General features: G+C 60.6%; 50 protein-coding genes, 4 tRNA genes and 1 riboswitch (1 of these 55 cut by a window edge). Of the genes, 19 read left to right on the forward strand and 35 right to left on the reverse strand.

Annotated features, from left to right (window positions below):
* Nucleotides 1-201 precede the first annotated feature (201 nt).
* From IFT99_RS23105 to IFT99_RS23120, 4 genes are all read right to left on the reverse strand, one after another.
* Nucleotides 202-501 carry a DUF5629 family protein gene (locus IFT99_RS23105; protein ID WP_192135403.1) on the reverse strand — a complete coding sequence of 100 codons (300 nt, stop codon included), beginning with the start codon at nt 499-501 and terminating at the stop codon, nt 202-204.
* A gap of 83 nt (nt 502-584) precedes the next feature.
* Nucleotides 585-1,910, reverse strand: a complete 1,326-nt coding sequence (locus tag IFT99_RS23110; RefSeq protein WP_192135405.1) for an MFS transporter — start codon at nt 1,908-1,910, stop codon at nt 585-587.
* 97 nt (nt 1,911-2,007) lie between these two features.
* Complete coding sequence (araD1, locus tag IFT99_RS23115) at nt 2,008-3,000, reverse strand: AraD1 family protein (RefSeq protein WP_192135407.1); 993 nt, start codon at nt 2,998-3,000, stop codon at nt 2,008-2,010.
* Nucleotides 3,001-3,051: 51 nt separating this feature from the next.
* Nucleotides 3,052-4,368 (reverse strand): MFS transporter, encoded by a 1,317-nt coding sequence (locus IFT99_RS23120; protein WP_065986176.1) that lies wholly within the window; start codon nt 4,366-4,368, stop codon nt 3,052-3,054.
* A 230-nt stretch (nt 4,369-4,598) separates the two neighbouring features.
* Between IFT99_RS23120 and IFT99_RS23125 the strand changes: the two genes are divergently transcribed.
* A complete protein-coding gene (locus tag IFT99_RS23125) occupies nt 4,599-6,341 on the forward strand; it encodes an IlvD/Edd family dehydratase (protein WP_065986177.1) in 1,743 nt (580 codons plus the stop codon).
* A gap of 118 nt (nt 6,342-6,459) precedes the next feature.
* Complete coding sequence (locus tag IFT99_RS23130) at nt 6,460-7,182, forward strand: FadR/GntR family transcriptional regulator (RefSeq protein ID WP_065986178.1); 723 nt, start codon at nt 6,460-6,462, stop codon at nt 7,180-7,182.
* 87 nt (nt 7,183-7,269) lie between these two features.
* Here IFT99_RS23130 and IFT99_RS23135 read toward each other — a convergent pair whose 3' ends face one another.
* Both IFT99_RS23135 and IFT99_RS23140 read right to left on the reverse strand, forming a co-directional pair.
* The gene (locus IFT99_RS23135) at nt 7,270-7,962 is read right to left on the reverse strand and encodes a sensor histidine kinase (protein WP_192135409.1); all 693 of its coding nucleotides are present in this window, start codon (nt 7,960-7,962) and stop codon (nt 7,270-7,272) included.
* The gene (locus IFT99_RS23140) at nt 7,959-9,563 is read right to left on the reverse strand and encodes a response regulator (RefSeq protein ID WP_065986180.1); all 1,605 of its coding nucleotides are present in this window, start codon (nt 9,561-9,563) and stop codon (nt 7,959-7,961) included. The genes IFT99_RS23135 and IFT99_RS23140 overlap by 4 nt, the downstream gene beginning before the upstream one ends.
* Nucleotides 9,564-9,872: 309 nt before the next feature.
* Between IFT99_RS23140 and IFT99_RS23145 the strand changes: the two genes are divergently transcribed.
* From IFT99_RS23145 to IFT99_RS23160, 4 genes are all read left to right on the forward strand, one after another.
* Complete coding sequence (locus IFT99_RS23145) at nt 9,873-11,513, forward strand: methyl-accepting chemotaxis protein (RefSeq protein ID WP_192135410.1); 1,641 nt, start codon at nt 9,873-9,875, stop codon at nt 11,511-11,513.
* A 378-nt stretch (nt 11,514-11,891) separates the two neighbouring features.
* The gene (mqo, locus tag IFT99_RS23150; protein WP_065986182.1) at nt 11,892-13,532 is read left to right on the forward strand and encodes a malate dehydrogenase (quinone); all 1,641 of its coding nucleotides are present in this window, start codon (nt 11,892-11,894) and stop codon (nt 13,530-13,532) included.
* Between the two features lie 204 nt (nt 13,533-13,736).
* Nucleotides 13,737-14,333 carry a chemotaxis protein CheB gene (locus IFT99_RS23155; RefSeq protein WP_065986183.1) on the forward strand — a complete coding sequence of 199 codons (597 nt, stop codon included), beginning with the start codon at nt 13,737-13,739 and terminating at the stop codon, nt 14,331-14,333.
* A gap of 23 nt (nt 14,334-14,356) precedes the next feature.
* On the forward strand, nt 14,357-15,934 hold the full coding sequence (locus tag IFT99_RS23160; RefSeq protein ID WP_446731152.1) for a sensor domain-containing diguanylate cyclase: 1,578 nt from the start codon (nt 14,357-14,359) through the stop codon (nt 15,932-15,934).
* Between the two features lie 76 nt (nt 15,935-16,010).
* On the opposite strand, the gene IFT99_RS23165 is transcribed toward IFT99_RS23160, so the two are convergent.
* Nucleotides 16,011-16,082, reverse strand: a tRNA-Arg gene (locus IFT99_RS23165).
* Between the two features lie 285 nt (nt 16,083-16,367).
* Here IFT99_RS23165 and IFT99_RS23170 point away from each other — a divergent pair.
* The 3 genes from IFT99_RS23170 (at nt 16,368) to IFT99_RS23180 (ending at nt 17,657) form a co-directional block, all read left to right on the forward strand.
* Nucleotides 16,368-16,616, forward strand: coding sequence for a hypothetical protein (locus IFT99_RS23170; RefSeq protein ID WP_192135413.1), 249 nt, complete (start codon nt 16,368-16,370; stop codon nt 16,614-16,616).
* Nucleotides 16,617-16,691: 75 nt separating this feature from the next.
* The gene (locus IFT99_RS23175) at nt 16,692-16,877 is read left to right on the forward strand and encodes a PA3371 family protein (protein WP_192135415.1); all 186 of its coding nucleotides are present in this window, start codon (nt 16,692-16,694) and stop codon (nt 16,875-16,877) included.
* A gap of 453 nt (nt 16,878-17,330) precedes the next feature.
* A complete protein-coding gene (locus IFT99_RS23180; RefSeq protein ID WP_065986187.1) occupies nt 17,331-17,657 on the forward strand; it encodes an Arc family DNA-binding protein in 327 nt (108 codons plus the stop codon).
* A gap of 146 nt (nt 17,658-17,803) precedes the next feature.
* Here the strand turns inward: IFT99_RS23180 and mgtE are convergent, their stop codons facing one another.
* Nucleotides 17,804-19,246 (reverse strand): magnesium transporter, encoded by a 1,443-nt coding sequence (gene mgtE, locus IFT99_RS23185; RefSeq protein WP_192135417.1) that lies wholly within the window; start codon nt 19,244-19,246, stop codon nt 17,804-17,806.
* A gap of 320 nt (nt 19,247-19,566) precedes the next feature.
* Here mgtE and IFT99_RS23190 point away from each other — a divergent pair, with 320 nt between their 5' ends.
* Nucleotides 19,567-20,052 (forward strand): DUF4124 domain-containing protein, encoded by a 486-nt coding sequence (locus IFT99_RS23190; RefSeq protein WP_192135419.1) that lies wholly within the window; start codon nt 19,567-19,569, stop codon nt 20,050-20,052.
* 41 nt (nt 20,053-20,093) lie between these two features.
* Here the strand turns inward: IFT99_RS23190 and IFT99_RS23195 are convergent.
* From IFT99_RS23195 to ltaE, 7 genes are all read right to left on the reverse strand, one after another.
* Nucleotides 20,094-20,170, reverse strand: a tRNA-Arg gene (locus tag IFT99_RS23195).
* Between the two features lie 139 nt (nt 20,171-20,309).
* Nucleotides 20,310-20,386: transfer RNA gene (locus IFT99_RS23200), tRNA-Arg, on the reverse strand.
* Between the two features lie 107 nt (nt 20,387-20,493).
* Nucleotides 20,494-20,584 (reverse strand) — tRNA-Ser (locus IFT99_RS23205).
* Nucleotides 20,585-20,646: 62 nt separating this feature from the next.
* Nucleotides 20,647-20,835: a carbon storage regulator CsrA gene (gene csrA / locus IFT99_RS23210; RefSeq protein WP_037013733.1), complete on the reverse strand. Its 189-nt coding sequence runs from the start codon at nt 20,833-20,835 to the stop codon at nt 20,647-20,649.
* Nucleotides 20,836-21,016: 181 nt separating this feature from the next.
* A complete protein-coding gene (locus IFT99_RS23215) occupies nt 21,017-22,249 on the reverse strand; it encodes an aspartate kinase (RefSeq protein WP_065986190.1) in 1,233 nt (410 codons plus the stop codon).
* A gap of 90 nt (nt 22,250-22,339) precedes the next feature.
* Nucleotides 22,340-24,961: an alanine--tRNA ligase gene (gene alaS, locus IFT99_RS23220; protein ID WP_192135421.1), complete on the reverse strand. Its 2,622-nt coding sequence runs from the start codon at nt 24,959-24,961 to the stop codon at nt 22,340-22,342.
* A 142-nt stretch (nt 24,962-25,103) separates the two neighbouring features.
* A complete protein-coding gene (gene ltaE, locus IFT99_RS23225) occupies nt 25,104-26,108 on the reverse strand; it encodes a low-specificity L-threonine aldolase (protein ID WP_192135423.1) in 1,005 nt (334 codons plus the stop codon).
* Between the two features lie 183 nt (nt 26,109-26,291).
* Nucleotides 26,292-26,451: riboswitch (FMN riboswitch) on the forward strand.
* Nucleotides 26,452-26,577: 126 nt separating this feature from the next.
* On the opposite strand from ltaE, the gene IFT99_RS23230 reads away from it, so the two are divergent.
* Complete coding sequence (locus tag IFT99_RS23230) at nt 26,578-27,072, forward strand: 6,7-dimethyl-8-ribityllumazine synthase (protein ID WP_065986193.1); 495 nt, start codon at nt 26,578-26,580, stop codon at nt 27,070-27,072.
* Nucleotides 27,073-27,257: 185 nt separating this feature from the next.
* Here IFT99_RS23230 and astE read toward each other — a convergent pair whose 3' ends face one another.
* The 14 genes from astE to acs all read right to left on the reverse strand — a co-directional run bounded on the left by astE (nt 27,258) and on the right by acs (nt 44,036).
* Complete coding sequence (gene astE, locus IFT99_RS23235; protein WP_192135424.1) at nt 27,258-28,265, reverse strand: succinylglutamate desuccinylase; 1,008 nt, start codon at nt 28,263-28,265, stop codon at nt 27,258-27,260.
* Nucleotides 28,266-28,285: 20 nt separating this feature from the next.
* Nucleotides 28,286-28,579 carry a topoisomerase II gene (locus IFT99_RS23240; protein ID WP_065986195.1) on the reverse strand — a complete coding sequence of 98 codons (294 nt, stop codon included), beginning with the start codon at nt 28,577-28,579 and terminating at the stop codon, nt 28,286-28,288.
* Nucleotides 28,580-28,655: 76 nt separating this feature from the next.
* Entirely contained in the window at nt 28,656-30,002 is a 1,347-nt protein-coding gene (astB, locus tag IFT99_RS23245; RefSeq protein WP_192135426.1) for an N-succinylarginine dihydrolase, read from the reverse strand.
* A 70-nt stretch (nt 30,003-30,072) separates the two neighbouring features.
* Entirely contained in the window at nt 30,073-31,542 is a 1,470-nt protein-coding gene (astD, locus tag IFT99_RS23250) for a succinylglutamate-semialdehyde dehydrogenase (RefSeq protein ID WP_192135428.1), read from the reverse strand.
* Nucleotides 31,539-32,564: an arginine N-succinyltransferase gene (astA, locus tag IFT99_RS23255; RefSeq protein ID WP_074890341.1), complete on the reverse strand. Its 1,026-nt coding sequence runs from the start codon at nt 32,562-32,564 to the stop codon at nt 31,539-31,541. The genes astD and astA overlap by 4 nt, the downstream gene beginning before the upstream one ends.
* 133 nt (nt 32,565-32,697) lie before the next feature.
* Nucleotides 32,698-33,729: an arginine/ornithine succinyltransferase subunit alpha gene (aruF, locus tag IFT99_RS23260; RefSeq protein ID WP_065986199.1), complete on the reverse strand. Its 1,032-nt coding sequence runs from the start codon at nt 33,727-33,729 to the stop codon at nt 32,698-32,700.
* Between the two features lie 209 nt (nt 33,730-33,938).
* Complete coding sequence (locus IFT99_RS23265; protein WP_192135430.1) at nt 33,939-35,159, reverse strand: aspartate aminotransferase family protein; 1,221 nt, start codon at nt 35,157-35,159, stop codon at nt 33,939-33,941.
* Nucleotides 35,160-35,383: 224 nt separating this feature from the next.
* Nucleotides 35,384-36,367, reverse strand: coding sequence for a transcriptional regulator ArgR (argR, locus tag IFT99_RS23270; protein WP_192135432.1), 984 nt, complete (start codon nt 36,365-36,367; stop codon nt 35,384-35,386).
* 149 nt (nt 36,368-36,516) lie between these two features.
* Nucleotides 36,517-37,281, reverse strand: a complete 765-nt coding sequence (locus tag IFT99_RS23275; RefSeq protein WP_065986202.1) for an ABC transporter ATP-binding protein — start codon at nt 37,279-37,281, stop codon at nt 36,517-36,519.
* A 21-nt stretch (nt 37,282-37,302) separates the two neighbouring features.
* Complete coding sequence (locus IFT99_RS23280; RefSeq protein ID WP_192135434.1) at nt 37,303-38,415, reverse strand: succinylglutamate desuccinylase/aspartoacylase family protein; 1,113 nt, start codon at nt 38,413-38,415, stop codon at nt 37,303-37,305.
* 1 nt (nt 38,416) lies between these two features.
* Nucleotides 38,417-39,115 carry an ABC transporter permease gene (locus IFT99_RS23285; RefSeq protein WP_065986204.1) on the reverse strand — a complete coding sequence of 233 codons (699 nt, stop codon included), beginning with the start codon at nt 39,113-39,115 and terminating at the stop codon, nt 38,417-38,419.
* Nucleotides 39,112-39,801, reverse strand: a complete 690-nt coding sequence (locus tag IFT99_RS23290) for an ABC transporter permease (protein WP_065986205.1) — start codon at nt 39,799-39,801, stop codon at nt 39,112-39,114. Before IFT99_RS23290 ends, IFT99_RS23285 begins: the two co-directional genes overlap by 4 nt.
* 91 nt (nt 39,802-39,892) lie before the next feature.
* Nucleotides 39,893-40,669 carry an ABC transporter substrate-binding protein gene (locus tag IFT99_RS23295; protein WP_065986206.1) on the reverse strand — a complete coding sequence of 259 codons (777 nt, stop codon included), beginning with the start codon at nt 40,667-40,669 and terminating at the stop codon, nt 39,893-39,895.
* A 1,411-nt stretch (nt 40,670-42,080) separates the two neighbouring features.
* The gene (gene acs / locus IFT99_RS23300; RefSeq protein WP_065986974.1) at nt 42,081-44,036 is read right to left on the reverse strand and encodes an acetate--CoA ligase; all 1,956 of its coding nucleotides are present in this window, start codon (nt 44,034-44,036) and stop codon (nt 42,081-42,083) included.
* A 447-nt stretch (nt 44,037-44,483) separates the two neighbouring features.
* Between acs and IFT99_RS23305 the strand changes: the two genes are divergently transcribed.
* On the forward strand, nt 44,484-44,750 hold the full coding sequence (locus IFT99_RS23305) for a DUF2790 domain-containing protein (RefSeq protein ID WP_065986968.1): 267 nt from the start codon (nt 44,484-44,486) through the stop codon (nt 44,748-44,750).
* A gap of 164 nt (nt 44,751-44,914) precedes the next feature.
* Here IFT99_RS23305 and IFT99_RS23310 read toward each other — a convergent pair whose 3' ends face one another.
* Entirely contained in the window at nt 44,915-46,468 is a 1,554-nt protein-coding gene (locus IFT99_RS23310) for a sigma-54-dependent transcriptional regulator (RefSeq protein ID WP_065986966.1), read from the reverse strand.
* 273 nt (nt 46,469-46,741) lie between these two features.
* On the opposite strand from IFT99_RS23310, the gene phhA reads away from it, so the two are divergent.
* The 5 genes from phhA (at nt 46,742) to IFT99_RS23335 (ending at nt 50,931) form a co-directional block, all read left to right on the forward strand.
* Nucleotides 46,742-47,530, forward strand: a complete 789-nt coding sequence (gene phhA / locus IFT99_RS23315; RefSeq protein ID WP_192135436.1) for a phenylalanine 4-monooxygenase — start codon at nt 46,742-46,744, stop codon at nt 47,528-47,530.
* 50 nt (nt 47,531-47,580) lie between these two features.
* Nucleotides 47,581-47,937: a 4a-hydroxytetrahydrobiopterin dehydratase gene (locus IFT99_RS23320; protein ID WP_192135438.1), complete on the forward strand. Its 357-nt coding sequence runs from the start codon at nt 47,581-47,583 to the stop codon at nt 47,935-47,937.
* A 1-nt stretch (nt 47,938) separates the two neighbouring features.
* Nucleotides 47,939-49,135, forward strand: a complete 1,197-nt coding sequence (locus IFT99_RS23325) for an amino acid aminotransferase (RefSeq protein WP_192135440.1) — start codon at nt 47,939-47,941, stop codon at nt 49,133-49,135.
* Nucleotides 49,136-49,315: 180 nt separating this feature from the next.
* A complete protein-coding gene (locus tag IFT99_RS23330) occupies nt 49,316-49,453 on the forward strand; it encodes a hypothetical protein (RefSeq protein ID WP_166650518.1) in 138 nt (45 codons plus the stop codon).
* Between the two features lie 263 nt (nt 49,454-49,716).
* Nucleotides 49,717-50,931 carry an MFS transporter gene (locus tag IFT99_RS23335; RefSeq protein ID WP_065986958.1) on the forward strand — a complete coding sequence of 405 codons (1,215 nt, stop codon included), beginning with the start codon at nt 49,717-49,719 and terminating at the stop codon, nt 50,929-50,931.
* A gap of 15 nt (nt 50,932-50,946) precedes the next feature.
* Here the strand turns inward: IFT99_RS23335 and arfB are convergent, their stop codons facing one another.
* Together arfB and IFT99_RS23345 are read right to left on the reverse strand one after the other, a co-directional pair.
* Nucleotides 50,947-51,360: an alternative ribosome rescue aminoacyl-tRNA hydrolase ArfB gene (arfB, locus tag IFT99_RS23340; RefSeq protein ID WP_065986956.1), complete on the reverse strand. Its 414-nt coding sequence runs from the start codon at nt 51,358-51,360 to the stop codon at nt 50,947-50,949.
* Nucleotides 51,361-51,412: 52 nt separating this feature from the next.
* Complete coding sequence (locus IFT99_RS23345; protein ID WP_065986952.1) at nt 51,413-52,837, reverse strand: amino acid permease; 1,425 nt, start codon at nt 52,835-52,837, stop codon at nt 51,413-51,415.
* 517 nt (nt 52,838-53,354) lie between these two features.
* Here IFT99_RS23345 and IFT99_RS23350 point away from each other — a divergent pair.
* Nucleotides 53,355-53,492 (forward strand): hypothetical protein, encoded by a 138-nt coding sequence (locus IFT99_RS23350; RefSeq protein ID WP_163022139.1) that lies wholly within the window; start codon nt 53,355-53,357, stop codon nt 53,490-53,492.
* Between the two features lie 70 nt (nt 53,493-53,562).
* Complete coding sequence (locus IFT99_RS23355; RefSeq protein ID WP_192135442.1) at nt 53,563-54,531, forward strand: leucyl aminopeptidase; 969 nt, start codon at nt 53,563-53,565, stop codon at nt 54,529-54,531.
* An 83-nt stretch (nt 54,532-54,614) separates the two neighbouring features.
* Here IFT99_RS23355 and rluB read toward each other — a convergent pair whose 3' ends face one another.
* The 3 genes from rluB to scpB form a co-directional block, all read right to left on the reverse strand.
* Entirely contained in the window at nt 54,615-55,862 is a 1,248-nt protein-coding gene (rluB, locus tag IFT99_RS23360; RefSeq protein ID WP_065986948.1) for a 23S rRNA pseudouridine(2605) synthase RluB, read from the reverse strand.
* 207 nt (nt 55,863-56,069) lie between these two features.
* Nucleotides 56,070-56,264, reverse strand: a complete 195-nt coding sequence (locus IFT99_RS23365; RefSeq protein WP_065986946.1) for a DUF1289 domain-containing protein — start codon at nt 56,262-56,264, stop codon at nt 56,070-56,072.
* Between the two features lie 54 nt (nt 56,265-56,318).
* On the reverse strand, nt 56,319-56,974 hold the 3' portion of the coding sequence (scpB, locus tag IFT99_RS23370) for an SMC-Scp complex subunit ScpB (RefSeq protein WP_065986944.1). It continues 136 nt past the right edge of the window; only the last 656 of its 792 coding nucleotides appear in the window; the start codon falls outside the window, past its right edge; it ends in the stop codon at nt 56,319-56,321.

Consider the following 56,974-nt stretch of genomic DNA (forward strand, 5'->3'; position numbering starts at 1 on the left):
ACGCAGGTTTCTTTTTGGTTGGCATACATGCACCTCTTACTCATGTTATGCCCGAACACAAAATTTCTGACACCCCCCGGTTGACCGCCGCATGCCCGGGGACAGATTGATTTACGGTGAAGCGTTGTAAATAAATCAGTCCCCTCGATACTCTCGATATTAGTCCCCTCGGTATTCACTCTGCAGTGCAACAGTGCGCGGTTACTCCTGCTCGCCCTCTTCGTCCTCATCACTCGCCGAGATGCCATTGAGCACCACGATGCGGTGGTCGGCGTTGCCGTCGTTAACGACCCAGCTTTGCAATTCGGCATCAAATTCGGCGGCGTCGATCTGCGCCAGCGAGAAGCGCCAGACCTTGCGCTCGCGGCCGTCCATGCTTTCGATCTGGAGCATGTCGTCGAGGGTAAATTCGAAGGCGTGCAGGCCGTCGATTTCCAGCATGCTGTGGGCGGTCAGCGCGTTCTGGAGTTCAGTGCGCAGGGATTGAGGTGTCGAGGTCATGGCAGTCGTTCGCATCAGTGAAAGCGCGAATGATAGGTGAAAAGACGCCGAAGCAGTGGCTTCGGCGTCGATAGAGAGCGAAGTCAGTCCTGAACCGCTTCCCTGGCGTAGTAACGCGCCGGGATGCCCCAGACGATCAGCGCGATGGCCAGCACGCTGACGGCGAACAACGCAAACAGCGCAGGCGTCGCCGTGCCGGTGAGGTCCTTGATGCGGCCGACCATGAACGGCGCGATGATCCCGCCCAGTTGCCCGAGGGAGTTGATCAGCGCGATGCCCGCCGCCGCAGCGATACCGGTAAGGAAGCGCGGCGGGATGGTCCAGAAGATCGGCATCCAGGCGATGATGCCGGTCATGATCATGGTCATGCCGATCATCAGCGGCAGCAGTTGCCCGGGAAACAACGCACACACCAGATAGCCCGCAGCCGTCAGCGTTGCGCAGCCCGCCATGTGCCAGCGGCGCTCGCCGTGGCGGTCGGAGCTGGCGCCGATCAGCAGATTGCCGATCACCGCGCCCACATACGGAATCACCGTCAGCAGGCCGATGTTCAGCGTATCGATCACACCGGCAGTTTTGATCAGCTGGGGCATCCAGAACAACAGCCCGGTCAGCGCCATGACCAGGCACAGGTAAATGCCTGACATCACGTAGGTGGTCGGGTGCTTCCAGATGTCTTTCACGGTCTGTTTGACGACGGGTTTGGCCTCTTTCGCCATCCGCGCCAGCACCACCTGTTTCTCCTGATCACTGAGCCAGGTGGCGTCTTCGATACGGTCCTTGACCAGCCAGAACACCACGCCGCCGAGCAAGATGGACGGGATGCCTTCGATCAGGAACAGCCAGCGCCAGCCGGCCAGGCCCATAACGCCATCGAAGTGACCGAGGATCAGCCCGGCAATCGGACCGCCGACAATCCCGCACAGGCAGATGGAGCTTTTGAAGTAGGAGTTCACCCGCGCCCGACGTGAGCCCGGGTACCACTGGGTGAAGAAATACAGCACGCCGGGGACAAAGCCCGCCTCCATCACGCCGATAAGAAAGCGCAGCGTGTAGAACCAGAACTCGGTCTGCACGAACATCATGCACGCGGACGCGATGCCCCACGACACCATGATCCGTGCAATCCAGATCCGCGCGCCGATCTTGTGCAGCAGCACGTTGCTCGGCACTTCAAACAGGAAGTAGCCGACGAAGAACAGGCTCGCGCCCAAGCCGTAAACGGTTTCGCTGAAGCCCAGATCGCTGGCCATCTGCAATTTGGCGAAGCTGATGTTGACGCGGTCCAGGTAGGCAAACAGGAAACAGGCGATGAACAACGGCACGATTCGCCAGCTCACCTTTCGATAAATGCCGTTCTCGAGCGCGTCGACATCGACCCGTTCCAGCGGGATGGCAGTGGCGGTCATGGGTCGCACCTCGTTTTGTTTTTATGGGGGTGTCGGGGTGTGCAGGAGGCGGATACGAAAAGCCCTGCAGGAGCGTGCTTCTGCAGGGCTTGATGACTTAAAGCTGCTTGATGCCACCCGGCTGGAAAACGGCCTCGGCCGGCGCAATACCGTTGATCAACGGCGCGCCAAATTCATGCTGGCTGATTTCGAACTTGTCCCCCGGCCGGGTCTTGATGCCGTCGGCAAACGACAGCGTCGCGGTGCCGAAGAAATGCACGTGGACATCGCCAGGCCGCAGGAACTGGGCGTATTTAAAGTGGTGGTACTCAAGGTTTTCCAGGCTGTGGCACATGTTGGCCTCGCCGCTGAGAAATTCCTTCTCCCACAGCACCTGGCCGTCACGGTGGATGCGGCTGGTGCCCGCCAGGTTCTGCGGCAGATCGCCAACCCGCAGCTCCGGCCCGAACGAGCAGGCGCGCAGTTTGGAATGGGCGAGGTACAGGTAGTTCTTGCGCTCCATGACGTGATCGGAGAATTCGTTGCCGATGGCGAAACCCAAACGGTAAGGCTTGCCGTCGTGACCAATCACGTACAGGCCGCTCAGCTCAGGCTCTTCGCCAGCGTCTTCGGAAAAGGGAGGCTGCGGGAACGACTCGCCCGGACGAATGACGATGCTGCCGTCGCCCTTGTAGAACCACTCCGGCTGCACGCCCGGCTGACCGGCCGCCGGCTTGCCGCCTTCCAGGCCCCATTTGAAGATACGCATGGTGTCGGTCATGCCCGCTTCGTCATTGCCTTGCTGGTGCATTTTGTCCCGCGCCGAGGCGCTGCCCAGGTGCGTCAGGCCCGTGCCGCTGACCAGCAAGTGGGCCGGATCCGGATGGTCCAGCGGCGGCAGAATCATCAAATCGGCGCGCAGCTGCGAGTAATCGTGATTGTCACCCAGGCCCAGGCTGTCGACCTGCTCGGCGAGGGAGATGTGTTTTTCGATGGCCGCCAGGGCCAGCTCACGGGTGCTGGTCGCGCCCTGGATTTCGCGCACCAGCGGACCGTCCACCAGACCGACGCGACGCTGGCCATTGCCCAGCTCGAACTGTACTAAATGCATGGGGTTCTCCTGTTTGGGGTCTACACGGCCGCTCCACGGAGCGGCCTGCGGTTAACGAGAGCCGCGCGCGCTGGCGGCAAATTTCGATTCGGGCAACACGTGCTTGCGTTCCAGAACGCGGTAGACCACACCGGTCAGGATCAGGCCGCAGATCATGACGCCGGAGAGGAAGTACAAGCCGCTGGCCAGATTGCCGGTCAGTTCTTTCAGCCAGCCGATGACGAAGGGGCCGATGTAGCCGCCCAGATTGCCCACCGAGTTGATCAGCGCAATGCCCGCCGCCGCACTGGCCCCGGCGAAGAATCGACCGGGCAAGGTCCAGAACACCGCGGTGCAGGAAAACAGCGAGAACGCCACCAGCGACAGCGCCGCCAGTTGCAGCACCGGAACCGTCAGGTACGCGCTGAGAAACAAACCGATGGCGCCGATCACATACAGCACCGCCAAGTGGCCATAGCGGTCATTGAGCCGGTCGGAGCTGCGCGGCACGATTAACAGGCCGACGATGCCGAAAATGTAGGGCACGGCAGAAATGAAGCCCGTGGTCAGATCACTGCCGCCAAACTGTTTGATCAGCGTCGGCAACCACAGGCCGAGGCCATAAATGCTCAGGGTCACAGGGAGATAGAACAGCGCCAGGAGCAGGACGCGTTTGTCTTTCAGCGCGTGCAGCGGATTGCCATGGCGGGTCTGGCCGTATTCTTCCAGGTCCTTTTTCAGCTCGCCAGCGAGCCATTGCTTCTCGACCGGGTCCATCCATTTCACGTCTTTCGGGCCGTCAGGCAGCCAGCGCAGCACCGGCAGGGTCAGCAGAATCGCCGGCGCGCCGATGCACAGAAACAGCCACTGCCAGCCGTGCAGTCCGGCCACCCCTTCCAGGCCCAGCAAACCACCGGAGATCGGGCCGGTGATCATCATCGCGATGGGTTGGGAAAGGATGAACAGGCCGAGGATCTTGCCGCGATGGCGGACCGGGAACCACTGGGTGATGTAGTACAGAACGCCCGGGAAGAACCCAGCTTCGGCAGCGCCAAGCAAGAAGCGCATGACATAGAAACTGGTCGGGCCCTGGATAAAGGCCATGCCCATGGTGATGACGCCCCAGGTGACCATGATCCGCGCGAACCAGCGCCGCGCGCCGAAGCGTTCGAGCATCAGGTTGCTGGGGATTTCCAGCAGGAAGTAGCCAATGAAGAACAGGCCGGCACCCATGCCATAGGCCGCGTCGCCGATGCCGACGTCCGCGCCCATGTGCAGCTTGGCGAAACCGACGGCTGAGCGATCCACGTAGGCAATCAGGTAGAGCAGGATCAGGAAGGGAATGAGTTTCAGGGTAATGCGACGAATAAGCCTGAGTTCCTGGCTCATGGATGCGGTCCTCATTGTTTTTGTTATGGAAGCCTGCGGGGATCGCCTCTGCCTTCGTGTGCGCATTGCTGCGGGTGAAGCCGGCAGGGTCGTCCCTCGGTTGAGATCGACTATATAGTATTACTATTTAAGGTTACAACTCTTCCACTGGTGACATTTTCGGCCTATTTTAGTCAGCACCTGCAGCCTTTAGTCTTACAAATAAAGCCTTACAATAAGAGTGCTGATTTATGTCTGATTCCAATAAAAAACCCGTGCTGCGCTCCGCCCAGTGGTTCGGTACCGCCGACAAGAACGGCTTCATGTACCGCAGCTGGATGAAGAACCAAGGCATCGCCGACCACCAGTTCCAGGGCAAGCCGATCATCGGCATCTGCAACACCTGGTCCGAACTCACGCCCTGCAACGCTCACTTCCGCACCATCGCCGAACACGTCAAACGCGGCGTAATCGAAGCCGGTGGTTTCCCGGTTGAATTCCCGGTCTTCTCCAACGGCGAATCGAACCTGCGCCCGACCGCCATGCTGACCCGCAACCTGGCAAGCATGGACGTCGAAGAAGCGATCCGCGGCAATCCCATCGACGGCGTTGTGCTGCTGACCGGATGCGACAAGACCACCCCTGCCCTGTTGATGGGCGCTGCCAGCTGTGACATCCCGGCCATCGTCGTCACCGGCGGGCCGATGCTCAACGGCAAACACAAAGGCAAGGACATCGGCGCCGGCACCATCGTCTGGCAGATGCACGAATCCTACAAAGCCGGGCAGATCAGCCTCGACGAATTCCTTTCCGCCGAATCGGGCATGTCGCGCTCGGCCGGCACCTGCAACACCATGGGCACTGCTTCGACAATGGCCTGCATGGCCGAAGCGCTGGGCACCTCGCTGCCGCACAACGCTGCGATTCCTGCGGTGGATTCGCGCCGTTACGTACTGGCGCACATGTCCGGCATGCGGGCTGTTCAGATGGTCAACGAAGACCTGCGCCTGTCAAAAATCCTGACCCGCGAAGCTTTTGAAAATGCCATCCGCGTCAACGCGGCCATCGGCGGTTCGACCAACGCGGTGATCCACCTCAAGGCCATTGCCGGTCGCATCGGCGTGGACCTGGAGCTGGACGACTGGACCCGCATCGGGCGCGGCACACCAACGCTGGTGGACCTGCAGCCTTCCGGGCGCTTCCTAATGGAAGAGTTCTACTACGCCGGTGGCTTGCCGGCCGTATTGCGTCGTCTGGGCGAGAATAATCTGATCCCCCATCCCGACGCCTTGACCGCCAACGGCAAGACGCTGTGGGAAAACGTGCAGAACTCGCCAATCTATGGCGACGATGAAGTCATCCGCGCCATCGACAATCCGCTGGTCGCCGACGGCGGCATCTGCGTGCTGCGCGGCAACCTTGCGCCACTGGGCGCGGTGCTCAAGCCATCCGCCGCCACGCCTGCGCTGATGAAGCACCGGGGTCGGGCGGTGGTGTTCGAAAACTTCGACATGTATAAGGCGCGCATCAACGATCCGGACCTGGACGTGGATGCCAGCAGCATTCTGGTGATGAAGAACTGCGGGCCGAAGGGTTATCCGGGCATGGCCGAAGTTGGGAATATGGGGCTGCCGGCCAAGCTGCTGGCCCAGGGCGTGACCGACATGGTGCGGATTTCCGATGCGCGCATGAGCGGCACGGCGTACGGCACGGTGGTTTTGCACGTGGCGCCCGAGGCCGCAGCCGGAGGTCCGCTGGCGGTGGTGCAGGAAGGTGACTTCATCGAACTGGATTGCGCGACCGGCCGTTTGCACCTGGACATTCCGGAAGCGGAACTGACCGCGCGCCTGGCCGATTGGCAAGCGCCGCCACAGTTGTTGATCGGCGGATACCGTCAGTTGTACATCGACCATGTGATGCAGGCGGATCAGGGTTGCGATTTTGACTTCCTGGTGGGTATGCGCGGCTCGGAAGTGCCACGGCATTCCCATTGATTAGGAGCCATTGATTGAATGCGCCACGCCCTTACAGGTGGAGGCAGAGTCCACCCTCGCGCTCTGTCGCCAATGCTATGATGCGCCGCATTCACCGCTCAGGATTGCCCCGCGCCCCATGGATTACCGTAAGCCCTCCGACCGTAAAAGCATGCACTCGCGCATTGTCCAGGACATCGGCATGCAGATTGTCTCGGGCCGCTTCAAGCCTGATGACAAACTCCCCGCCGAAGCCTTGCTTTGTGAAGAATATGCCGTCAGTCGTCCGGTGCTGCGCGAAGCCACGCGGGTGTTGGTCGCCAAAGGGCTGGTGTATTCCCGGCCGCGGGTGGGCACGGTGGTCAAGCCGCGCCGGGAGTGGCACATTCTTGATCCGGACGTGCTGCACTGGCTGATGCAAAGCTCGCCGCAGAATGAATTTTTCGCCCTGCTCACCAGCGTGCGCAGCATCATCGAACCAGCTGCCGCCGCGCTCGCTGCGCAACACGCGACCCCCGAAGACCTTGCGTCCATCGGCGAAGCCTACGACCGCATGGCCGCCGCGCCCACCGTCGAGGACGTGCTGCAACCGGACCTCGATTTCCACAGCCGCATTGCCGACGCCACCCACAACGACCTGCTCGCGCACTTGTGCAACATGCTGTCGCTGGCACTGCGCGAGGCGTTGAAGCATTCCAACAAACGCCCGAACCTGCACGAACTGGCCCTGCCCCGTCATCGTGCGATCCTCACCGCCATCGAAAACCGCGATGCGCTGGGTGCCCATCACGCGACGCTGGTACAACTGGACGATGCACGCAACGCGCTGAATGTGGTGTTGGGGCAAGGCGTGAAGCTTTAACGCCACAAAACGACGCGTTCACTTCGTAGGACCGGCTTTAGCCGGGAAGCCTTTGATCTGCTCGACCGCAGCCAAGCCCACCCAATCTCAGGGCAGATAAATGCTGAACAACCCGCCGCCCAGCTCGCCGCCGTTGGTGATTTCGATGTGGCCGGGGACGCCTTTTCGCTGGTGCTGCTTGGCGATGTTCGCTGCGAAATACAAACCCAGCCCTGTGCTGCCGCTGTTCTGGTTGATGCCCAGCACGTAGTCGGTGTGCTCCTCGATCATGCGCGCAGGAAAACCCGGGCCGTCGTCGTTGATGCTGATCACCAGCTGCTCGCCGACCTGGCCTGCCGTGATCAGCACTTCACTGCGCGCAAAGCGAATGGCGTTGATGACCACGTTGGACACCACCGACCCCACCAGCTCCCGATCAAAGAACCCCGGTAGACCGAAATCGTCCACCGCATAGCGGGCCGTGATGCCGCGGCTGACGAGCACCTCCTGATGGAAAGCCAGCTGCGCTTCGATAAAGTCATCCAGCTCGTGATAATCCGGGCGCAACGGCAACTGGTTCACGCCCAGCTTGTACAGCCCCAGCAACTGCACGAGCATGCCGTTGAGATGAGCGAACTCGTAGTCGATGACGCCCTGACCCGGCGTACCCCGACAGGCCTCGGGAAGCTGCTTGACCCACTGGCCGTGGGCCTGGATCAACGACCCCAGCGAGTTCTTCATGTCATGGACGGTGGAAGCAATCACCATCGAGAAGTCGAGCCCGAGATCCTGATCTTTCATTCGCCAAAAGCCCTGAGCCGCAGTTTCTGGAAACGTTCGAAGCGAGCGTCGCTTTCCGGCATCTTGCCCACCATCTTCAGACTGTTCTGACATTCCGCCAGGCTCGCCGCGTCGAGGTTATGAACGCCCATGTGCAGCAGCGACTGCGCCATGTTCAGCGCGATACTGATGTTCTTCGGTTGCAGGGCCAGGCCCTGGCGGAACAGGTCCTGCGCCTCGCCGAGCTTGCCGGCGCGGTAACAGCGAATGCCCTGAATGTTGAAATCGATGGCCGCCTTGCCCGCGCCCAGAATTTCAGGATCGTCGGTCTGCCTGGCGATGTTCTGCATGACCTGCGGGTCGTCACCGTAAATTTCGGCACAGCTTTTCAGAATGCCCGCGCCAGCGTCTTCCTGGCCGAGGGCCTTGAGCTGCGAAGCCACTGCCAGTGCCGCATCGGCGCTGAGAAACTGCTCCATGCCCTCGAGCCGCTCCATCGCCTGCTCGGTCAGCTTGGCGGCCATTTCAGGGTCGGAGGACGCGACGCTGGTGGCTTTCATCAGACGCGCGCGCACTTGCAGGCCGGCGTCGTTGCCGTTTTCCTTGGCCACTTCGGTCAGGGTCTGGTTGATCTCCACGCGGGTGCGCGCATCCAGGCCGCGTTCGCCGCCACGGCTGATCAGGGCCTGCGCAAAACCCAGGTTGGTTTCCGGGTCTTTGAAGCGGGAAAACTGGCCCTGGGAAACGGCCTGACGATACGCCTTTGAAGCGCCGTCGAAATCCTCGTTTTCCAGCGCCAGCTTGCCCAACAGACGCTGACGGCGCACGGCGTAAGGCGATAACCGCACCGCTTCTTCCAGCATCTTTTGCGCACGCTTGCTATCGCCGGTCGCCACCAGCACGTCCGCCAGCCCGTCATACAGCACCGGCATGGCATTGAAGGCGCGAATGGCTTCTTCGTAAACGGTCTGCGCTTCAGCATGGCGCCCACGCTTGAACAACAGTTTGCCCAACGCCGCATAGGCCCAGGGTTGCGGACGATCAGCGAGGATCGACTTGAGAAAGGCTTCCAGCGGCTCGTGCTGATTGAGGTCACGCAAGGCGTCGGCTTTATAGCGCAGGCAAAGCGGCGCGAAGCGGGGTTCCTGTTGGGTCAGTGCGACGCAGGCGTTCAGCACCTCGGTCGGATTGCCACGGTCCAGCGCCTGCAAAATCGGCTTGAGCAACGTCTTGCGCTGGACGATCTTCTCCAGACGCTGAGCCAGGCTCGCGCGGTTGAACGGCTTGGTCAGGTAGGCATCCGGCTCCCACTCCAGCGCACTCATCACCATCGCCTGGCTGTTTTCGGCGGTGACCATGACGAACACACTTTCATGGCTGATCAGCCGATCGGTCATCAGGTCTTCGAGCACCTGTTGGCCGTTCTTCTTGCCGTCGCCCAGATTGAAGTCGTGGAGAACGAAGTCGTAGCGCTTCTGCGCGCACATCTTCAACGCCTCCTCGCCGGTGTCGGCGGTGTCCACCACCTTGACCCCCAACTCGCGCAGCATCGATCGGACCGAACTGCGGAAGTCGGAAAAATCGTCGACGATCAGAAAGTTTTTTTGGTTCCACGCCAGCATCGAGATTCCTGTCACCGGATAAAAATTCGGCCCTGAGGCACTTGCAAGAGCGGCGGTCTCGTCCCCGACGTCGGGGTAGAGACGGCCAATAGAGTTGCGGCATGACGCCACTTGTCCGAGTTATCGGCGGCAGCGGAGCAAAGCTTAGGCACCCGGCGCTGGAAAAGTGACGCGTACGCGCCGTTGCGACGGAGGATCAACGCCCAAGCAAGCGCAGGAGAATGGGTAAAGTCCTCGGGCGTCCCGCCGATATCCAGTCATGCAACGCGTAGCCAACAGCCACAACCCCACCCTCTCCGAGTGCGCCCTATGTCCTGGCTGACCGATCTGAAATTGAAGACCAAGCTCCTTTCGGCATTCTGCCTGTGTGCGCTGATCACTGTAGTGGTGGGTGTGCTGGGACAGAGCGGTATCTCGCGCCTGTACGAGCTGTTTGAAAATACGGTGAGCGACAACCTGGTGTCGATCGCCAAGGTCGATTCGGTCAAGGCCAACGTCATCGCCACCAACCGCGACTTTTTCAAGGCCATCGGACTGAGCGCGCTCAAAGCCAACCCTGACGACATCAACGCCGCGATCCAGTCACTGAAAGAAAACCAGGCCCAGGCCGAGACGGACTTCAAGACCTACCGCGCCACGCCGCTCGATCCGGATGAAAAAGCCGCAGGCGATGACTTCGAACGCGACTGGGCCGCTTACATCAGCGCCGCCCTCAATGCGCTGTCTGTGGCGCAGAGCGGAGACCTGGAGCAAGCCAGCAAACTGGCCGCGACCAGCGTGACGCCCAGCTATCGCAAGACCATGGGCGAATTGAAAATCATGATCGAATCCAATCTGCGCCAGGCCAACGAGCAGGCACAGGCCGGGGTTGAAACCGACACCCAGGTGACGTGGATTCTGATCATCGGTTCGCTGATCGCGGTGGTGTGCGCCATTGCGCTGGGGCTGATCGTCACGCGCATGATCACCCGGCCGATCTATCAATCGGTGGCAAGCGCCACTCGAGTGGCGGCCGGCGATCTGAGTCAGCCCATCCACGTCGGCGGCCAGGACGAAACCGGGCAGTTGCTCAAGGCGCTGTCCACCATGCAGGGCAGCCTCAAAGGCACGGTTCAGCAGATCGCCACCGCCTCGGATCAGCTGGCTTCTGCGGCTGAAGAGCTGACCATGGTGACCGACGACAGCACCCGCGGGCTGATGCGTCAGAACGATGAAATCCAGCAGGCCGCCACGGCCGTCAACGAGATGACCGCCGCGGTGGAAGAAGTGGCGCGTAACGCCGCCAGCGCGTCGCAGGTGTCTGCGCAGACGTCCGAAGACGCCATCAAGGGTCAGCAACAAGTCCAGCAGGCTGTCACCGCGATGAACACCATGACCGTGGAAATCACCGAATCGACCGAGCGCGTCGGAGCGCTGGCCGGGCAGATCCGCGACATCACCAAAGTGCTCGACGTGATCCGCGGGATTGCCGAGCAGACCAACCTGCTGGCGCTCAACGCGGCCATTGAAGCCGCCCGCGCCGGCGAGCAGGGTCGAGGCTTTGCGGTGGTGGCGGACGAAGTACGTGCCCTCGCCCACCGCACCCAGACCTCCACCGGCGAAATCGAATCAATGATCACCAAGGTGCGCAATGGCGCCGACGAAGCCGTGCAGGCCATGGGCAAGAGCCAGGCGATCGCCGTGCATACCCAGTCACTGGCCACCGAAGCCGGCCGGGCACTGGAGCGCATCAGCGAAGGCGTCAGCCAGATGAACGAACGTAATCTGGTGATCGCCAGCGCGGCCGAGGAACAGGCGCAAGTGGCTCGCGAGGTAGACCGCAATCTGGTGAACATCCAAGACCTGTCGACGCAGACCGCGGCAGGCGCCAATCAGACCAGCGCGTCGAGTCAGGCGTTGTCGCGACTGGCCGTGTCGTTCCACGGCATGGTGGGCAAATTTACGCTGTAATCCGCTTGGCGTTTCGGCGCCAGGCCTGCCAATCGTCCCCCTGAGACAAAATGGCGTATTGACTAATTTGACACTCGATTTGTCGAAAATGACATTTCGGGTACAATCCCCGCCCGCCGCAGGGGATGGACCTGATGACCAGGTTCTGCGGTGGATGATGTTTACTCAAGCTGCTGATTCCAATGATCGAATAAAAAGCACAGCGCCGAGGGACATAGAACACGAGGTCGACCTGTTGACTGGCCTCTTGACCCTTCCTCCTCGTTTTCCGAGAGCGAAGCCTGTCTGACGTTCGCGCCGTACGATGGCGCCCGGCACTGCAGGACGTTGCGCGACGAATGCGGCAGGCGGATAACTTTCTATCTATTGGATGATTCGATGTTCAAGAAAACGAGCACCGCTCTACTGGGCCTCGCGATTTCGGCCACCTTCCTGCAAGCCCACGCCGCAGAGAGCAAGAAAGTCGATGTCCTGCTGATCGGCGGCGGCATCATGAGTTCGACCCTGGGCGTCTGGCTCAATGAACTCGAACCAAGCTGGTCGATGGAAATGGTCGAGCGCCTCGACGCCGTCGCCGAAGAAAGCTCCAACGGCTGGAACAATGCCGGCACTGGTCACTCCGGTCTCGCCGAGCTGAACTACACGCCTGAAGACAAAGACGGCAAGGTCAATATCTCCAAAGCCATCGAGATCAACGAAGCCTTCCAGGTCACCCGTCAGTTTCTGTCCTGGCAGGTCCGCCAGAACGTCCTGAAGAACCCGCCTTCGTTCATCAACACCACACCGCACATGAGCTTTGTGTGGGGCGATGACAACATCAAATTCCTGAAAAAGCGTTATGACGCGCTGCAAGCCAGCCCGCTGTTCCGCCCGATGCAGTACTCCGAAGACCCGGCGCAGATCGCCAAGTGGGTCCCGCTGATGATGGAAGGCCGTGATCCTTCGCAGAAGCTGGCGACCACCTGGACGCCAATCGGCACCGACGTGAACTGGGGTGAAGTCACCCGTCAGTACGTGTCGTACCTGCAGACCCGCCCGAACTTCGATTTGAAGCTGTCCAGCGAAGTCAACGACATCACCCGCAACGACGACGGCTCGTGGCACGTTGAATACAAGAACCTGAAAGACGGCACCACCACCGGTACCGACGCCAAGTTCCTGTTCATCGGTGCAGGCGGCGGGGCATTGAAGCTGCTGCAGAAATCCGGCATTCCCGAAGCTCAGGAGTACGCAGGCTTCCCGGTTGGCGGTTCGTTCCTGGTGACCGAGAACCCGACCGTGGCCATGCAGCACATGGCCAAGGCTTACGGCATCGCCTCCACCGGCGCGCCGCCCATGTCGGTTCCGCACCTGGACACCCGCGTGCTGGACGGCAAGCGCGTCATCCTGTTTGGCCCGTTCGCCACCTTCTCTACCAAGTTCCTGAAAGAAGGTTCGTACTTCGACCTGTTCAGCAGCATGACCACCCACAACATCTGGCCGATGACCAAGGTGGGCGTGGAGCAGTACCCGCTGGTCGAGTACCTCGCCGGTCAGCTGATGCTGTCTGACGACGACCGCTTCAAAGCGCTGCAGGAATACTTCCCGCACGCCAAGAAAGAAGACTGGCGCCTGTGGCAAGCCGGTCAGCGCGTACAGATCATCAAGCGTGACGCTGACAAGGGCGGCGTGTTGAAACTGGGCACCGAAGTGGTTTCTTCCCAGGACGGCACCATCGCTGCCCTGCTGGGCGCATCGCCAGGCGCATCGACTGCTGCACCCATCATGATGAATGTCCTGGAGAAGCTCTTCAAAACCCAGGTCGCGACGCCTGAGTGGCAAGCGAAGATCCATCAGATCGTGCCGAGCTATGGCACCAAGCTGAATGATTCGCCAGCCGCTGTTCAACAAGAGTGGAACTACACCGCCGAAGTGCTGCAACTGGGCAAGCCGCCTGTGCTCGATCAGAGCGTCGGCACCAGCACTGCCGCGCCGGGCAAGCCTGCTGAAAGCAAGCCCGCCAGCGACATGGCGCTGTAACAAAGTCTGACCGGTTGCATCGATTCCGATGCCGCTGATCACGAAAGCCACGAGACTCCGCGTCTCGTGGCTTTTTTATTGCCCATTGATCCCGTCGAGTGACGCGCGAATTGCCCGAGGAATTCGTCGGCCGCTGATGACGTGAAAATGAACGGCAAGCGCTTGCGTTGTGTCCACCCTATAGAACCAGTGAGGGGCAACGGTATGGACGCTACAAACACGCAAGTGCTGAGGGATGTTGTCGTCATCGCAGGTTCACGAGGCGCCCCCGAGGCCCTCCGTCACCTCCTCGCCAAGCTGCCGGCGGATTTTCCCGCTGCCGTGCTCATCGTGATTCACACCCACCCATTAGGTCCGGACTACCTGGCGTCTGTGCTCGCTCGGTACTCGACGCTGCCTGTGGACTACGGAAAAGAAGGCGAACCGGTACTGCCGGGCCGTGTGTATCTGGCTCCTGCGGACCGGCATCTGGAGATCGTCTCGCCCGGGATCATTCATCTCGACGACGGCCCCAAGGTACACCTCGCACGTCCTGCCGCCGATCGCCTGTTCGCCACGGCTGCCGAAGTGTTCCGCGAGCGGGTGATCAGCCTGGTGCTGTCAGGCGGCGACTCCGACGGTTCGGATGGCGCGGTAGAGGTCAGGAACGCTGGCGGGTTGAGTTTCGTACAGCGTCCCGAGGAAGCGCCGGTGCCCAGCATGCCGATTGAGACGATGCGAAAAACTATTTTGAGCCCTCAGCTGAGTGCGGAAGAAATGGCGGACGCGCTGACCAAAGCGGTCCGCACCGTCAACAGCTGACATTTCACAGGAGGCCAGAGAGCATGCCAGGAGGCGAACAGCATCCGCCGCCGTCAGGCGCCTTCGATCAATTGGACTTGGGGCCGGGGCGCAATACGGCCGTGTTTCGCCTGACCCTCGCGTTCATGATCATGGTGCTGATGACGTTCCTTTCAGTCGAGGGGTGGCGCGCCTGGCGCGATTACACCCACGCCTACGATTTCGCCCGAGACTCGGTCACCAACCTAGCCCGTGCCATCGCGCAGCACGCCGAGGACGCCATCCGGCAAGTCGACATCCTTACCTACGCCCTGGGCGAGCGGGTGGAGGGCGATGGCTTGGCCGCTATCAACGTTCCGCGCCTCCACACACTGATGGCGGAGCAATCGAAGCTCATGCCTCAGCTCCACGGGCTGTTCATCTATGGCGCCGACGGGCGATGGATCGTCACCGACAAGGACGTGACCCCGGACACCGCAAACAACGCCGACCGTGACTATTTCAACTATCACCGCACCCACACCGATCGCCGTGTGCGCATCAGCAACGTGGTCAAAAGCCGCTCCACCGGCGAGCTGATCATTCCGGTCTCCCGAAGGCTGAATAACGCTGATGGCTCGTTCGCAGGTGTGCTGCTGGGGACCATCAAACTCAGCTACTTCATGGATTATTACGGCGACTTCAAGATTGATGATCGCGGTGCGCTGGTGCTGGCGATGCGAGACGGGACCATTTTGGTGAGACGCCCGTTCATTCATTCCGTGGTGGGGCAAAGCCTGGCTGACAGCGAGATCTTCAAGCGCTACCTGCCGACCGTCAACGAAGGGATCGTCGAGATCAAAGCCGTGGTAGACGGCACGTACCGGTTGTATGGATTTCGTGCGCTGTCGAGTTATCCGCTGGTGGTCGCTGCCGGGCTGTCGAGAGAATCCTTCGTCGGGCCGTGGCGTCGCGATCTGCTCAAGTCCGGACTTGTGCTGCTGGTCCTGGTCGCCGGCTTTATCGGATTTGCCTTCATCGTGCTCACCCAGCTGCGCGGACGGATGGCCATGGAGAGCGAGATTCGCCTCGCCCATCAGGCCGTCAGAGACATGGCCCTGACCGACAGCCTGACCAGACTGGGCAACCGGCGCCTCCTCGACATGACCCTCGAAACCGAGATCGGCCGGGCAAAACGACAGCGCTACCCCCTCGCCTTGATCATGCTTGATATCGACTACTTCAAGCGCTTCAACGACCGCTACGGCCATGCGGCGGGTGACGACTGTCTCCAGCAGGTCGCCCAGGCCATCAGCGGCGTGTTGAAGCGGCCTGCGGACCTCGCCGTTCGCTACGGTGGCGAGGAATTCACCGTGCTGCTTCCGGATACCGACCTCCAGGGTGCGGGCCGCCTCGTGGAGGACATCCTGCAGGCCATCCGGGCGCTTGCGCTGGAGCACGCCGATCATCCTGAAAAGATCGTCACCGCAAGCGCAGGCGTGACGGTCAGGTTCCCTGCGCGGGAAGACACGACGCCTGCCGGCATGATCAAAGCGGCGGATGCCTATCTTTACTGCGCGAAAAATAATGGCCGCAATCGGTGGTACGCGGATCAGCACCCACAGGCGAGCGCGCAGGCATGAATGACAGCTCGGGTTGACTGGCGGGTGGGCGAGAAGTGAGACAGGTGTTCGGGCGGGAGTAAAAGCGAGTCAGATATGTCCCCTGCAGGAATCGAACCTGCATCTAGCCCTTAGGAGGGGCTCGTTCTATCCGTTGAACTAAGAGGACACCAAATCGGACGGCGTGCATCTTAACGACAAGGCGCTGGCTTGTCATGTCGTCATTATCAATGGGAGCTGTAAGACGCTGCCTCTCGCTCACATCATAGGGCCATCGTGCAGAATGCAACGATGGCCATGGGCCTTATTGCAAAACGCAACCCTACAATCCTGAAAATCCTAATTATCCTATTGATTTTAATAGCATTTTTTCGGACTAAGGGTTGGCATGCAGACTGCAACATACTCTTCGCGAATCACCCCTCTGAACGCCGTCCAAGCGAAGGTACCCGAGATGAACATGACACTGTCCCTGCTCAATGCTGCCGCGCTTGTCGCATTGGTCGCCCTCCACTCCCAGAACGATGGCAGCACGTCAGAGACCGTGAAATCAGAGAGCATCGCGGTTCAGGCGCAGCCTCATCACCTCATGCCACAGACGCCACGGTTCGCAGTCATGCCAAGTCAGGGCACGGAAGCCATTCTGGCCCATGACAGTGAAGAAGCCGTGCCGGTGAGTCGCTCGGAGCGCTGGGTGTTCTGAACAGCGGGTGCTGATCAGCTACCACAACGGCTTCGACCCGCTTTCCATGAGAGAGCAACCCATTAGAGAGCAGCCATGTCCAAAGCAGCAATTTCGTTCCTGATCCTGGCCGTCATGGCCCTCGCCACTGACCAACTGCTGGCTCCGTCAATGGAAACCATGAGTACCCTGGCGAAAGCAGCCGCAGCAATTTTCGCCAGCCTGTTCGTTGCAGCGCTGTTTGTGGGTCGCCGTATCAAGTTTGACCCGGTTTTGCGTTAACCCAAGCCCCGAGCCTTCGCCAGCACTTGCTGGCGCATCAAGTCGCCAAACATACGACGCCGAATACCCTGTCTCTGTGGGCTTAGGCTTACGCTACAGCGACAAGGGCGCAATGAACCCTTCGTCTCTTTCTTGAATGCCTCCTCGTATTATCCCCAGTCTCCCTCTACGATGAAGACAGATTGCCATCACGGCGTTTGCCCAGCACTGCAAGGGTGATAAGAGTTTCACTTTGCAAACCAGGACGCATTTCGGATAATTGGTGCTGGCTAAAAGCCTTTATGTAGTTCAATATTTGTCACACATTTGACGCCAAGGAATCGACACGTTGGTGCAGGATGGCGATCCTTTATGCGGGCTGGTTGAACATTTCGGCCAAAAGACAGTCAGAGCATGACATCTGCGGCCTAATGTAGAAACCGCCTCTCTCTTTGAACTAATTCGGTTAAATATATGAGCCCTATGAAACAGGCCAATTATTCCAGTCGCACAGCTGACAAGTTCGTAGTTCGCCTACCGGAAGGCATGCGCGAGCGTATTGCGGACGTCGCCAAACAGCACCACCGCAGCATGAACTCGGAAATCATTGCGCGTATTGAGCAGAGTCTGATTCAGGAAGGCGCACTGGGTGATGAGCCGAGTCTGCGTCTGGACAGTCCGGAGCTTTCGCTCCACGAACGCGAGCTGCTGCAGCGTTTCCGTCAGTTGGCTCACCGCCAGCAGAACGCACTGGTTTCGTTGATTGCCCATGACACTAGCCTGGCAAACGACGACGAATAAGTCGTTTAAACCAGAGACTTTAAAGCCAGCGCTCTGCTGGCTTTTTTGTGCCTGAAACTTAATGAATTCATAGCTTCCAACCCATTAAGCGGCATCGCGCACATTAAAAAACCGCCCTGAAGGCGGTTTTGGGTGAAGCGTGGGGGTCAGAGCAAAAACACGGTGGCCAACCCCAGAAAGATAAAGAACCCGCCGCTGTCGGTCATGGCCGTGATCATCACACTGGCGCCCATCGCCGGATCGCGCCCCAGCCGAGAAAGGGTCATGGGAATCAGCACGCCCATCAATGCTGCCAACAGCAGATTCAACGTCATGGCGACGGTCATCACCACGCCGAGAGACCAGCTGTGGTACAGCAAGTAAGCGACGATCCCGATCACGCCACCCCACACAAGACCGTTGATGAGCGCGACGGCCAGCTCCTTGCGCATCAGCCGTGAGGTGTTGCCGGTGTTCACCTGATCGAGGGCCATGGCCCGGACAATCATCGTGATGGTCTGATTGCCCGAGTTGCCGCCAATCCCCGCCACGATCGGCATCAACGCCGCCAGCGCCACCAGCTTCTCGATGGAGCCTTCGAACAGGCCGATTACCCGCGACGCAAGAAAGGCGGTAATCAGGTTGACCGCCAGCCAGGACCAGCGGTTGCGCAGTGAACGCCAGACCGAGGCGAAGATGTCTTCTTCTTCGCGCAGACCCGCCATGTTGAGCACTTCGGTCTCGCTCTCCTCACGGATGAGATCGACCATTTCATCGATGGTCAGACGGCCGATCAGCTTGCCGTTCTTGTCGACCACCGGGGAAGAAATCAAGTCGTAACGTTCGAACGCCTGGGCGGCTTCATACGCATCGCCGTCAGGATGGAAGCTCACGGGATCACTGGCCATGACCTCCGACACCTGCTTCTCCGGGTCGTTGACCAGCAAACGCTTGATGGGCAGCACGCCCTTGAGGACGCCATCGGAGTCGACCACGAACAGTTTGTCAGTGTGACCGGGCAGCTCTTTGAGGCGGCGCAGATAACGCAGAACGACTTCCAGGCTGACATCCTCGCGGATGGTCACCATCTCGAAGTCCATGAGGGCGCCTACCTGCTCCTCGTCGTAGGACAAGGCCGAGCGCACGCGCTCACGCTGCTGGCTGTCCAGCGCCTCCATCAGCTCATGGACAACATCACGCGGCAGCTCTGGTGCGAGGTCGGCCAGCTCGTCGGCGTCCATTTCCTTGGCGGCCGCAAGCAGCTCGTGATCGTCCATGTCGGCGATCAGGGTTTCCCGAACGGAGTCCGACACTTCAAGAAGGATGTCGCCGTCACGCTCGGCCTTCACCAGTTGCCAGACCGTCAGACGGTCTTCGAGGGGAAGTGCTTCGAGGATGTAGGCAACGTCGGCAGAGTGCAGGTCGTCGAGCTTACGCTGCAGCTCGACGAGGTTCTGCCGGTGAACGAGGTTCTCGACACGATCCTGGTGCTGGCTTTCCTGACGGTGTGTCAGGTCTTCGACGATGCGCTGACGTTGCAGCAAGTCGATGACTTGGGCGAGACGATCCTGAAGGCTTTCCTGCGTCTTTTTTACTTCGATTTGGGTCATAGGCGAACTCCACTCCCAGCAGTGGAACCCGCCAGAAGATCAATCAGTCGATTCTTGATTGGTGAAACTTAGTGTTGAGTTGCTACTGGGTAAGTCCATGGAGGTAGTCCACAAGCCCCGGCGGGGCTGACGGGCGCAATCATACACCGCTTGCCGTGGCGGGAGGCTAAAAATTCAACGTGAAACAATCGGTTGCAACACAACGTTAACGCTGACGAAGTCACTCCTACCCCCTGGTCACATCCGGTGAACAAAACTCGCTCGCCGTGAGAAATCTTCACCGCTACCCTTTCCGCACTTGGATCAGGGAAGACATTGCGATGCCGCGCAACACTGGAGAGCTCCTCATCACCCTGGTGCTGTTTTTGCCACTCGGCGCAGGCGCCACCATCGTTAATCGCTGCGAGGATCAAAGCGGCAGGGTGACATTCACCACACTGAGCTGCCCCAGCGGTCAAGCCATGACCCCACAAGGTATCAATCCAGCGTCGGGCATGACTTTCACTCCCCCTCCTCCGCCTGCAATCGCGGACACCCTGCAAAAACGTAAAAGCAACGAAGTGGTGGTTGTGGGCCAGCGAGATGACGGTTGCGGCAATGTCCTGAGTGCGGAGCAGCGCCGAAAGGCGATCATCAATCAGCAGACGCCAACGGGGATGAGCAAACGTGACGTGGAAAGCTTGCTGGGGCGACCGGACAAGATCGTCAGCCGTAACGCTGAAGTCCGGTATGTGTATGAAGAGAAGAAGGGGCGCAGCCGACAGGTGTCATTCGATGAACACGGTTGCGTAAAAGGCAAACGCTAGAAAGCAAAAAGCCCGCATTTGCATGCGGGCTTTTCGTTTTATGGTGCACTCGACAGGATTCGAACCTGTGACCGCTCGGTTCGTAGCCGAGTACTCTATCCAGCTGAGCTACGAGTGCATATGGCGCTTTTTGAACCAGTTCACCTCTGGGTATCGCGTTTTACTTCTGGAAGTGAGTGGTTCTTCCGAAGACCTGTTGAAGCCAGGCTCTTTCTAACTTAAGACTGCTGTTCGTATCACTACAAACAACGCTTAAATGGTGCACTCGACAGGATTCGAACCTGTGACCGCTCGGTTCGTAGCCGAGTACTCTATCCAGCTGAGCTACGAGTGCATTTGTTGTCGCGCATTATAGGCCGTCAAATCTCTTGGTCAAGCACTTTTTCCAGTAAATTCAACAACTTACCAATCAAGCCAGATTACAACGTACTACGCAAATAATGGCGGAGAACGGGGGATTCGAACCCCCGACACCCTTTTGAGGTGTACTCCCTTAGCAGGGGAGCGCCTTCGGCCACTCGGCCAGCTCTCCGCAACACGGGGCGTATAATAACCACCCTTTTCCCCGTTTGCAAACCAAAAATTCAATAAAAATTAATGGCTTGGTTCTTCGTCCTTCTCTTTCTTTATACGCAGGTAAATCTCTTCGCGATGAACAGCCACTTCCTTGGGCGCGTTGACCCCAAGGCGTACTTGATTACCTTTAACGCCGAGCACGGTCACGGTGATTTCACCATCACCAATGATCAGACTTTCCGCGCACCGCCGAGTCAGAATCAGCATACTTATCTCCTTACCGCTTGCATTCAAGGGACAACAGTCTGCATAGACAAACGGCAGGGGCCCGAGCCGGAAGCGGCCGCAGGTCTATGTCTCAGTATCGACCAGCGCCGGAAAAAGAACAGTTTATTGCCCACATTCAGTATCGGAAGGCGCGACCAAAACCGCGCCCCCTGCCCAAGGCTTACTCGCCCTGACGTGGTGCGTCGAGTTCGAAGGCAGTGTGCAGCGCGCGCACGGCCAGCTCCAGGTACTTCTCTTCGATCACTACCGAGACCTTGATTTCGGATGTCGAGATCATCTGGATGTTGATGCTCTCCTTGGCCAGCGCTTCAAACATGCGACTGGCCACACCGGCATGGGAACGCATGCCGACACCGACGATGGAAACCTTGGCGATCTTGGTGTCGCCAATGACTTCACGGGCGCCGATTTCGTTGGCCGTGTTCTGCAGAACCTGCAGCGCCGCCTGGTAATCATTGCGGTGCACGGTGAAGGTGAAATCGGTGGTGTTATCGTGCGAGACGTTCTGCACGATCATGTCGACTTCGATGTTCGCGCCGCTGATCGGGCCGAGAATCTTGAACGCAACGCCCGGGGTGTCTGGCACGCCACGGATGGTCAGCTTGGCTTCGTCGCGGTTGAAGGCGATGCCCGAAATGATCGGCTGTTCCATGGATTCCTCTTCATCAATGGTAATGAGGGTGCCTGGACCCTCCTTGAAGCTGTGCAGTACGCGCAGCGGGACGTTGTACTTGCCGGCGAATTCGACCGCGCGGATCTGCAGGACCTTGGAGCCTAAGCTCGCCATCTCCAGCATTTCTTCGAAGGTGATCTTGTCCAGACGCTGGGCCTGCGAGACAACACGCGGATCCGTCGTATAAACGCCATCGACGTCGGTGTAGATCTGGCACTCATCGGCTTTCAACGCTGCAGCGAGCGCCACGCCGGTGGTGTCGGAACCGCCACGACCCAGGGTCGTGATGTTGCCGTCTTCGTCGACGCCCTGGAAACCGGCGACCACCACCACACGACCGGCCTTCAGGTCAGCGCGAATTTTCTGATCGTCGATCTGGAGGATACGCGCCTTGTTATGGGCGCTGTCGGTCAGGATGCGGACCTGATTACCGGTGTACGAAACAGCCGGCACGCCACGCTTGATCAGCGCCATGGCCAGCAGAGCGATGGTGACCTGCTCGCCGGTGGAAACGATGACGTCCAGCTCGCGTGGCACCGGCTGATCGCTGATCTGCCGGGCGAGTTCGATCAGGCGATTGGTTTCGCCGCTCATGGCCGACAGCACGACCACCAGATCATCGCCCGCATCGCGGAATTTCTTGACCTTGTCGGCCACCTGTTCGATGCGCTCGACCGAGCCCACCGAGGTGCCGCCAAACTTTTGTACGATTAAAGCCATCTCAAAGCCGCCTCAGCCCATGAAGGGCGCCCGTTATCATTCAAACCGCGAAGCGCCGGAGCCCGAACGACGGGCCCCGGGTGGGTCGACTTAAATACCTTGTTCGGCGAACGGAACAGCCAGTGCCAGCGCTGCTTCGAGTCCGGCAGCATCAACACCACCGCCTTGCGCCATGTCAGGACGACCGCCGCCTTTACCGCCTACCGCGGCAGCCGCTTGCTTCATCAAATCACCGGCTTTGAGTTGGCCAGTCAGGTCTTTGGTGACGCCTGCCACCAGCACGACCTTGTCTTCATGCACCCCGCCGAGCAGGATCACTGCGCGGCCGAGCTTGTTCTTCAGTTGATCAACCAGGGCCAGCAGCGCCTTGCCATCCTGACCGTCGAGACGGGCAGCGAGGACTTTGACGCCTTTGACGTCCACTGCCGAGCCCGACAGGTCGTCGCCCGCAGCACTGGCCGCCTTGGCCTGCAGTTGTTCCAGCTGCTTTTCCAGCAGACGGTTGCGTTCCAGCACCGCCGACAGCTTGTCCAGAACGTTGTCGCGATTGCCTTTGACCAGGTTCGCGGCTTCCTTCAGTTGTTCTTCAGCCGCGTTCAGGTATTCCAGCGCCACAGCGCCGGTCACCGCTTCGATACGGCGCACGCCGGCGGCCACACCGCTTTCGCTGATGATCTTGAACAGCGCGATGTCGCCGGTGCGGTTGGCGTGAATGCCGCCGCACAGCTCCACCGAGAAACCGCCGCCCATGCTCAGCACGCGAACGCTGTCGCCGTACTTCTCGCCGAACAGCGCCATGGCGCCCTTCTGCCTGGCGGTCTCGATGTCGGTTTCTTCAGTTTCGACGGCGGTGTTCTTGCGCACTTCGGCGTTGACGATGTCTTCAAGCGCCTTGAGCTGCTCGGGCTTGATGGCTTCGAAGTGGCTGAAGTCAAAACGCAGGCGCTGACTGTCGACCAGTGAGCCTTTCTGCTGAACGTGTTCGCCCAGCACCTGACGCAACGCGGCGTGGAGCAAGTGCGTGGCGGAGTGGTTCAGCGATGTGGCCTGACGAACTTCGGCGGCGACGTCGGTGCTGACGGTGGTCCCCACTTTCAGGCTGCCCGACACTTGAACACCGTGATGCAGGAACGCGCCGCCGGTCTTGGTGGTGTCGCTCACGTCGAAGCGCACTTCGCCGCCGGCAGTCAGGTAACCGCTGTCACCGATCTGGCCGCCGGACTCTGCGTAGAAAGGGGTCTGGTCGAGGATGACCACGCCATCCTCGCCTTCGCTCAATTGCTCGACCGCGATGCCGTCTTTGTACAGCGCGACGACCTTGGCCTCGCCTGCAGTGGCTTTATAGCCGGTGAACTGCGTGGCCACATCGACCTTCACCAGGCTGTTGTAGTCCATGCCGAAGGAGCTGGCGGAGCGCGCTCGTTCACGCTGGGCATCCATCTCACGCTCGAAACCCGCCTCGTCGAGGGTCAGGTTGCGTTCGCGAGCGATGTCGCCGGTGAGGTCCATCGGGAAACCGTAGGTGTCGTAGAGCTTGAACACCACGTCGCCAGGGACGATGGTGCCCTTGAGCTCGGCGAGATCCTGCTCGAGGATCTTCAAGCCTTGCTCCAGGGTCTTGGCGAACTGCTCTTCTTCAGCCTTCAGCACGCGCTCGATGTGCGCCTGCTGGTTTTTCAGTTCGGGGAAGGCTTCGCCCATTTCGGCGACCAGTGCAGCCACGATCTGATAGAAGAAGCTGCCCTTGGCACCCAGCTTGTTGCCGTGACGGCAGGCGCGACGAATGATGCGGCGCAGCACGTAGCCACGGCCTTCGTTGGACGGCAGCACGCCGTCGGCAATGAGGAAGCCGCACGAACGAATATGGTCGGCGACGACTTTCAGGGACGCCTGATTGTCGTTGCTGCAGCCGATGGCTTTGGCAGCGGCGGCCAACAGGCTCTGGAACAGGTCGATTTCATAGTTGGAATTGACGTGTTGCAGCACGGCGCTGACGCGCTCGAGGCCCATGCCGGTGTCCACCGATGGCGCTGGCAGCGGGTGCAGAACGCCGTCGGCCGTGCGGTTGAACTGCATGAATACGTTGTTCCAGATCTCGATGTAACGGTCGCCGTCTTCTTCCGGCGAACCCGGCGGGCCACCCCAGATGTCGGCGCCGTGGTCGTAGAAGATCTCGGTGCAAGGACCGCACGGGCCGGTGTCGCCCATGGTCCAGAAATTGTCGGAGGCGTATGGCGCGCCCTTATTGTCACCGATGCGAACCATGCGCTCGGCCGGCACGCCGATCTCTTGGGTCCAGATGTCGTAGGCTTCGTCGTCCGAGGCGTAAATGGTGACCCAGAGTTTTTCCTTGGGCAGGTTCAGCACGCCGGTGAGGAAGGTCCAGGCGTAGGTGATTGCGTCGCGCTTGAAATAGTCGCCGAAGCTGAAGTTGCCCAGCATTTCGAAAAAGGTGTGGTGACGCGCGGTGTAGCCGACGTTTTCCAGGTCGTTGTGCTTGCCACCGGCACGCACGCACTTCTGGCTGCTGACGGCGCGGGTGTAGGCCCGTTTTTCCTGGCCGAGGAAGCAATCCTTGAACTGGTTCATGCCTGCGTTGGTAAACAGCAGGGTCGGGTCGTTGCCCGGGATCAGGGAGCTGGAGGCGACTCGGGTGTGGCCTTGCTCTTCGAAGAAGCGAAGGAAGGCTTCACGGATTTCTGCGCTTTTCATAGGTTCTTCCACGGAAACTGCGGCCTGGCACATGCATAGCGTCATTCGACGCAGCGACGGCAAAGGGCCGCATTATATAGGCGTTGTACGCTCGGTACAGCGTGTTATTCGATAGAAACCGGCAATCGGGCTGATCACACGATCAGCGAACGCCAAATTCGGCAAAGGCCGCCACCACCTTGTCCAGATGCGCAGACGTCACATCCAGATGGGTGACCATGCGCAACCGCGGCGCAGCACTGAGCACGATACCGCGCTCGGCACACAAGGCCTTGAGCGCCGGGGCACGATCGCCGATCTGCACGTAGACCATGTTGGTCTGCACCGGCTCGACGTCAAAACCGAGGTCCGCGAGGGCCTGGCCGAGGGCGGTGGCATTGGCATGATCGTCGGCCAGCCGCTCGACCTGATGCTCCAGCGCGAATAAACCCGCCGCTGCCAGCATCCCGGCCTGACGCATGCCGCCGCCGACCATCTTGCGCAGGCGCCGCGCCTTGGTGATGAACTCGCTTGAGCCGCACAGCACCGAGCCGACCGGCGCGCCGAGCCCTTTGGACAGGCACACCGACACCGAATCGAAATGCCGGGTGATTTCCCCCACGTCCACGCCCAGCTTGACGGAGGCGTTGTACAGGCGCGCGCCGTCGAGGTGCAGGCTCAGGCCATTTTCGCGGGTGAATGCCCGGGCCGCCGCGAGGTACTCCATTGGCAGGACCTTGCCCTGCATGGTGTTTTCCAGGGCCAGCAAGCGGGTGCGGGCGAAATGGAAGTCGTCGGCCTTGATGGCGGCGGCCACCTGATCCAGGTCCAGCGATCCGTCCGTCTGGTTGTCCAGGGGCTGAGGCTGAATCGAGCCGAGCACCGCCGCCCCGCCGCCTTCGTATTTGTAGGTGTGCGCCTGCTGTCCGACGATGTATTCGTCGCCGCGCTCGCAGTGGGCCATCAGGCCGAGCAGGTTGCTCATGGTGCCGGTCGGCACGAACAGCGCGGCGGCATAACCCAGACGTTCCGCCAGCCACGACTCCAGGCGATTGACCGTCGGGTCTTCGCCATACACGTCATCGCCAAGGGGCGCGCTGGCCATGGCGTCGCGCATGCCGGCAGAGGGTTGGGTCACGGTGTCACTGCGCAGATCGATAACCGCCACGATGAAGCTCCCACTGGTAAGGGTCGAGCCTCAGTTCTGAGGCCCGGGGCATCGATAATCAAGGCTTGAGGCAGGAATGCCAAGACGCCTTATAAGAAAAGCTGATGAAAACCATCAAAAAGGCTCCAAGCGGATCGCGGGAATCTATGTTACAAACTGCACGCCGACGGAAAAAACCGTTGGCAACGTTCTCAGGGCGGGGTGCAATTCCCCACCGGCGGTAATGGCGCGCAATGCGTCTAGCCCGCGAGCGCTTGCAGCGAGCTTATGCGCGATGCAAGGTCAGCAGACCCGGTGTGATCCCGGGGCCGACGGTCATAGTCCGGATGAAGAGAGAACGGGACTGGCACAGCAGGATCGTTTCGAGACGGGTTCAGGCGCTTGGCGTCGAGGACGGTTTCGCACGTACCCTGGCATCCCATTCGATCCAAAACGCCCTGTTTTTTTCATTAAACAGGAGTCAGAACACATGCAACCTACCGCCATTCACGCTCACGAGCGCATCGCCTTCATTCAAGCCTGCTGGCACAAGGAAATCGTCGATCAGGCGCGCAAGGGCTTTGTCGCCGAGATGGCGCAACACGGTTACGCCGAGACCGACATCGATTTCTTCGAAGTCGGCGGCGCGTTTGAAATCCCGCTTCACGCCAAGTTGCTGGCCAAGTCAGGTCGCTATGGCGGGGTCGTGGCGGCTGGTCTGGTGGTCGACGGCGGCATCTATCGCCATGAGTTCGTCGCGCAATCGGTGATCAGTGCGCTGATGCAGGTTCAGCTGGAAACCGAAGTGCCGGTGTTCTCGGTCGTGCTGACCCCGCACCACTTCCACGCCGGTGAAGAGCACCAGAAGTTCTTTTTCGATCACTTCGTGCACAAGGGCCAGGAAGCGGCCAAGACCTGCGCGGACACACTGACTAAATTGCGTGCGGTGCGTCGGGTGGGTGAGGTGCAGAAAGCGGCGGGGTGATTTGCATCCGAAGATCCAGATCAACTGCTTCCCGGCTGAAGACGGTCCTACGGACCTTCCGCGTTCCCATTGTAGGACTGGCTTTAGCCGGGAAGAGCCCGGTTTGATCGCCACGCATTTCATTGAATGCTGGCGCTAGCTGAGTGGGACCGGCTTCAGCCGGGAAGAGGCAAGCATGACCGGGATCAGGCCAATGTCTCGTCCGTCGCCGGCACGATCAGAATCCCCGCCCGCAGCCCGTTTTTGACGTTCGGGTTGGGGAAGATGATCCGGGCGCCCTCCTCTTCTATCACCCAGCGTGAATCGGCCAAATCTTCGGCCAGCACATAGCCTTTTTCCAGCTCCGAGAAGTTCTCGATGTCCGCCGGCAAGTGCAGCTGGAAGGCGTCGCTGTGTTTGATGATCTCCCGGGCCACGCTGAACAGCTGCAAGCCGTTCAGATCCGCAGGCTCATCGGCTTCGGTGCCGGCGATCAGGTGTTCGAGGCAGGTTTTCAGTTTGTCGAGATTGACCTGCTGGTTCTGCCCGAACGGGCGCGCCTTGCCCAGCTCCAGGGTGAAGGCTTCGGCGTCGAGCTTGTCGTAGGTGTAGGCGCTGAACACGATCGATGACTTGTTCTGCAGCAGCACCGCTTCCATGCCGGCCGTCCGCAGCCGGGCGAGTTCGCGGCGGGAATGGGCGCGACCTTCCTTCCACGGGTACAGCGCGAACTGCTCGATCTTCGAACCGCGAATCGCCGTGTGCAGGTCGTAGTGCAGGCGGTAGCGGTCCGGAATGTTGAAAAAGCTGGCGGCCAGACGCTCGAGTTCGCAGGCGCGCAAGGCTTCGCTGCCGCCGCTGTGCTCATGACGGCCATTGAACAGCCGGTTGACGTCCTGCTCGACGTATCGCTCGCCGCGACGCATCGCTTCGGGGTTGCCGAACAGGAACAGAATACGCGCGCGGGGCTTGAGTTCGCCCCGGGCGATGGCGTGAATCAGCGCGTCGAGCAGTTCGATCGGCGCGGTTTCATTGCCGTGGATGCCGGCGGACAACAGCAGGTCGGTGCCATTGTCCCGCGCTTCGGGAGGCCGGACTTCCAGTGCCCCTTCAGCGAGCCAGCGCATGCGAACGCCGTCGACGGTCAGCTGAGTTTTTTCCGCGGGTTCGCGACCCGCGAGGGTCAGTTCAAGCAGTTTGCCGAGGGCGAGCATGGGGAGCTTCCTGCGCAGGCTTAGTCGTGGGTGCAGTCGGGACCGTGCACGTGGCCTTCTTCGTCGTCGCCGCTCATGTCAGCCGGTTCCATTTCCAGCTGCAGGCTGACCAGGTTGGTCGCCAATGGACGCAGCAGCAGGTTGGCGTATTCGGCATCGCCTTCTTCGACGTCCACGCCGATCAGCAACTGGCCACGGCCATCCTGTTGAATCCAGACCTCTTTGCCCTGCCAGATAACGGCAAGACGGGTGCAGGACGTTTCCAGCTGAGTGCCGTCGGTGTCTTCAAGGATCAAACGCAGCGCGTCGGTCATGGCAAAACTCTCTCTTTAAAAGCAAAAACATCGTCGCCTGACACCGTTTGGGCGCAGGCGTAACGGATGGGGTGCATCAGTTGATCTGGAAAGGATAGACCGCGCCCAGTTTCAGGTGCTGCGTCAGTTCGTCCAGCGCCGTACGGCATTCGGTCAGCAATTGCGGATCGGCCAGATCACTGTCGCTCATGCGGTCGCGATAGTGCTTGTCGACCCACTGCGTCAGCGTGTCGTACAGCGGCGCGGTCATGATAACGCCTGGATTGACCGCCGCCAGTTCGGTTTCATTCAGCGCCACGCGAAGACGCAGGCACGCCGGGCCGCCGCCGTTCTGCATGCTCTGCTTGAGGTCAAATACCTTGACCTCGCGGATCGGGCTGTCGTCCGCCAGCAGGCGCTGCAAGTAATGCCACACGCGCTCGTTGCTGCGGCACTCTTCCGGCACGATCAGCAGCATCGAACCGTCCGCGCAGGACAGCAACTGGCTGTTGAACAGGTACGAACGCACGGCGTCTTCCACCGCCACTTCACTGCGCGGCACGCAAATGGCCTGGAAGCGACCGCCGCGTTGACCGAGCTTGTTGTGCAGTTCGGCGAGCATGGGCTCGGTATTGAGGAAGGCGTCCTCGTGATAGAACAGGACTTCACCGTTACCGACCGAGATCACGTCGTTGTGGAACACGCCCTGATCAATCACCGCCGGGTTCTGCTGGGCGAAGACCACGCCCTCGGCGCTCAGGCCATGCAGACGCGCAACGGCCTGGGACGCTTCGAGGGTCTGACGGGCCGGGTATTTCTGCGGTGCAGGGAAACGGCTGTCGAACGCGGCGCGGCCGAAGACGAAAAATTCGACGCCGGGCTCTCCGTAGCTGCGACAAAAGCGCGTGTGATTGGCCGCACCTTCGTCGCCGAACTGGGCGACGGCAGGCAGCGCCGCGTGGTGGGCGAAATGCTGCTGATCAGCGAACATCGCGCCGAGGACACGGCTGGTGGTCGGGTGCTCGATGCTGCGGTGGTATTTGCAGTTGAGGTTGGCGGCGGTGAAATGCACGCGGCCGTCGGCGGTGTCGGCGCTCGGGCTGACCGTGGCGGCGTTGGCCACCCACATGCTCGACGCCGAGCAACTGGCGGCCAGCAGCGGCATCGACTCTTTGGCGGCGCGTTCAATGACCTGTGCGTCGCTGCCGCTGAAGCCCAGTTTGCGCAGACCTGCTACGTCGGGGCGTTCCTGGGGGGCCAGCACGCCCTGGGTGAAACCCATCTCCATCAGCGCTTTCATTTTGGCCAGCCCCTGCAAAGCGGCCTCGCGCGGATTGGAGGATTGCTGGCAGTTGTTCTGGGACGCGACGTTGCCGTAGGACAGCCCACCGTAGTTGTGGGTCGGGCCCACTAGACCGTCAAAGTTGACTTCACAGGATTTCATCGGTGAGGCTCCGTGGATCTGTTTTTATGTGCACGTTCTTCGACGTGCGCTGCGCTATCAAGGAGCGCGCTCAATTCAGGGTAATGCCGGGCGTCAGGCTGGCAGGCAGTGCCAGGGTTTCCGTCTCCAGCGAGGCCACCGGGTACGCGCAATAATCCGCCGCGTAATAAGCGCTGGCGCGATGGTTACCGGAGGCGCCGACACCGCCGAACGGTGCGGTACTGGCCGCGCCGGTCAGCTGCTTGTTCCAGTTCACGATACCCGCGCGGCTCTGCAGCCAGAACTGTTGATAGCGCGCCTGGGAGTCCGACAACAGCCCCGCCGCCAGCCCGTACTGCGTGGCGTTGGCCTCTTCGATCGCTGCGTCGAAATCAGCGTAGCGAATGACCTGCAACAGTGGCCCGAACAGCTCCTCATCGGCACGATCCGCCACGTCACTGACGTCGATGATGCCCGGCGTCAGCAGCGCCGATTGCGCAGCGGGCTGGGTCATTTCAAGCAAGGCCACTGCGCCATTGGCGAGCATCACTTCCTGGGCATAAAGCAGCGCACGGGCAGCGGCAAGGGAAATCACCGAACCCATAAACGGCGCAGGTTGTTGATCGAACGCGCCGACCTGAAGGGTCGATGTCACCTCAACCAGCCGCGCCAGGAATGCATCGCCCCACGCCCCTTGGGGCACCAGCAGACGTCGGGCGCAGGTGCAGCGCTGGCCGGCGGAAATAAAGGCCGACTGAATCACGGTGTAGACCGCGGCATCGACATCGGCGACCTGATCGACCACCAGCGGGTTGTTCCCACCCATCTCCAGGGCAAGAATCTTGTCCGGACGGCCGGCGAACTGTTGATGCAGCGAATTGCCAGTGCGGCTCGAACCGGTGAAGAACAACCCGTCGATGCCTGAATGCCCGGCCAGCGCGATGCCGGTGTCACGGGCACCTTGCAGCAGATTGAGCACGCCCGCAGGCAGACCGGCTTCGATCCAGCATTGCACGGTCAGCTCGGCGACTTTGGGGGTCAGCTCGCTGGGCTTGAACACCACGGTGTTGCCCGCCAGCAACGCCGGGACGATGTGCCCGTTAGGCAAGTGCCCCGGGAAGTTGTAAGGCCCGAACACCGCCACCACGCCGTGGGGCTTGTGTCGCAGCACAGCGGTGGCGTCGCCTAGGGGGCCGCTCTTCTCGCCCGTCCGCTCGCGGTAGCTCTGAATCGAGATCGCGACTTTGTTAGCCATGCTGGTCACTTCAGTCGCCGATTCCCACAGCGGCTTGCCGGTTTCCTCACCGATGCAACGGGCGATTTCATCGGCGCGGCTCTTCAGCGCAGCAGCGAAGGCTTCGAGCACGGCGATGCGCTCGTCCAGGCTGCGCGTCGCCCAGGCCGGAAACGCCTGACGAGACGATTTCACTGCCGCGTCGACCTGTTCAGCCGTTGCGCTTTTGCCGGACCAGATCACCTGCTGGGTCACCGGGTTCAGGGAATTGAATGCGTCGCCCTGCCCGTCCTGCCAGGCACCGGCAATGTACAAAGTGTTCATCAAATACTCTCCCGGGCAGGCGACAGTTGCACAGCGCGCACTTGATCACCGGCGCTGAGGCGCAAGCGCTTGGCCGTCTGCGGGTCGACCACCAATGTGCCGGCGGCAAGACGCGCAGGCGCAGCGGTCACGCGGCAGTCTTCGCGCTTGCGGTTGTGAATAAGGAATGGCGTCGCATCGTCGCCCGGCGTCCCGACCGCCAGCACCAGCGCCTGGCTGTCGCGGACCGCGCGGATCTTGCTGGTTTCGCACTCGATGGCCGGGCCGGCGTCGAAAATGTCGACGTAACCCTGGTAACTGAAGCCTTCGGCCTTGAGCATCGCCAGCGCCGGTTCGGTGCTGACGTGTACGCGGCCGATGACTTCGCGCGCGGCCTCCGAAAGGAAGCAGCTGTACAGCGGAAACTTCGGCATCAGCTCGGCAATAAAAGCGCGGTTACCAACACCGGTGAGGTAGTCGGCCTGACTGAATTCCATTTTGAAGAAGTGTCGGCCCAGGCTTTCCCAGAACGGCGAATGACCCTGCTCGTCGGAGATGCCGCGCATTTCAGCGATGGTCTTGGTGCCGAACAGCTCCGGGAATTCGGCGATGAACAGCATCCGCGCCTTGGACAGCAAGCGGCCGTTGAGGCCGTTGCGGTAGTCGGCGTGGAGGAACAGCGAACACAGCTCGGAGTTGCCGGTGAGGTCGTTGGCCAGAAACAGTGTCGGGATCTCGCGGTAGATGTTCAGCTCTTGGGAAGCGCTGACCGTCAGGCCGACCCGGTAGTTGTACCAGGGCTCGCGCAGCCCCACCGCGCCCGCGACGGCGGAAATGCCCACGACTTTCTCGTCGTCATCCTCGAGCACGAACAGGTAATCAGCATCGCCCCGCCCGGCATCGCCACGGAAGGTCTTCTCGGCCCAGCCGACCCGGTGCGCCAGACGCTCTTCATTGGCCGGCAAGGTGGTCAGGCCTGCGCCGGTGCTGCGCGCCAGCTCGATCAGCGCCGGAAGGTCACTGCTGCGTACGGGACGAACGATCATGCTTTCTCCTCAAGCCGTTGGTTCTGCAACCCCCGGCGAACTCGCTAACCTGCTTTACGGCGTCGGCCTGCCACTGCAGCACCGGTCGCCGTCAACTCATCTCAACCCAACCCAACCCAACATGACCCGGTTGTCAGACCGCGACGATACGCACACTGGCGCCTTCGCCGACGCCCAGCGCTTCGGCCGCGGCCAGGCTCAGGGCCACCGGTTTGCCAGGCACCCAGTCCAGTTCCAGCATCACCGCGCGGTAATCCTGCAGCTGGCCATTGGAAACCAGATAAGGTCGGCCACCCTTGACCGCATCACCGGTGCTGACCGTGTCGACCTTGACCGGCACGACGCGGCTCTGGGCGATGGAGCGAATGCCGGACACCCGAGCGTGCAGGGTCGGCCCGCCGTCGAAGATGTCGATGTAATGGTCGGTCTCGAAGCCTTCGCGCATCAGGATATCGAAGGTGATCTGCGCACGCGGATGGACCTGGCCCATGGCTTCTTGCGCTTCATCGGGCAGCAGCGGCACGTAGATCGGGTAATGGGGCATCAGCTCGGCGAGGAAGGTGCGGCTTTTCAGCCCGCACAGGCGCTCGGCTTCGGCGTAGTTGATGTCGAAGAAGTTGCGCCCGATGGCGTCCCAGAACGGCGAGTCGCCGTGGTCGTCGCTGTAACCGACGATTTCGGTGACCACTGAATCGGCGAAGCGCTCGGGATGGCTGGCGACGAACAGCAAACGGCCGCGGGAGTTGAGCTCGGACCACAGCGTGCCAACCAGTTCAGGCAGCACGTAGAAGCTGGTCAGCAGGCTGTTGCCCGTGAGGTCGTGGCACTGCGAAAGCACGTGAATCTTGTTGTGGATCTTCAGTTCGCGGGAGGCGTGGACGAAGGTTTCGTTGCGAAAGCTGTAGAACGGCTCGGAATAGCCCGCCGAAGCGACGATTCCGGAACAGCCCACCAGACGACCCGCTTCTGTGTCTTCGAGGACAAAGAAGTAGGTCTCTTCGCCGTTGAAACTGACTTCCGCCGAGAACGAGGCTTCGGACGCGGCAATCTTGTCACCCAGACGTCCAGCGTCATCCGGCAGGGACGTGACACCAATCGGGCTGTCTGCCGCGAGTCGTTGAACCTCGCTCAGATCCGCCATTTGCGCGGGGCGCATCACCAGCATGGTGTCACTCCTTGAGAAAAAAATCGGGCCGGTTTAACGGCAATAAAAAAGGTCTGTCTGGCTACAACTCGTAGGAGTGAGCTTGCTCGCGATAGCGGTGGTCCAGCGAGGCATCTGCATCTGACACAACGCTATCGCGAGCAAGCTCACTCCTACAGGGAAGGCGTACGCCAATCAGCCAAAGGGTGTGTCCCGGTCGACCGAAGGACTTACGCCCCGGTCAGCTTGGCGACCGCCCGTTCGAAACGGTTCAGGCCTTCCTCGATGTCGGCGTCTTCAACCACCAGACTCGGCGCGAAACGCACCACATCGGGACCGGCCTGAAGCACCATGACGCCTTCCTGCTCGGCGGCGTTGAAGAAGTCCTTGGCCTTGCCCTTCCAGGCCTCGGTCAACACGCAGCCGATCAACAGACCCATGCCGCGCACCTGGCTGAACACGCCGTATTGCTGACCGATCTTCTCCAGACGGGCCTTGAACCGTTCATGCTTGGCCTTCACGCCGGCCAGCACTTGCGGGGTGTTGATCACGTCGATGACCGCCTCGCCCACCGCGCACGCCAGCGGGTTGCCGCCGTAGGTGGTGCCGTGGACGCCAACGGCCAGGTGCTTGGCGAGTTTTTCGGTAGTCAGCATGGCCGCCATCGGAAAGCCGCCGCCAATGCTTTTCGCGCTGGACAGGATGTCCGGCGTCACGCCGTAATGCATGTAGGCAAACAGGTGACCGCTGCGGCCCATGCCGCTCTGGACTTCGTCGAAGACCAGCAGCGCGTTGTGGTCGTCACACAACTTGCGCGCGCCTTGCAGGTAGTCGAGTTCGGCAGGCAGCACGCCGCCCTCGCCCTGGATCGGCTCCAGCACCACCGCGCAGGTCTTGTCCGAGACGGCGGCTTTCAGCGCGTCGAGGTCATTGAACGGGACGTGGGTAATGCCAGTGATTTTCGGGCCGAAGCCGTCGGAGTATTTCGGCTGACCGCCGACGCTCACGGTGAACAGGGTGCGACCGTGGAAGCTGTTCAGGGCTGCGACGATTTCGTACTTGTCCGGGCCATACAGATCGTGGGAAACGCGGCGGGCCAGCTTGAACGCAGCTTCGTTGGCTTCAGCGCCGGAGTTACAGAAGAAGACGCGGTCGGCGAAAGTGGCGTCGACCAGCTTTTTGGCGAAGCGCAGCGCCGGTTCGTTGGTGAAGACGTTGGAAACGTGCCACAGCTTGTTGGCCTGTTCGGTCAGCGCGCCGACCAGCGCAGGGTGCGCATGGCCCAGCACGTTGACCGCGATGCCGCCGGAGAAATCAATCAGTTCACGACCCGACTGATCCCAGACGCGAGAGCCCTGACCGCGCACGGGGATAAACGCTGCCGGGGCATAGTTGGGAACCATCACCTGGTCGAAATCGGCACGTTGCACCGGTACTTGCTCAACGGACATCGGAGTCTCCTGAAGAGGAACGCCTGCCTGGGACAGGCGAGCGATGGAAGGATTGTAAGGACTGATTCGGGCCGGGCCTTGCCGACAAGCGACAACTTCTTATAGCGCCAAACCGGCTTTTTACGGGGTTTTCGGCAATGCGACAAATTCCGTCACAAAGGCGCAGTTTAACCGGTGGCGTGCGCCTGGAGCAGTGCTGATTCGAAACCGGCCAAGCTGAATATTCAGCCGCGCTCGGCCGGCACCGAGGACAATTCGAACGGACTGCTGCTGCGGCGCTGGTTGCGGTCTTCGCGGGGGGTGGCGCCGAAGAAGTTGCGGTAGGCGCTGGAGAAATGCGGCCCTGAGGAGAACCCGCAGGACAGGCCGATCTGAATGATCGATTTGCTGGTCTGCATCAGCATCTGTCGGGCCTTGTTCAGGCGCAGTTCGAGGTAGTACTGGCTCGGCACGCGATTGAGGTACTGCTTGAAGATGCGCTCCAACTGACGGCGCGACACGCACACGTGCTGGGCGATTTCGTCGGTGGTCAGCGGTTCTTCGATGTTGGCTTCCATCAACAGCACCGCCTGGGTCAGCTTCGGGTGGCTGGAACCGAGACGGTTTTGCAATGGAATCCGCTGCCGCTCGCCGCCTTCACGGATGCGCTCCACCACCAGTTCTTCCGACACCGCGCCGGCCAGCTCGGCGCCGTGATCACGGGCCAGCACCGCCAGCAGCAGATCCAGCACCGACATCCCGCCGCAGGCGGTCAGGCGATCACGATCCCAGTCGAACAGATGACTGGTGGCAATGACCTTTGGGAAGCGCTCGGCGAAATCATCCTGCCAGCGCCAGTGCACCGCGGCACGGTAACCGTCGAGCAGACCCAACTGCGCCAGCGGGTACACGCCCGCCGACAATCCACCGATCACGCAACCGGCGCGAACCAGTTGTTTGAGCGCGCCACCGAGGGCCGAAGACATCGGCGCCGGCGGCTCGTCGGCCAGCAGAAACAGCTTCTGAAACCCTTCCAGACGACCGACCCACGGCTCGCCCGGCAGCTGCCAACCGGCAGCGTCAACGGGCGGCTCGGCCTGCAGAAACGACAGTTCGTAAACCACTTCGGGGTGAACGCGCTGAGCAACACGCAGGGCTTCCTCTGCCAGCGCCAGGGTCAAGGCTTTGGTGCCGGGCCAGATGAGAAATCCGATTCGATGGGCAGTCATGGCGTGCAGTCCGAAACGTGTCGCTAAAAGGGGTCGCACGCCTGGCATGCGATGGGATTCTGTAACCTGCAGTCAATGGCTGCGGTCTGGATGACGCGCAGCATGAACCGTTCTGATGCAAAACGCACCGCTCTCACGTGGCGGGCGGGTTACTTCAAACTGCCGGACAGGAACTGCTGCAGACGCTCGGATTTCGGATTAACCAGCACTTCACGGGGGTTGCCGGACTCTTCGACCAGGCCCTTGTGCAGGAAGATCAGCTGGTTCGACACTTCACGGGCGAAGCCCATTTCGTGGGTCACCACCACCATGGTTCGGCCTTCCTGAGCCAGCGCCTGCATGACTTTCAGCACGTCGCCGACCAGCTCGGGGTCGAGGGCGGACGTTGGTTCGTCAAACAGCATGACTTCCGGTTCCACGGCCAGCGCCCGGGCAATCGCCACGCGCTGCTGTTCGCCGCCGGACATGTGCCCCGGGTAAGCGTCCTTGCGGTGATAGACACCGACCTTGTTCAGGTAATGTTCTGCCTTTTCCAGCGCTTCTTTCTTCGGCACGCCCAGGACGTGCACGGGCGCCTCGATGATGTTTTCCATCGCGGTCATGTGCGACCACAGGTTGAAGTGCTGAAACACCATCGACAGGCGCGAACGCATGCGCTGCAGCTGTTTGGGGTCAGCCGCCTTCAAGCCGCCGGCCTTGTTGGAGACGAGCTTGAGCTCTTCGTTGTTGAGCAGGATGCGGCCGGATTTTGGCTGCTCCAGCAAGTTAATGCAGCGCAGAAAGGTGCTTTTACCCGAGCCGCTGGAGCCGATGATGCTGATGACATCGCCGGCTCTGGCGGTCAGCGAAACGCCTTTGAGCACTTCGTGACTGCCATAGCACTTGTGCAGGTCCTGGACTTCCAGTTTGTTCATGATGTCGGTTCTCACAAGTAATCAGTCACTGAGCAGGCGGCCGCTGCGCAACGGCGTGCGGCCGGCCACTTTGGCCATCCAGAAGCCCGGCTGGGCGTATCGCAGTTTTTCGATGGCGAACAGCACCCCGGCCGTACCGGCACAGACGGTGGTGGCGCGATCGGTCAACGGGTCAATGACCTCGAACAGCGGTTCGCCGGGTTCGACCCAGGCTCCCGCCGGACGTAAAAACGTCAGCACGCCGGGATGGGGCGCATAAATCATTTCGGTGCCTTCGAAGGGCATGCCCTCACACGCCTCATGGACCGGTTGCGGCCACTCGCCGCCGATCAGGCCCTGCTCGGCCAGAAACGCCAGGATGCCTTCGGCGTAGGCCTCGGCTTCGGCCTTGCCGGTGTTGAGCTGACCGCCCAGCTCCAGGGTGGTGGCCAGGCAGGCCAGCGGAATCTGCGCGTCCGGGAAGTGCTTGGACAAACGCAGCCACGGCAGCGAACAGGCTTCGTCGAACGAGCTGCCGCCGGAATCTTCGGCCAGCAGCGCAACGGTCACCCCCAAATGCGCCGACAGCGAACGCCATAGGGGCCAGTGCTGGGGCAAGGCGTACATGTGCAGCGAGGCGTCGGTGTCGCAATGCAGGTCCAGCACCACGTCGGCGCTGCAGGCATGACTGAGCAAAACGCGCTGCATGCCGGCCAGCTCGCTGCCGGCAGGCGGTAATTGCTCGAGCACGTCGGCCATGGCCTGACGAATCAGCTTGATGTTGGCGTGGGGGTCGTCGCCGAGCTTGCCCGCCAGCGCCAAGGCAACTGGCTCGCTGAGTTCGGTGAAATCGCGGTTGAAGTTCTTGCCGCTGCCGTACTCGAAACGGCCCTGATGGTTGCCCTGCAGCAACTGGCCCAGACCGATCGGGTTGGCGACCGGCACCAGCTCGATGACGCCCTTGAGCAAGCCCTGCTCTTCCAGCTGTGTCAGGCGTTTCTTCAATTCCCAGGCGGTGCGCATGCCCGGCAACTCATCGGCGTGCAGGCTGGCCTGAATGTAGGCCTTGCGCTCGCCCTGGCCGAAACGGAACACACTCAAGGTGCGCTGGGTGCCGAGGTTACCCCACGGCAAATCGTGATCGATGCGCTGCATATCAGTGCTTCCTCGGGGCGAGGTAACTGAGCCAGCGGCGCTCGGCCAGCTTGAACAGTTTCACCAGAATGAACGTCAGGCACAGGTAGAAAACGCCTGCGGTGATGTAGGCCTCGAACGGCAGGTAGAACTGCGCGTTGACCGCGCGCGCCGCACCGGTGATATCCATCAACGTGACGATGGAAGCCAGACTGGTGGTCTGCAGCATCATGATCACTTCGTTGCTGTACTGCGGCAGCGCCCGGCGCAGGGCCGACGGCAGCAGAATGCGGCGGTACATCTTGGCTTTCGACATGCCCATCGCCCGTGCCGCCTCGATCTCGCCCGGCGGCGTGGACTTCAGGCTGCCGGCGATGATTTCAGCGGTGTAGGCGCTGGTGTTGATGGCGAAGGCCAGGCACGCGCAAAAGGTCGCGCTCGACAGCCACGGCCACAGAATGCTCTCACGCACCGCCTCGAACTGCGCCAGCCCGTAGTAGATAAGGAACAACTGCACCAGCATCGGCGTGCCGCGAATGACGTAGGTGTAGCTCCACGCCAGCAGATTGACCCAGGCGATTTTCGACACGCGCATCAGGCCAAGCGGCAGTGCGGCGAGCAGGCCGAAGAACAGTGACAGCGCGAGCAGTTTGAGGGTGATCAGCAGGCCGCCGACGTACAGCGGCAGGCTTTCCCAGACGACGTTGTAGTCGAAAATCATAGGTCTGCCACCCTTACGCCGGCCGAGTAACGTTTTTCGATGTAGCGCAGTACCAGCAGCGAGACACTGGTGATCACCAGGTACATGGCCGCGACTGCGAGGAAGAAAGTGAAGGGTTCGCGGGTGGCATCGGCCGCCTGCTTGGCCTTGAACATCATGTCCTGCAGACCGACCACGGAAATCAGCGCGGTGGCCTTGGTCAGTACCAGCCAGTTATTGGTGAACCCGGGGATCGCCAGGCGAATCATCTGCGGCACCAGAATGCGGAAGAACACCCGGCCACTGCTCATGCCGTAGGCCATGCCCGCTTCGGCCTGCCCTTTCGGGATGGCCATGAACGCGCCGCGGAAGGTCTCCGACAGGTACGCGCCAAAAATGAAACCCAGCGTGCCGATGCCGGCCACCAGCGGGTTCAGGTCGATGTAGTCGTCGTGACCGAGCAGCGGCGCGATGCGGTTGAGCAGGTCCTGACCGCCGTAGAAAATCAGCAGGATCAGCACCAGATCGGGAATGCCGCGGATCACGGTGGAATACAGATCGCCCAGCCATGCCAGCCATCGCACCGGCGACAGCCGCAATGCCACGCCGATCAGGCCGAGCACGATCGCCAGCGCCATGGAGCACAGAGCGAGCTGCAAGGTCAGCCATGCACCGTCGAGGATGACGGCTCCGTAACCTTTCAACATGTTGTTTGGCCCTCAAGCGCGGGATAGAAAAATGGCGCAATCAGTCGGTACGGTGACCGGCTGCTTGCGCCATTGACGGCTTCAAACCACGTTACTTGCCGTAGATGTCGAAGTCGAAGTACTTGTCTTGAATGGCTTTGTATTTGCCGTTGGCACGAATGGCCGCGATGGCTGCGTTGAGCTTGTCCAGATCAGCCTTGTCGCCTTTGCGCACGGCAATGCCGACGCCGTCGCCGAAGTAGTTGACGTCGGTGAAGGCCGGGCCGACGAACGCGTAGCCTTTGCCGGATTCGGTGTTCAGGAAGCCGTCCTGCAGGAGGGTGGCGTCGGCCACGGTGCCATCGAGACGACCGGCGCCGATGTCCAGATAGACTTCGTTCTGCGAGCTGTACGGCTTGATTTCAGCACCCAGCGGGGCCAGGACTTCGCGGGCGAAACGCTCGTGGATCGAGCCACGCTGCACGCCGATGTTCTTGCCCTTGAGTTCGGTCATGCCATCGCTGACGACGGTGCCCTGCTTCATGACCAGGCGGGCCGGGGTGTTGTAGTACTTGTTGGTGAAGTCGACGGACTTCTTGCGGTCTTCGGTGATGGACATCGAGGACAGGATGGCGTCGATCTTGCGCACTTTCAGCGCGGGGATCAGGCCGTCGAATTCCTGCTCGACCCATACGCACTTGACCTTCATCTCTTCGCACAGGGCGTTGCCGATGTCGTAGTCGAAGCCGACGATGCTGCCGTCCGGTGCCTTGGAGGCAAACGGAGGGTATGCCGCTTCGATGCCGATCTTCATGGGCTTTTCATCGGCGAATACGGGCTGTGCCAATACGGTCAGTGCCAGCGCACCCAGCAGCATGAGCTTTTTCATTTCTTGGAACTCCATCGGTATAACGCGACAAATGGCAGTGAGCGAGGCGCTCAATGAACAGGAGGAATCAGAAATTGCGACGCGAGGTGCCGGCGGGTCTCTGGACCCGACTAGCCTTCGGCGAGTGGTCGGCATTTTAGCGGCAGGCTGAAAGTCGATATTTCTTCAATGCGACAACTAGTTACAGAAGCGCATGAAATCGTATTCAGGCTAATTGACATCCAAAAAGCTTTATGCAAGGGCCAGAGTTGGCAAACCTATCAGCGAAGCAAATAACGCGCCCATTATTGGCAAAGCCTTATGATCCGGCAAGTCCAGCGTGGGAGCGGGTTGATTCGGGGCGATGAAATGCTTTGTTTTCGGGTGGAAATGCCTCACGGCGGGGCGGGAGGTTACCGGGGCGGATGTGCGGTAACAAATCGATATTTCCCGATTCTCGGCGGCGCCTGAAGGTTTGAGATCAATAGCGTCTGCCTAGGGGCAGACTGTTTCGCCTTCGGCGAGTTACTTTTAAAAAGCACTAAAAGTAACCAAAAGTGCCTGCTCCTGGTTTGGCCCTCCTTCGTCGGGTTCCCTCACTCCAACGACGCTCCGTGGGCCCGCGCCGAACGGACATCCATGTCCTGACGGCGCTCTCGCCGCATCCATGCGGCTCGACCCACTCCGCGTCGTCTGCGTTCAGCCTGCACCCAAGTCGCGATTGGCGGTGTTTGAGCCTCTTGCGTATGAAGATCAAAAGCAAATAAGGAGCAAATCAACAGCTTCCCGGCTGAAGCCGGTCCTACGACCTGCGCGGTGTCGATCGTTCCCCCGCTCCGCGTGGGAATGCATCCTGTGACGCTCCGCGTCACCTCGCCAGGCCTGAATCCGCTTCGTCTGTAGGACGCGGAGCGTCCGGGGCTGCGTTACCACGCGGAGCGTGGGAACGATCAGAAGTGCGGGCGACACCGACTGTAGGACCGGCTTTAGCCGGGAAGGCGTCGGTGTGTAGACCGCGAAATTGATGGTGAACCCACTGGCCCCTTCCCGGCTAAAGCCGGTCCCACTGACTGGGCGCGGTGTCAGTAGGACCGGCTTCAGCCGGGAAGCTGTTGATCTTGATCTTCGAACACAAGAGTTCCAGACGACACCAATCGCGACTTGGGTGCAGGCTGAACGGAGGTCTCGCGGAGAGGGCCGAGCCGCATGGATGCGGCGAGAGCTGCCCCCCGCCATGGATGGCGGATGGCAGCGGGCCCACGGAGCGAGACCGGAGTGAGGGTATTCCGACGAAGGAGGAACCAAACCAGGAGCAAGCACCCTTGGTTACTTGGGGTGCTTTTCCAAGTAACTCGCCGAAGGCGAAACGTCCGCCGTTAGGCGGACGCTCTTGATCTTAACGATTGTCAAATCGCTCCCCGGAGCACGACCCTTAGGCGGCAGTCATGGTCTTGTGCGTCTCCACCAGATGCGCCACCACACTCGGGTCGGCCAGCGTAGAGATATCGCCCAGCGCGTCGTACTCCCCGGTGGCGATCTTGCGCAGGATACGGCGCATGATCTTGCCGGAACGGGTCTTCGGCAGGCCCGGCGCCCACTGAATCACATCCGGCGAAGCGATCGGACCGATCTCCTTGCGCACCCAGTTGCGCAGCTCGATGCGCAACGCTTCGTCCGGCACTTCACCGCCATTGAGGGTGACGTAAACGTAGATGCCCTGCCCCTTCAGATCGTGAGGCACGCCCACGACGGCTGCTTCGGCGACTTTCGGGTGAGCCACCATCGCGCTCTCGATTTCGGCGGTGCCCATGCGGTGGCCGGACACGTTGAGCACGTCGTCAACGCGGCCGGTGATCCAGTAGTAACCGTCTTCGTCACGACGGGCGCCGTCACCGGTGAAATACATGCCGCGAAAGGTCTTGAAGTAGGTGTCGACGAAACGGTCGTGATCGCCGTACAGGCTGCGCGACTGACCCGGCCACGAGTCGAGAATCACCAGATTGCCTTCCGCCGCGCCTTCGATGAGATTGCCCAGGTTATCCACAAGGGCCGGAATCACGCCGAAGAACGGACGGGTCGCCGAACCCGGCTTCAAGGCAATAGCGCCAGGCAACGGGCTGATCAGGATGCCGCCGGTCTCGGTCTGCCACCAGGTGTCCACAATCGGGCAATTCTTGTTGCCGACGGTGTTGTAGTACCAGTTCCAGGCTTCCGGGTTGATCGGCTCGCCAACCGAACCCAACAGTCGAAGGCTCGAACCGTCGGCGCCTTCTACGGCTTTGGTGCCCTCGGCCATCATGGCGCGGATGGCGGTCGGCGCGGTGTAGAGGATATTGACCTTGTGCTTGTCGACGATTTTCGACACGCGGGTGATGTCCGGGTAGTTCGGCACGCCTTCGAACAGCAGCGTGGTGGCGCCGTTGGCCAGCGGTCCGTAGACGATATAGCTGTGGCCGGTAACCCAGCCGACGTCGGCGGTGCACCAGTACACTTCGCCCGGACGGTAATCGAACACACGCTCGTGGGTCAGCGCGGCGTACAGCAGATAGCCCGCTGTGGTGTGCAACACGCCCTTCGGCTTGCCGGTGGAGCCGGAGGTGTAAAGGATGAACAGCGATTCTTCGGCGCCCATTTCTTTCGGCGCGCAGGTGCTTGAGGCCACGTCCAGCAGCGAGTGGTACCAGATGTCGCGATGACGGTTCCACTCGATATCGCCGCCGGTACGCTTGCACACAATGACCTTTTGTACGCTCGCCGTTTCCGGGTTGGTCAGGGCACGGTCGACGTTGGCCTTCATGGGCGTTTTCTTGCCGCCACGCAGCCCTTCGTCTGCGGTGATCACCACCTTCGATTTGCAGTCGATGATGCGACCAGCCAGTGCTTCCGGGGAGAAACCACCAAATACTACCGAGTGAATCGCACCGATACGCGCGCAGGCCAGCATGGCCACAACGGCTTCCGGGATCATCGGCATATAGATAGTGACGACGTCGCCGCGGTGGACATCCTGCCCGCGCAGCGCGTTGGCAAACTTGCAGACTTCTTCGTGCAGTTCCCGATAGGTAATATTGCGGCTCTCGGACGGATCGTCGCCTTCCCAGATGATCGCAATTGAGTCACCGCGCTCGGCCAGATGGCGGTCGAGGCAGTTGTAGGAAACGTTCAGGGTGCCGTCGGCGAACCACTTGATGTCGACGCGGTGGTCGTCGAAGGAGGTCTGTTTGACGGTGGTGAATGGCTTGATCCAGTCAAGGCGCTGGGCTTGCTCGCGCCAGAAGCCATCGGGGTTGACCACCGACTGCTGGTACATCGCCTTGTAGGTCGCCTCGTCAGTCAGCGTGTTGGCTGCCACTTCAGGGCGGACGGGGTACAGGGAAGCCGCACTCATCTTTCTTACCTCGGTGGAAATGTTGTTGTTTTATGACCCTGTTGTATCCGCCGACGGCTGCAAAGGCCATTCGACGATGGTCTTACCGCTCCCGAGCATAGCGCCGAAAGCAGGTGACGTGCCCGGCTACCGGCAAATCTTCATGTCTCGGCTACGACCGAAGAGTCCATGGGGCGCCTGCCAACAACCTGCATACGACGATTGTTGCCGATTTGCTCAATAGACTTTATCAAAATGGTTTCTATATGAATTCCGGAGAGGGGCATAGAATCCGTTCCGCCAACACGGCAAATGATTGATTAACAACAGCCCCCACGCTGGACATCAATCAACTAACCCACCCGGTCATCATTCGCTTCACCCAGAGCCCCACAAGGATTCTGTGCACCCTGTCGACCGCACTTTCTGCGCCGCAGTGTGAATGAAGCAACTTAGAGGAAACGAGTAATGAAAGCTGCACTGGTTGTAATGGCTCTTTGTGGTTTCAGCGCCATGGCAATGGCAGAAGAATCCGGCGCGAAAGTGGCCGCCCAGCAACAGCGTGTCGAGGAGTACACCTACTCCACCAAGCTGGATATCGCGAAGGTCATTTCGGTGGATGACGTGCCGGACGTCTGCCAGGTCGTCCCCCAGCACATGACTTACGAAGACTCGCAGGGCAAACGCCACGTGCTTGAGTATCAGGTCATGGGTAACGGTTGCAGCAACGGCTGATCAGCCATCTGTTTCGTTGAGTTGGGCGCGCGACTTATTTAAAGAAGCGTGCTTGCTCATGTAATGCGGTGTATCCGTTTATCTGGCTGTTATCTGTCTAAGTCACTCGCGGGCAAGGTGGACCGCCATTCCGATCACTCCCCTGTAGTTAATCAGCACATCGTTCAACGTTGACCTATTCCATAGTGCTTCAACTTATTGGCCACCGTTGTATGGGAAATACCCAGTCGCTTGCCTAATAACCGGCTGCTCGGGTGTGCTGCATATAACTGTTCAAGTACTGCTTTCTCGAATCGCCCGACAATATCTTCCAATCCGCCTTCCAGAGAAAAGTCGCCCAAGGGTTGGCGCACGCCGTAATCCGGCAGGCGAATATGTTCGGCGTTCACTCGTTTGCCGTCGCACAACGAAACTGCCTGAAACAGGACGTTCTCCAACTGCCGGACATTGCCGGGCCAGTGGTATTGGCTGAGGCGTTCCATGGCCGCGGGCGCCAGCCGAGGCAAGGTGCAGCCGATCTGCCGACTGGCCTGATCGAGAAAATGCTCCACCAGCGGCGCGAGACCGTCCATGCACTCGCGCAGGGGCGGAATGTGCAAGGACAACACGTTAAGCCGGTGGTAGAGGTCCTGGCGGAATTCACCCCGGGCGCAGAGTTCGGACAAGTCCACTTGCGTCGCGCAGATGATGCGCACATCGAGATACACCTCTTCGTCGCTGCCTACCCGTCGAAAGCAACCTTCCTGCAGATAGCGCAGCAGTTTCGCCTGCAACCGCGCGCTCATTTCCGCGACGCCGTCGAGAAACAACGTGCCGCCCGAGGTCAATTCGAGCAGCCCCAACTTGCCTTCGGCGCGCGCACCTTCAAACGCACCGGGGCCGTAGCCGAACAGCTCGGTCTCGGCCATGGACTCGGAAAACCCCGCGCAGTTGAGCGCCATCATCGGCGACTGACCGCGCGGGCTGGCGAGATGACAAGCCCGCGCCAGCAATTCCTTGCCGGTGCCGGTTTCGCCTTCGATCAGCAACGGCGCATCCAGCGGGGCCATGCGCCGGGCCTCCCGAACCACCGCCGCCATCACCTTCGAACTCTGAAAAATGCTGTCGAAACCGCGCAACTCCTGCTTGCGCACATTATAGATGTGCTCGCCGACCCGGTCGGCGCGGTGCAATGTCAGCACGGCGCCCGCCATGGCTTCGCTGTCTTCGTGCTCGGATTGCAGGGGCGCGATGTCCGCGAGAAAAATGTCGCCCTTTACTTTCACGCGCAGGCCATTGATGCGCGAGCGGTTGGCGCGCACCAGCTGCGGCAGGTCGAAATCCTCGGCGTAACGGGACAGCGGGATGCCCGGCACCTCATCGACCCGCACGCCCAGCAACTGCGCCGCAGCGCGATTGGCCGCAACGATGGAGCCGCCCATGTCGATAGAGAGCACGGGAAACTCAAGGGCGCCAAGCAAGGCATTGAGCTCCATATGCCGACGTTCGCTGGGCATTAATCCCACACGCTTGACGCCGAATACCCCGGCTATGGTCTCGAATTTCGGCACCAGCGCCTGGAACTGCAGATTGATCAGGTTCGGGCAACGCAGATAGATGGCATCGCCATGCTCACCTCCCACTTCGCCACCGGAGACGTTCACGCCGTAGGCCACCAGCAGCTCAAGGATGTCGCGCAGGATGCCAACGCGGTTCTGACAATGGACTTTGATACGCATGGAGAGCTCGCGGACGTGGCATCGATTTCAGGTTCGTTCAAGTTTATCGTCAAGAATACGTTACAGCGCAAGGGCCGGAGGCGACCGCGCGGCAATTACATGCGAGCCTATCCATGGGATCGTCACGTTTTCTTTACGAATTGTCGTAGCGTTCCAGGCAAATCGAGCGAAAGCCCCGCGTCCGGAAGCGCCAAATCAGCTATCAATAAGGCCCATCAGGTTCATCCCTATATCGCATTGCTCCATATAAGAAAAAACCATCAGGAGAGCCCCATGAGTACGCAGTACGTCGCACGCGAACCGGACGCCACCGGTTTCATTGATTACTCCGACGCCGAACACAGAATCTGGAACACCCTCATCACCCGCCAGCTCAAGGTGGTCGAAGGCCGCGCGTGTCAGGAGTATCTGGATGGCATCGAGCAGCTCGCCCTGCCCCACGACCGTATTCCGCAGCTCGGCGAAATCAACCGCGTGCTGGGGGAAACCACGGGTTGGCAAGTCGAGCGCGTGCCGGCGCTGATCCCTTTTCAAACCTTCTTCGAGTTGCTGGCGAGCAAGCGATTTCCGGTCGCCACGTTCATTCGCAGCGAAGAAGAACTCGACTACCTGCAAGAGCCCGACATCTTTCACGAGGTTTTCGGACACTGCCCGTTGCTGACCAACCCGTGGTTTGCAGAATTTACCCACACCTACGGCAAGCTCGGTCTGGCAGCCAGCAAAGAGCAGCGCGTGTATCTTGCCCGCCTCTACTGGATGACCATCGAATTCGGCCTGGTCGACACGCCCCAAGGGCGCAAGATCTACGGCGGCGGCATCCTCTCTTCGCCCAAGGAAACCGTTTACAGCGTGTCATCGACCCCTGAACATCAGCCCTTCGACCCGATTGAAGCCATGCGCACGCCCTATCGCATCGACATTCTGCAGCCGGTGTATTTTGTACTGCCAGACCTCAAGCGCCTGTTCGACCTCGCCCATGAAGACATCATGGGCATGGCGCGCACGGCGGCTGAACGGGGCCTGCACGCACCAAAATTTCCCTCAAAAACGAAAGCCGCCTAAAACAAAGGCTGCCTGAACAAGCAGCCCGAACCCGATCAAGGAATTTGCCAATGACCGCTCTCAATCAAGCCCAGTGCGAAGCCTGCCGCGCCGACGCCCCGCAAGTCAGTGACGCCGAGCTGCCGGATTTGCTCAAGCAGATCCCGGACTGGAACATCGAAGTGCGTGACAGCGTCATGCAACTGGAAAAAGTCTTCCTGTTCAAGAATTTCAAATTTGCGCTGGCGTTTACCAACGCTGTCGGCGAAATTGCCGAGGCCGAAGGTCACCACCCGGGTCTGCTGACCGAATGGGGCAAAGTGACCGTGACCTGGTGGAGCCACTCCATCAAAGGGCTGCACCGCAACGATTTCATCATGGCCTCCCGCACAGACGAGGTGGCCAAAAGCGCCGAGGGCCGTAAGTAAAATGCATTTCTCACAGATTCAGCGCGTACCGGACGATCCCATCCTGGGCCTGATTCAGGCCTACGCCAAAGACCCGAATCCGAACAAGTTCGACCTGGGCGTGGGCGTCTATAAAGATGCGCAGGGCCTGACCACCATCCCTCGCGCGGTGAAAATCGCCGAGCAGCGACTGGTCGACTCGCAGCCCACCAAGAGTTACATCGGTGGCCATGGCGAACCGCGTTTCGGCACGCTGATCTGTGAGCTGGTCATGGGCGCCGATTCGCCGCTGATCGCCAGCAAACGCGTCGGCGCCACCCAAACACCCGGCGGTACCGGCGCGCTGCGGTTGAGCGCAGACTTCATTGCCCATTGCCTGCCGGGCAAGGGCATCTGGCTGAGCGATCCGACCTGGCCGATTCACGAAACCATCTATGCGGCGGCGGGCCTGAAGGTCAGTCACTACCCCTACGTGGGCCGCGACAATCAGCTCAACGTGCCGGCCATGCTGGAGACGTTGAAAACCATTCCCGAGGGCGACGTTGTCCTGCTGCACGCGTGCTGTCACAACCCGACCGGGTTTGACCTGTCCCGTGATGACTGGCACGCGGTGCTGGAAATCGTCAAGCAACGCAACCTGCTGCCGCTGATCGACTTCGCCTACCAGGGTTTTGGCGACGGTCTCGAGGAGGACGCCTGGGCGGTTCGCCTGTTTGCCGGCGAGCTGCCTGAGCTGCTGATCACCAGTTCCTGCTCGAAAAACTTCGGTCTGTACCGCGAGCGCACCGGCGCCTTGCTCGTCTGTGCTGACACCACAGAGAAGCTGATGGACGTGCGCAGTCAGCTGTCGGCGACGGCCCGTAATCTGTGGTCGAACCCGCCGGATCATGGCGCCGCCGTGGTGGCCGAAATTTTGGGCGATCCTGAATTGAAGGCCCTGTGGGCTGGAGAGGTTGAGGAGATGCGCTGCCGCATTGCGCAACTTCGGGTCGGGCTGGTCGAGGCACTCACGCCGCTGGGTCTGGGTGAACGTTTCGCCCACATTGGCGTGCAGCGCGGCATGTTTTCCTACACTGGCATGAACGACGACCAGGTCGCGCGTCTGCGAAACGAGCATAGCGTGTACATGGTGGCGGCGGGTCGAGCCAACGTTGCGGGGATTGACGCCACGCGACTGGATGAACTGGCAGCGGCGTTTGCGGCGGTTTGCAAGGACTGAGGCGCTCACCGAGTCGACGCTTTTAAAGGGCCGCGCGCATGTTGCAGGAACCCATCCTCACTACATGACCAGCGGCCCGCATTTAAAAGTCTGATTGTCATTTGTACTGCTGTATCCTCCCTGAGCGTTCTCGGACGCGCTGTTCAATTCAGCCGCAACACACTTGTGAGGAGCGACGATATGCATGAAATCCCGAACTTCCCCTTCCCAAGCCAGAATCAGCAAAGTGCAGCAGCCCGCCAGGAACTCGGTCAGCCGATCGAGATGAAAGCCAGCGGTAAACGCAACGACAGCAGCAAAGCCCAAAGCCCGCGCTAAAGGCCTGTTTAGCCACTGATTTTTCAGCCGCTAAATTTTCAGCCCCTACGGAAGAGCGTCTTCAAGGTGTATTTCCATAAGGGCTGAATCATTCGCGACAGGTTCCACCCCTGCCTGACCCCGAACTCAGATCCACCCATCCGCCACTGCCATGAACCGCCGTGCCTCGCTATCATGTGCCCTCGCGCGGATTCAAGCGTCTACGCTTCAACCCGATTGCCCCCTCGCTATTCTTTTTCCGTCGTAACCGTGGATCTATGCCCATGCCAGACGCTTCGAGCGCTGCCCCTCAACGTCCTATGGCTGTCACGCTGCAGGTTGTTTCCATCGTCCTTTTCACCTTCATCGGCTACCTGAACATCGGTATCCCGCTGGCCGTATTGCCAGGTTATGTGCACACCGACCTTGGCTTCGGCGCGGTCGCTGCCGGGCTGGTGATCAGCGTGCAATACCTCGCGACCCTCCTCAGCCGGCCCTTTGCCGGGCGATTCATCGACACCCGAGGCCCGAAAAAAGCGGTAATCATCGGCCTGTTCGGCTGCGGGTTGAGCGGCGTGTTCATGCTCCTCGCCGACTGGCTCGACGCCTGGCCAATGATCAGCCTGATCAGCCTGTTTGTAGGGCGGCTGGTGCTCGGCAGCGCTGAAAGCCTGGTTGGCTCCGGCTCGATCGGCTGGGGCATCGGCCGCGTCGGCGCTGCCAATACGGCCAAAGTGATTTCATGGAACGGCATCGCCAGCTACGGCGCCCTGGCCATCGGCGCGCCGGTGGGGGTGTTGTTGGTCAATGCGTTGGGGCTGTGGAGCATGGGCGTCAGCATCATGCTGTTGGCGGCGCTGGGGATTTCCCTGGCCTGGAAGAAAACCCCGGCGCCGCTGGTGCATGGCGAGCGCTTGCCCTTCCTGCACGTGCTGGGCCGCGTGCTGCCCCACGGCACCGGGCTGGCGCTGGGGTCAATCGGCTTCGGCACCATCGCAACGTTTATCACGCTGTATTACGCCAGCCACACCTGGCCAAATGCGGTGTTGTGCCTGAGCCTGTTCGGCGCCTGCTTCATCGGTGCACGCCTGCTGTTCGGCAACCTGATCAATCGCATCGGCGGCTTCCGCGTGGCGATTGCCTGCCTGTCGGTGGAGACGTTGGGCTTGCTGCTGCTGTGGCTGGCGCCCAACCCGAATCTGGCGTTGGCCGGTGCGGCGCTGACCGGCTTCGGCTTCTCGCTGGTGTTCCCGGCACTGGGCGTCGAAGCGGTGAACCTGGTGCCGCCGGCCAGTCGCGGTGCGGCGGTGGGGGCTTATTCGCTTTTCATCGACCTGTCACTGGGAATCACCGGGCCGGTGGCGGGCGCCGTGGCGGCTGGTTTTGGCTTCGCGTCGATCTTCCTGTTTGCCGCGCTGGCGTCACTGAGCGGCCTCGGGCTAAGCGTGTATCTCTACAAGCACGCGAAAAGGACGCGAGACAAGCCGGTCGCCAGCTGATCCCGCAAGCGACACTCAAAAATCGACCTTGCCCCGCCCTGCCTTGATCGACCCGCGCTTGGTTTTCGATTCCAGCCGGCGGGTCTTCGAGCCCAGGGTCGGCTTGGTCGGCCGGCGCTTCTTCTCCACCTTCCCCGCACTGATGATCAGCTCGCTCAGGCGTTCCAACGCATCGGCACGGTTCTGCTCCTGCGTCCGGTATTGCTGCGCCTTGATCACCAGCACGCCGTCGCTGGTGATGCGGCTGTCACGCAGCGCCAGCAGGCGTTCCTTGTAGAACGGCGGCAGCGACGAGGCGTTGATGTCGAAGCGCAGGTGCATGGCGCTGGACACCTTGTTGACGTTCTGACCACCCGCACCCTGGGCACGGATGGCGGTCAGCTCGACGTCGCTGTCCGGCAGATGGATGTTGTTGGAGATGATCAGCATGGCAATCCAGTTCCTGGTCGAAGCCGCCGCGACGTCACCGGCGGCTCTCGCCTTATTTGATGATCGACGTCCGCTGGGCCATTGACTCACTGTTGGCCCGGCGCTTGTTCTTGATCACGTAAAACACCCACATCGCCGCCAGCCAGATCGGGATCGCGTACACCGAAATCCGGATACCGGGGATCATCAGCATGATGACCAGAATCAGCACCACAAACGCCAGACAGACGTAGTTGCCGTACGGGTACCACAGCGCCTTGAACAGCGGCTGCTGGCCGACCCGGGTCAGGTGCTGGCGGAACTTGAGGTGCGAATAGCTGATCATCGCCCAGTTTATGACCAGAGTGGCGACCACCAGGGACATCAGCAGCTCAAGGGCGTTTTGCGGCATCAGGTAGTTGAGCAGCACGGCAATCAGCGTCACCGCCGCCGACACCAGAATCGCTCGCACCGGAACACCCCGGCCATCGACCCGCGCCAGTGACTGCGGCGCATCGCCTTGCTCGGCCATGCCGAACAGCATGCGCGCGTTGCAATAGGTGCCGCTGTTGTAGACCGACAAGGCCGCCGTCAGCACGACGAAGTTGAGAATATGCGCCGCCGTCGTGCTGCCCAGCATCGAGAACACATGCACGAACGGGCTGCCGCTGTAGGCATCGCCGGACGCATTGAGGTCAATCAGCAAGGCGTCCCACGGCGTCAGCGACAGCAGCACCACCAGCGAGCCGATGTAGAAAATCAGAATCCGATAAATGACCTGATTGATCGCCTTGGGAATGATGGTCCGCGGCTGGTCCGCCTCGGCTGCGGTGAAGCCAAGCATTTCCAGCCCGCCGAACGAGAACATGATGAACGCCAGCGCCATGACCAGCCCGCTCACGCCATGGGGGAAAAACCCGCCCCGATCCCACAGGTTGCTGACCGACGCTTGTGGGCCACCCTCGCCGCTGACCAGCAGATAGCTGCCCAGGGCGATCATCCCGAGAATCGCCACCACCTTGATGATCGCGAACCAGAATTCAGCCTCGCCGAAGACTTTTACGTTGGCCAGGTTGATGACGTTGATCATCACGAAGAACACGGCCGCCGAGGCCCATGCCGGGACTTCCGGCCACCAGTACTGGATGTATTTGCCGACGGCGGTCAGTTCGGACATGCCCACCAGAATGTAGAGGACCCAGCAGTTCCAGCCCGACAGAAAGCCGGCAAAACCGCCCCAGTAATTGTGGGCGAAATGGCTGAACGACCCGGCCACCGGCTCTTCGACGATCATCTCGCCGAGCTGTCGCATGATCATGAAAGCAATGAAGCCGCAGACGGCGTAGCCAAGGATCATCGACGGGCCTGCGGACTTCAGCACCCCTGCCGAGCCCAGAAACAGGCCGGTGCCGATCGCGCCGCCGAGGGCGATCAGCTGGATGTGACGGTTCTTCAGACCACGCTTCAAGTCACCCGAATGGGACATGTTTTCACTCATTGGCAAACCACCTTGGCGCGCTTGTCTGTGACGGAATCGAACCCGACGCGCTCATGACGCGGCGGAGGGAAACGGAGTGGGTAACCCCGAGGGGTTGGCGTCCATACGCCGGTGGATCACAGAAAAAACGGGCGCGCATTGTACACCGCTCACATGGCGTTTGGCGGCGAAGAATTCCCGGCTGAAGCCGGTCCCACCTAATTCGACCGGTGCTTTTGTAGGACCGGCTTCAGCCGGGAAGCTGTTCTATACCAACCTCCGACACAATTCTGTCGCAAAAATAATTCTCCGAAATCGAAAGCTCCCTAACGTTGTTTTCGCTGAAAGTTTCAATAAGTCCGGCGAAATGCCAGCATTTGCCGGTCGATTTTTATTTTGCAACAGTCTGACTATTGCACTAGTTTTTTCAGTGCTTGCTGGCCACGAAGGTCAGTGTGCTTCCATGACGAGGACCCAGGGCTCAGGCCTTTCGTCCTCGCTGCATTCGGCAAGTACGTCATTCTCAGGAGATTCACCTATGCAAACAGTTGAACTGGCTCTGGAAGAAGAACTGCAATTGGACGATTGGTTTGAAGCACCGACTCATGATGCCGCTGTGGAGATGATGCAGGCTGACGCTGTGGTGCCGTTTGGCACCGCGATGTGGCCGTTCTAAAACAGCTGAAGGGCGAACGTGGCTAACGCGTTCGCCCTCTTGTTTCGAGCATCCGGATGCGGAGCGCACTATGGATAACAGCAGCGCAATCGAACATTTCCTCTACTACCTGCAACACCATCCCGCCGTCACCGGCATTCACACCCCCCACGTCTTACTGGCACACACCGCGGAATACCGCCGTCTCATCGAGGGCATCGCCGAGAGCTCGACGGCGCGGGATGTCTTCCGGTTCAGCACATTGCCGCTGGACACTACCCCGGTCGGCGAGCTATCAGAGGCCATCACCGACTCCGATCTCTTCGTCCTGTTCTACGATTCCTCAACGCTGCCCAATCCCCGCGCCGAGGGACCGCCGTTCATTCGTCAGCTGCAAGAGGTGATGTCGGCGCAGTGGAAAAAGTCTTTGCTGTTCAAAGATTACGGCGATTATTTCTACGACACGTTCAGCGTTGAGCCCGAGCGCATCGCGCAGTTGAATGCGGCGTTGATCGACACCATGAATGAAGGCGAGACCCTCAGCTTCAGCGACGATCACGGCTCGTACTTCGAGGCGCCGCTGCGCGAATTGAAGAAGTGGACCAACATCAACGGCGTCGGTAATTACGACCTGGCACCGGGTGAGATCGCCACCCACAGCGAATCCATCAACGGTCATGTGCGGTTCCTCGGGACGTTCCTCAGCACCATCCCCTTCGCGCGCAAGTACGGGATCATCGAGTCGCCACTGGAATTGTGGATCGAGAACTCCACCATCACCCGCATTGCCACCGACGTGCCGGGGCTGGAGCACGACTTCAATAAATACCTGGACGCCAACCCCTCGAACCGGCGCATCGAGGAACTGGGGATCGGCACCAACGAAGGTGTCAGCCAGCTGTACGCGCGCAATGCAGGGTTCGAAGAGCGCCATTGCGGACTGCATCTGGGTCTGGGTGGCGGTGCCAAAGGCAGCCACCACATGGACCTGATTTTCAACAGCGGCTCACTGGCCGTGGACAAGCGCGTGGTGTTCGACGGGACTGCCTACGTCGTCTGACTCCCAAGCGCGCATAAAAAAACGCCAGTCTCTCGACTGGCATTTTTTGTACTTCAGACCGCGATTACTGCTTCACAAGGCCATTACTCGGGCTTGCGACGACCAAAGCCCGGGCGCTGACCAGTGCCGCTTGGCGGGCCGCGGCGTTTGCCGGACGGGGTCTTGTCGTCCACCAGACCGATGCCGGGACGCGAAGGCTTCGGCTTGGCGGGACGCTTGTTCATGTCGCTCGGGCGTTCCGCGACCGGCGTGCCGCGACCGTTTTCGCTACGCGCGCTGTCGCCACGTGGATTGCCGCCACGGGCAGTGTCGCCACGACCACCGATAGCCGGACGCGGGGTGCGCGCCGGACGACCGTTTTCCGCAGGCTTGCGCGCCGGGCGCTCGCCATCCGCCAGACGTGGCTCACGGGCCGGACGGTCCGAAGACACTGCATCTTTGGCCGGACGAACCTGACGCACACGTTCGCCTTTGCCCAACGGACGGGAAGACTGGCGCTGCAAACGCTCCAGCTTGTCTTTGGTCTTGGCGGTCATCTGCGGCATCGCGACCGGCGTCAGGCCGACCTCGGCGCTGAGGATGTCGACTTCCTGCTGACTCATTTCGCGCCAGCGACCCATCGGCAGGTCGGAATTGAGGAACACCGGACCGAAACGCACGCGCTTCAGACGGCTGACCACCAAACCCTGGGATTCCCACAACCGACGAACTTCGCGGTTGCGGCCTTCCATGACCACGCAGTGGTACCAGTGGTTGAAGCCTTCGCCACCCGGCGCCTGCTGAATGTCGGTGAAACGCGCCGGACCGTCTTCCAGCACCACGCCAGCCTTCAGGCGCGCCAGCATGTCGTCGTCGACTTCGCCACGGACGCGCACGGCGTACTCGCGGTCCATTTCGAACGAAGGGTGCATCAGGCGGTTGGCCAGTTCACCGTCGGTGGTGAACATCAGCAACCCGGTGGTGTTGATGTCCAGACGACCGATGTTGATCCAGCGGCCTTCTTTCGGACGCGGCAGGCGATCAAACACGGTCGGACGGCCTTCAGGGTCGTCACGGGTGCAGATTTCACCGTCCGGCTTGTTGTACATGACGACGCGGCGAACGGTTTCGGCGGCTTCTTCGCGGCGGATCACGCGACCGTCGACCGTAATGGCGTCGTGCAGGTCGACGCGCTGACCCAGAGTGGCCTGAACGCCGTTGACCTTGATGCGGCCTTCGCCAATCCAGGCTTCAACGTCGCGACGGGAACCGACGCCGATGCGCGCCAGGACCTTCTGCAGTTTTTCGCCTGCTGGGCCGATCTCTTTATCTTGCTTGTCTTGTTCACTCATCTGGGCACCTCCCGGTGTGTCGAATCAGGGCATGCGCGAGTGGGCATGGCCTGTGGCCCGGCTCTCTGGACGAAAGCGGCTCCGGATCAGAACAGCTCTGAGGCGGAACGGGCGGAAAACTGAAATCCCTGGCGCGTGTGGATCGCCAAAAGGTCGCGAATCATACGCGCCTGACGCGCGTTGCGCATCAGAGACTAGATGAAAAATTCAGGCTGACTTCTTTTTCCGCCGACTGGCGCCCTTGAGCTTGATCAGCCGCAGCGCCGATTCGGCGAGCACCGAGCGCTTTTCGTCCTTCTCCATCTTCTTCCAGGATTTGATCTCGCGCTTGCTGCGACCACAGCCCAGGCAAATATCATCGTCGAATTTGCAGAGGCTGATGCAGGGATTCTTGGTGCTCATGGGTTCGCCTGAATGAGGAATTGGGCGCTGCGCATCGTCCTGCCACAGCGTTCGTCACCGCGGATCTTCATCGTCCTGCGGCGGTTCTTCCAATTCAGACTCTTTATCGGCCTCATCGAGCAATAAATCGTCGAAGTCGATTTTCAGGCCCTGCTCCATGGTATCCAGCTCGGCCAACAAGCTGCGGAAACTGGTCTCATCCCGGGGCGCCTCAGGCTCTGCGTCAGCATCGAGTGGCAGGCTGGCATCGGCCAACGCCTGCAAGTGCGCGGGCACAGGTGCGTCGTCGAATTCAAGCACCGGCTCGGTTTCCATTTCGCGCAGGTCGGCCAGTGGCGGCAGTTCGTCGAGGTTTTTCAGGTTGAAGTGATCAAGAAAGGCTTTGGTGGTGGCGAACATCGCGGGTTTGCCGGGCACGTCGCGGTAGCCGACGATCCTGATCCATTCGCGCTCCATCAGGGTCTTGACGATGTTGGTGTTGACCGCGACGCCACGCACGTCCTCGATCTCGCCCCGGGTGATCGGCTGGCGATAGGCGATCAGCGCCATGGTTTCCAGGAGGGCGCGCGAATAACGCTGCGGGCGTTCTTCCCACAGACGCCCGACCCAGGGCGCAAACTTCTCGCGGATCTGCAAGCGATAGCCGGTGGCGACTTCTTTCAGCTCAAAGGCGCGGTTGTCGCAGGACTTGCCCAGCAACGTCAGCGCCT

The sequence above is a fragment of the Pseudomonas sp. CFBP 8772 genome (genome assembly GCF_014841665.1).
GTDB classification, from domain to species: domain Bacteria; phylum Pseudomonadota; class Gammaproteobacteria; order Pseudomonadales; family Pseudomonadaceae; genus Aquipseudomonas; species Aquipseudomonas graminis_B.

What these genes read in the sequence shown, in the direction of transcription:
- IFT99_RS23105 (WP_192135403.1), bottom strand. Translation starts at nt 501, where the DNA reads ATGACCTCGACACCTCAATCCCTGCGCACTGAACTCCAGAACGCGCTG.
- IFT99_RS23110 (WP_192135405.1), bottom strand. Translation starts at nt 1,910, where the DNA reads ATGACCGCCACTGCCATCCCGCTGGAACGGGTCGATGTCGACGCGCTC.
- araD1 (WP_192135407.1), bottom strand. Translation starts at nt 3,000, where the DNA reads ATGCATTTAGTACAGTTCGAGCTGGGCAATGGCCAGCGTCGCGTCGGT.
- IFT99_RS23120 (WP_065986176.1), bottom strand. Translation starts at nt 4,368, where the DNA reads ATGAGCCAGGAACTCAGGCTTATTCGTCGCATTACCCTGAAACTCATT.
- IFT99_RS23125 (WP_065986177.1), top strand. Translation starts at nt 4,599, where the DNA reads ATGTCTGATTCCAATAAAAAACCCGTGCTGCGCTCCGCCCAGTGGTTC.
- IFT99_RS23130 (WP_065986178.1), top strand. Translation starts at nt 6,460, where the DNA reads ATGGATTACCGTAAGCCCTCCGACCGTAAAAGCATGCACTCGCGCATT.
- IFT99_RS23135 (WP_192135409.1), bottom strand. Translation starts at nt 7,962, where the DNA reads ATGAAAGATCAGGATCTCGGGCTCGACTTCTCGATGGTGATTGCTTCC.
- IFT99_RS23140 (WP_065986180.1), bottom strand. Translation starts at nt 9,563, where the DNA reads ATGCTGGCGTGGAACCAAAAAAACTTTCTGATCGTCGACGATTTTTCC.
- IFT99_RS23145 (WP_192135410.1), top strand. Translation starts at nt 9,873, where the DNA reads ATGTCCTGGCTGACCGATCTGAAATTGAAGACCAAGCTCCTTTCGGCA.
- mqo (WP_065986182.1), top strand. Translation starts at nt 11,892, where the DNA reads ATGTTCAAGAAAACGAGCACCGCTCTACTGGGCCTCGCGATTTCGGCC.
- IFT99_RS23155 (WP_065986183.1), top strand. Translation starts at nt 13,737, where the DNA reads ATGGACGCTACAAACACGCAAGTGCTGAGGGATGTTGTCGTCATCGCA.
- IFT99_RS23160 (WP_446731152.1), top strand. Translation starts at nt 14,357, where the DNA reads ATGCCAGGAGGCGAACAGCATCCGCCGCCGTCAGGCGCCTTCGATCAA.
- IFT99_RS23170 (WP_192135413.1), top strand. Translation starts at nt 16,368, where the DNA reads ATGAACATGACACTGTCCCTGCTCAATGCTGCCGCGCTTGTCGCATTG.
- IFT99_RS23175 (WP_192135415.1), top strand. Translation starts at nt 16,692, where the DNA reads ATGTCCAAAGCAGCAATTTCGTTCCTGATCCTGGCCGTCATGGCCCTC.
- IFT99_RS23180 (WP_065986187.1), top strand. Translation starts at nt 17,331, where the DNA reads ATGAGCCCTATGAAACAGGCCAATTATTCCAGTCGCACAGCTGACAAG.
- mgtE (WP_192135417.1), bottom strand. Translation starts at nt 19,246, where the DNA reads ATGACCCAAATCGAAGTAAAAAAGACGCAGGAAAGCCTTCAGGATCGT.
- IFT99_RS23190 (WP_192135419.1), top strand. Translation starts at nt 19,567, where the DNA reads ATGCCGCGCAACACTGGAGAGCTCCTCATCACCCTGGTGCTGTTTTTG.
- csrA (WP_037013733.1), bottom strand. Translation starts at nt 20,835, where the DNA reads ATGCTGATTCTGACTCGGCGGTGCGCGGAAAGTCTGATCATTGGTGAT.
- IFT99_RS23215 (WP_065986190.1), bottom strand. Translation starts at nt 22,249, where the DNA reads ATGGCTTTAATCGTACAAAAGTTTGGCGGCACCTCGGTGGGCTCGGTC.
- alaS (WP_192135421.1), bottom strand. Translation starts at nt 24,961, where the DNA reads ATGAAAAGCGCAGAAATCCGTGAAGCCTTCCTTCGCTTCTTCGAAGAG.
- IFT99_RS23230 (WP_065986193.1), top strand. Translation starts at nt 26,578, where the DNA reads ATGCAACCTACCGCCATTCACGCTCACGAGCGCATCGCCTTCATTCAA.
- astE (WP_192135424.1), bottom strand. Translation starts at nt 28,265, where the DNA reads ATGCTCGCCCTCGGCAAACTGCTTGAACTGACCCTCGCGGGTCGCGAA.
- IFT99_RS23240 (WP_065986195.1), bottom strand. Translation starts at nt 28,579, where the DNA reads ATGACCGACGCGCTGCGTTTGATCCTTGAAGACACCGACGGCACTCAG.
- astB (WP_192135426.1), bottom strand. Translation starts at nt 30,002, where the DNA reads ATGAAATCCTGTGAAGTCAACTTTGACGGTCTAGTGGGCCCGACCCAC.
- astA (WP_074890341.1), bottom strand. Translation starts at nt 32,564, where the DNA reads ATGATCGTTCGTCCCGTACGCAGCAGTGACCTTCCGGCGCTGATCGAG.
- aruF (WP_065986199.1), bottom strand. Translation starts at nt 33,729, where the DNA reads ATGCTGGTGATGCGCCCCGCGCAAATGGCGGATCTGAGCGAGGTTCAA.
- IFT99_RS23265 (WP_192135430.1), bottom strand. Translation starts at nt 35,159, where the DNA reads ATGTCCGTTGAGCAAGTACCGGTGCAACGTGCCGATTTCGACCAGGTG.
- argR (WP_192135432.1), bottom strand. Translation starts at nt 36,367, where the DNA reads ATGACTGCCCATCGAATCGGATTTCTCATCTGGCCCGGCACCAAAGCC.
- IFT99_RS23275 (WP_065986202.1), bottom strand. Translation starts at nt 37,281, where the DNA reads ATGAACAAACTGGAAGTCCAGGACCTGCACAAGTGCTATGGCAGTCAC.
- IFT99_RS23280 (WP_192135434.1), bottom strand. Translation starts at nt 38,415, where the DNA reads ATGCAGCGCATCGATCACGATTTGCCGTGGGGTAACCTCGGCACCCAG.
- IFT99_RS23285 (WP_065986204.1), bottom strand. Translation starts at nt 39,115, where the DNA reads ATGATTTTCGACTACAACGTCGTCTGGGAAAGCCTGCCGCTGTACGTC.
- IFT99_RS23290 (WP_065986205.1), bottom strand. Translation starts at nt 39,801, where the DNA reads ATGTTGAAAGGTTACGGAGCCGTCATCCTCGACGGTGCATGGCTGACC.
- IFT99_RS23295 (WP_065986206.1), bottom strand. Translation starts at nt 40,669, where the DNA reads ATGAAAAAGCTCATGCTGCTGGGTGCGCTGGCACTGACCGTATTGGCA.
- acs (WP_065986974.1), bottom strand. Translation starts at nt 44,036, where the DNA reads ATGAGTGCGGCTTCCCTGTACCCCGTCCGCCCTGAAGTGGCAGCCAAC.
- IFT99_RS23305 (WP_065986968.1), top strand. Translation starts at nt 44,484, where the DNA reads ATGAAAGCTGCACTGGTTGTAATGGCTCTTTGTGGTTTCAGCGCCATG.
- IFT99_RS23310 (WP_065986966.1), bottom strand. Translation starts at nt 46,468, where the DNA reads ATGCGTATCAAAGTCCATTGTCAGAACCGCGTTGGCATCCTGCGCGAC.
- phhA (WP_192135436.1), top strand. Translation starts at nt 46,742, where the DNA reads ATGAGTACGCAGTACGTCGCACGCGAACCGGACGCCACCGGTTTCATT.
- IFT99_RS23320 (WP_192135438.1), top strand. Translation starts at nt 47,581, where the DNA reads ATGACCGCTCTCAATCAAGCCCAGTGCGAAGCCTGCCGCGCCGACGCC.
- IFT99_RS23325 (WP_192135440.1), top strand. Translation starts at nt 47,939, where the DNA reads ATGCATTTCTCACAGATTCAGCGCGTACCGGACGATCCCATCCTGGGC.
- IFT99_RS23330 (WP_166650518.1), top strand. Translation starts at nt 49,316, where the DNA reads ATGCATGAAATCCCGAACTTCCCCTTCCCAAGCCAGAATCAGCAAAGT.
- IFT99_RS23335 (WP_065986958.1), top strand. Translation starts at nt 49,717, where the DNA reads ATGCCAGACGCTTCGAGCGCTGCCCCTCAACGTCCTATGGCTGTCACG.
- arfB (WP_065986956.1), bottom strand. Translation starts at nt 51,360, where the DNA reads ATGCTGATCATCTCCAACAACATCCATCTGCCGGACAGCGACGTCGAG.
- IFT99_RS23345 (WP_065986952.1), bottom strand. Translation starts at nt 52,837, where the DNA reads ATGAGTGAAAACATGTCCCATTCGGGTGACTTGAAGCGTGGTCTGAAG.
- IFT99_RS23350 (WP_163022139.1), top strand. Translation starts at nt 53,355, where the DNA reads ATGCAAACAGTTGAACTGGCTCTGGAAGAAGAACTGCAATTGGACGAT.
- IFT99_RS23355 (WP_192135442.1), top strand. Translation starts at nt 53,563, where the DNA reads ATGGATAACAGCAGCGCAATCGAACATTTCCTCTACTACCTGCAACAC.
- rluB (WP_065986948.1), bottom strand. Translation starts at nt 55,862, where the DNA reads ATGAGTGAACAAGACAAGCAAGATAAAGAGATCGGCCCAGCAGGCGAA.
- IFT99_RS23365 (WP_065986946.1), bottom strand. Translation starts at nt 56,264, where the DNA reads ATGAGCACCAAGAATCCCTGCATCAGCCTCTGCAAATTCGACGATGAT.